We start from the raw sequence: 40,765 nt of genomic DNA, 5'->3' as shown, positions 1-40,765 counted from the left end.
AGTTTTGTTTGTCAACAACTATTTTAAAGTATTTTTAAAACCGTTCTTTTTAAACCATCCAGCTAACTGCACCAGATCTACCTGCCCCACGTTGACACTGCCTAATCAAAGCTTAGATTAACACACTGACTTCGTTTCGTTTTTCGCTGCTTGGCATTTAAGGGTAAACCCTAGTGCTGTTGCTGCGAAAGAATGAACTATAGCATGATGATTTCATTTTCCGCAAACTTTTGTGGTTTTTATCTTTACGAAAAAACCACAAAAAACCTATCTTATTGATTAGATTGAATATATATAAAAACAAAGTTTGTAGTGTTTTTACATCACAAGGATTTAAGGACATTTCCTTAATATATCCCCAGCTGCTTTATGGAAATCGAATCAATAAATTTCTTTGCAACCCAGGACTCAGTCAACAATTTAGGCAGGCAAACACCGCGTGCCAAATTACAACGTAATCACCTCTACCAAAACAATACACCCCACTGGACAACAACAGCAACAACAACAACAACAACAACAACAACAACAACAACCTAGAACAAAGCCAGCCAACAAAAAGGGCAAGCAGTCAATACAACTGTTGCCCTCTTCTTTTTCAACAAGCACTTGCTATATAAGGAAGTGCGATCCAACTAGCTTTTACGGTTGTTGTTCATCAGTGATAAAAACTCTTTTCTTAAGTCAGAATCTCTCAAGAATGAGCCTCGCATAACACTGTTGATCATTTTTGACCCCATATCTTTCACACCACGCCACTGCATGCAGAAGTGATCCGCCTCCATGACAACCGCCAGACCATCAGGCTGCATTTTCTTGACCAATAAATCGGCAATTTGCGTGATTGCCTCTTCCTGTATTTGTGGCCGCTCCATAACCCAGGCAATAAGACGGGCATATTTGGACAAACCAATTAAATTTGATTTTTCATTAGGCATGATACCTACCCATACCTTACCCATAATAGGGCATAAATGATGGGAGCAGGCACTACGGACCTGAATGGGGCCGACAATGATCAATTCATTCAATTTTTCCACATTGGGAAACTCAGTCGTTGCAGGCATGGGATGATAACGACCAGCAAACACTTCCTTGATAAACATTTTAGCGACGCGCTTCGCCGTTTCATTGGTGTTATGGTCTCTTTCCGTGTCAATAACCAAGCTTTTCAGTACTTCTTTTAACTTTTCCTGAACTTCCTGCTGTAAGAGGTCGAGTTCGCCAGGGTTGATAAACTCCGAAATATTGTCATTGGCATAATAGCGGGCACCAGCCAGTTCGATGCGTTTGCGAATATGATTGGAAATATAACTTGAATCTTGTGAGTCATTCACCGCAAAATCCTTTCTTTATGGGTTACACCGTATTCTGAATGTTAGTTTTTAACATACTTCAACTTGGGCATGTTCTCATGATAAGCTCATATAGAATATATCACCTCTAATGAGAACTCCAATAATACGCCAGACCATGAGAAAACAAGCATGAGCGAACAAATATTAATCAACGTCACGCCTTTTGAAACACGCGTCGCCTTAATAGAACTGGGTGCAGCCCAGGAAATACATATAGAGCGCACCAGCCAAAGAGGCAAAGTTGGTAATATTTATTTAGGTAAGGTGGTACGGGTTTTGCCCGGGATGCAAAGTGCCTTTATTGATATCGGTCTGGATAAAGCCGCTTTCATCCATATTGCCGATCTTCGTGAGAACCGCTCTTTACGCAATACCGGGATTGCCTACACCCAAATAGAAAAGCTGCTCTTTGAAGGACAAACCTTAATGGTGCAGGTCATTAAAGATCCATTGGGCACCAAAGGCGCACGCCTGTCTAACCAGATCAGCATTGCAGGCCGCATGCTGGTATACCTACCCCATGAACAACATATTGGCATTTCACAAAAAATCGAATCGGAAGAAGAACGAAACAGCCTGAAAGAACGGGTTATTGCCCTGATGAATCCTAATGAAAAAGGTGGCTTTATTGTCAGGACCCAAGCTGAAGGCGCCACTGATGAGGAAATCAAAAAAGATCAGGAATACCTGAACTTGCGTTGGTCAATGATCAAGGAGGCGGCACAGAAAAAATCGGCCCCAGCCCTTCTTTATGAAGACCTGACGCTAGCCCAGCGGGTACTGCGTGATATGGTGACGCCCGAGACAAGATCCATTGAGATTGATTCCCGCAGCACCACACAGGCCATGCTGGAATGGGCATCCATTTACACACCTTCCATCATTAGCAAAATAAAGCATTATGCCGGTGAACGCCCCCTGTTTGAAACCGCACACGTTGATGAGGAAATCAACGGCGCGCTTTCACGCCGCGTTAACCTGAAATCAGGCGGCTACCTGATCATAGACCAGACCGAGGCCCTGACAAGCATTGATGTGAACACGGGTGGTTTCATTGGCGGGCGAAACTTCAATGACACTATTTTCAAGACTAACCTTGAAGCGGCAGTGGCCATTGCACGCCAGTTGCGCCTGCGCAACCTGGGTGGCATCATTATTATCGACTTTATTGATATGGATAATAAAGAGCACCAGGACGCCATTTTAGCCGAGCTGCAGAAAGCACTAGACAAAGACCGCACTAAAACAACATTGAATGGTTTTTCCCAACTGGGGTTGGTTGAAATGACACGCAAACGCACCCGCGACTCTTTGGCACATCAGTTATGTGAGCCCTGCCCCACCTGCGAAGCCAAGGGTTCGGTACAAACGCCCCGCACGGTTTGCTACAACATTCTCAGGGAAATCCTGCGCGAAGCAAAACAATTCAACCCCAAAGAGTTCCGCCTGATTGCCTCACAAAGCATTATTGACCTGTTTCTGGAAGAAGAAAGCCATTACCTGGCCACTCTGGGGGACTTTATAGGCAAACCCATTACCCTTGAGGTGGACAATACATACACGCAGGAAATGTATGATATTGTCCTGATGTAAACCGCTTAACTGTGCCCGGGCTTGACCCGGGATTGCATTTTGATGATCCTGTCTTCAAGGTGTGGCGAAGTTTGCAATGCAATCAAGGGAGTTGTTGAGCTCTCATTGGTTTCCAGGCGCAAAACAATGCTTTGTCCATCAAATGTATCCGGATCTGCTTCAATATCAATATATTTTTGCAAAAGTTCATCTATGGATTTTTGAGCTTCCGCCAGATAATAATCAAGCGTGTCTTCTGTTGCATTTTTGAAAGCATTTTCAATGGTTTTGGACAAGTCCCAGGTAAAAAACATAAGGGCATTAGGACCCTTTACCGAGGGGTGTTCATAACCCCATGAAGAAATTTCATGTTGTGCTTTTTCTGTCATTTATCTACCGTAAAAAAATATAAATTTGTGCTGGTATCGCGCAAAAGTGTAAAACAATTATTTTGAATTAATCTTCACGAAACTGCATTTGATATAAAGTTGCGTACAGTCCACCGTTTTTCAAGAGCTTGTCATGATTTCCTGACTCTATGATCCGCCCTTGATCAAGCACGATAATGCAATCTGCATTTTGTACTGTTGACAAACGATGGGCAATCACAAAAGTTGTCCGGCCTTCCATCAACAAATCAAGCGAAGCCTGCACCTGGCGCTCAGACTCGTTATCCAATGCAGAAGTGGCCTCATCAAGAATAAGAATGGGGGCATTTTTAATTAACGCCCTGGCAATTGCCAGACGTTGCCTTTGGCCACCGGAAAGCCATGCACCATTTTCACCAATGTACGTTTGCAACCCGGCAGGCAGCGAATCGACAAATTCAAGCAAATTGGCCGCCCTGAGTGCCTCTTTGATTTCTGACTCAGTCGCATCGCGGTGAGAGCCATAGGCTACGTTTTGCGCAATGGAACCATCAAAGAGCACCACATTCTGGCCAACCAACGATAAATTGGCCCGCAAACTTGTCAGGGTAATGTCATTAAGATCATGGCCATTGATGGTGATTTGTCCAGAGCTGGGTACGATAAAACGGGGAAGCATGTTTGCCAGGGTGGTTTTACCACTTCCGGAACGTCCCACAATGGCAATGGTTTCACCCGATTTGACATTGAGTGAAATATTGGACAAGGTATCCCGGGGAGCATCAGGAAAACGAAAACAGACATCCTTGAACTCAATCACGGCATCCTTATTGATTCTCAGCTCATGCTGGCCTTGATCTTCTTCTTTCGCACCATCAATCAGCGAGAAAACACTTTCAGCGGCAATCAGCATTTTTTGTGCTTTTGAAGCCACATTGGTCAGGCGTTTGATGGGATCAAAAATTTGTGCCAAGGCAGTAACAAAAGCAACAAAGGCACCCACGGTCAAGGTTCCAGCATTGCCCTGATACAAAGCGGTTGCAATCACGGCAGCCACAGCAAATGAAATGCATAACTGAGTGAGTGGTGTCATGGCAGCGTCGGCTGACGCTTTTCTCATGGCAAACTTCCTTAAAGCTGCATTCACGACTGAAAACCGGGACTGCTCGTATTCATAGCCATTAAATAACTTGACGACCCGCTGCCCCTCTATACCCTCTTTGACCACATGCGTGAGTTGTGCATTTATATTAATGGTTTGACGGTTAATACGGCGCAAGCGTTTGGTGAAATACCCCGCAACCATAATCGAAAGGGGCAGAATCAGGAAAATAATCAGGCTAAGTTGCCAGGACAAATACAACAACATCCCCAACAAGGCCAGAACAACGAAAGCCTCACGCACAATAATGGTGAATACCTCGGTTGCGTAATCGGTCACATCGCCCGCATCAATCGTAAAACGGTTCATCAACCGGCCGGAATCACCTTTCTGAAATTCGGTATCGGGTAAAGTAAGCAGGCGGTCATACATATCACGACGCATGCCAAGCAATACATTGTTGGCAATCCAGGCCAGCAGGTAACTGCTAAGAAAGTTACAAATTCCGCGTACCAAGAAAAGACTGACGATCGCAAGCGGCATAAACCAGATAAAATACGATTTCGCACCTGTAAAGCCCTCGTCCAGCAAAGGCTTCATTATGTACGCCATGGCAGGCTGGGTTGCCGCGCCAAAGGCCACAAACACCATGGCAACGGCAAGTGCTTTCCAATACACACCCACCCGTTTGTATATTTTTCTCCATAGTTCTGGATTTACTGCATGGGTACCTTCCCGATGCATTTGCTCGAATAACCTCAAGGAATACTCTCTTGTTAACCTGTCAAGCTTGGGATTTTAACGGTTTCAACATAAACATGCAGAAAAGTTTATGTTTTATGACAATCAGGATAAAATCCGTCAAATGAAAAATATATCTAGAATTTACGTACGACTGCCAAACTGGATAGGCGATGTCTGCATGAGTTTGCCCAGCCTGTACGCCATCGTGAACACCGGCTGTGAAGTCATTGTATGCGCAAAACCCTGGGCTGAAAACCTGCTCAAAGGCATTATTGGCATTCAGTTCCTGAGCCTGAGCGGCCAATGGAACAAAGACAGGGTTATTATAAGGGCACATAAAAAAAACAATCCGGCAAAAGGCAAATCGGTGGGACTTTTATTACCCGACTCACTGACCAGTGCATTGACCTTCAGGCTGGCAGGCCTGCCTTCAGCCGGTTATAAAGACGATGGACGCTCGCTGCTATTGAAATGGCCCTTTGACAAGCCGTCCAAAAACCTGCACGCTGTTGAGTCATGGTACCATCTGACCCATAGCGCCTTGCAAAAATGGCATTTCAAATCAGCCCCCCATCCCGAAACCACGCTGACTTTGCCACTGAATCCCACTGACACACAAAAAGCCTGGCTCCTGCTCAAAGAGCATCGACTCTATCCAGGCAAATTCATCCTAATTGCCCCAACGGCCACAGGCAAACACAAAGGTAAAGATAAGGTCTGGCCAAAATTTGCTGAATACACCCGAAAAATACAGGCTCTGGGATATACAGTTGTCATGTGCCCCCCTCCCAATGAACGGGAAGCCGCATTCAGGAACGCCCCTGATGCCCTATGCCTGCCGGCTGTTGGCCTTGGTATGTTTGTTGCCTTAATCGGCCAAGCCGCCCTGGTTGTGTGCAATGACTCGGGGGTTTCCCATCTTGCGTCATTAACCAGAACACCCCAGATTACCCTAATTGGTGTTACCGATCCAAAACGTACCGGCCCTTGGTCCCCTACTGCCCATATCTGTGGCAGCATGGACAATTGGCCTGAACTTGACCCGGTCATCACGCTAAGCACTTCAATACTCAACCCGTCTTGAACAAGCATGAAAAGCTACCTTATTTCATTAATAATCCCACTGAATTTATGTGTTTTTTTAGTTGTTTCAGGTGCAGTGCTAGTTGTCTTGAAACGAAGAAGAACAGGGATATTCCTGTGTTTTAGCGGGCTATCTTGGGTCTTTATCTGGTCATTGCCGGTTACCTCAATAGTTTTGGGCGGCTTGCTTGAAAATCGTTACCCCCACCGAAGCCTGGACTCGATTCCTACTGCCCAGGCAATTGTTGTTCTGGGCGGAAACACGGCCAACAACAGAGAAAGCTGGTTTGAGGAACTCAGCGAGAATCCTTCAACCCATTCCCGGGTTGATACGGCCAGCGAACTGTATCATGCCCAAAAAGCCCCTAAAATCATTGTTTCAGGCGGAGCGCTTGCCGGAGAAGTTAGCGAAGCCAAAGGCATGGCAGAAAAACTGATGGCAAAAGGTGTGCCAAAATCTGCCATCATGCTTGAAAACAATAGCAAAACCACTTATGAAAATGCTGAGTTTACGGCCAATGAATTAATCCGCAACGAGATAAAATCGATCATCCTGGTCACTTCTGCCCTTCATACCCCCAGATCCATGGCTGTCTTTGACCGGCTCGACCTGGAAGTAACACCAGCACCCAATCCACCTCAAATAATCATTCCCGACAACCCCGATTTCATTCTATTCCTTCCCAATGCCCGGGCCCTGCATGGCAGCCGATCAATCATCAAGGAATACCTGGGACTCATTATTTACTGGCTGCGTGGCTGGGTATAACGGCCGATATCCCCTTGGCGTTCGGCCAGCCAAATGCGGTAAGCCATCTCAGTATCAAGGGCCAGTTTTTCAGTTGAAAAACCGCCCTCGTCATAAAGCCACTGGTGCGCTGCCTTGCTCATTCTTTCCCTTAACCCCGGATCAGCAATCAAGCGTTCCAAGGCATTGCCAAGAGCCTGGCTGTCTTTACTGGGCACCAGGATCCCGGTTTCTCCATCCTTGAACATTTCAGAAACACCTCCAACATCGGTCCCAATAACCGGCAAACCGCTCATTTGGGCTTCAACGTAAACGGTTCCCGAGGCCTCTTGCTCTGTGGCCAAGGCAAAAATATCACTGCCAGCCAAAAGATTGGGCACATCTTTACGATATCCCATCATATGCACCCGGTCTTCAACCTTTTTTTCCTTGATAAAAGCCGCTACCTGCTCATACGTGGGTGAGCCTGCCCCTACCAATACCAGATGCAAATCAGGATACTTTTCAAATAACGGCAACATGGTATTGATTAGAAACAAATGGCCTTTTTTCTGGCGCATGACAGCAACACAAATCACGACAACCGCTGTTGAGGGCAAGTTCAACTCCTGGCGCAAGGTAGATTGCACGACAGGCGCCGGGGTGGCAACCGGAGAATAAATGGTTCTTACTTTATATTCAGGAACCCCTTTGGCCAAAACCATGCTTTTGACATGATTGCTAACCGTCGAGATGCGATGCGGCAACCAGCTATAAGACAATAACGAGCCGATAGGTGCAGCCAGATGCCGGGTTCTGACAATAAGAGGCGTGCCAGCCAGCCTGCCTCCCAACGCCGCTATCAGGGTATCTTTGCGGCTATGGGTATTCAACACGTCAAATTTTCCCTGCTTCAGGATTTTCCTGAATTTCATGACACCCCTGACAAAATTGCCCAACCCGCCCATGGGCACCGTATGTACGGTAAAACCCAACGCCCGCATACGCTCTACCAATTGGGCCTCAGGACGACAAGCCAATTCAATATGATGCCCCCGCTCACGCATGGCCAGCATTTCCTTGAGAATGCGATGTTCTTGTCCACCAAATGAAACGGCTGCCTCTGAATGCAGAATTCTTAACGGCTGATCCGTGACCGATTTTTTATCACTCATTCGTAAATCACCTCAAACTCACCATAATGCCTAGTGGCTTCAATTTTTTCAAACAGGGTATCCGCCATGCGTACACGCCAATCTTCACCCAAGACCACTTCACAACGAAACCCTTTGGGCGATTGCAGGTTCAGCTGAACCCTTACGCCCGGCACGCCGTTTTCAGGCTCTGCCCGATAAGGGTTCAGCAAAGCCTTCAGCGACTTCACACTAACTTCCTTATTCAGGCTGATTTGCAGGCTTCTGGCTTTTTCCTCACGGGCCAACTGCAAGTCATACAGGTTTTCTACCGAAATACGCAATACACCGGTGAATTTATTGGTCTTGATTTTGACTTGGGCAATCAACAACTGGTCGGTCTTGAGGCGATGCCGATGAATCTCGTAAACCGAAGCTGGACAAAGGACCTCAATCTGGGCCGTACCGTCATCAATCAAAAGGAAATAAAGCCGATTTTCTCCGGACTTGGTTTCCTGCTTAAGGGTAAAGCTGCGGATGCCAATCAGGACGCCTGCAATCCATTGCAGGTCACGCGATTCTTGCAATTTGGCCAGGGTACCCGGAATAAAGCGACGTACTTCATCACGCCAGACTTCAAACAAATGATGGCTGAAGAAAAAGCCCAAGGCGTTTTTCTCTTCAATTAACTGGGCATGCAAAGACCAGGGCTTGACCTTGCCCATTTCAAGCTGGACGATCGTGCTGGAATCATCACCAAACAATGACACCTGATTCGCACTTTTTTCGGCCTGGTCTGCCGCATCAATCGCGTGTGACAGCGCCCCCAGCAAGGCCGAGCGATTGGAGTCAATCATATCAAATGCACCTGCGCGAATCAGTGCTTCCATGGTGCGCCGGTTGACAGTATGCCGGTCTACCCGTTTGCAAAAATCATATAAATCCACAAAAGCTCCACCCTCATCCCGGGCACGCAGAATTTCCTCTACTGCGCCTTGGCCTGTGCCCTTGACAGCGCCCAAACCATAACGAATGGTTCTGGGTGGCTCTCCTTTTGCGACATATTCATCAATAACGGGCTCAAAGCGGAAAACCGATTGGTTGATATCTGGCGGCAAAACAGTCAGGCCATTATCAACGGCATCACGCCAGAAAATCTGCACCTTATCGGTATCATCCATATCCGCTGATATGGTAGCTGAAATGAATTCAGCCGGATGATAGGCCTTCAGCCAGGCAGTCTGGTAAGCAATCAAGGCATAGGCGGCAGAGTGACTCTTGTTGAAACCATAGCCGGCAAACTTTTCCATCAAGTCAAACAGCGTTACCGCCAATTCACCGTCATATCCCTTTTCAACAGCCCCTTTTTCAAACAATTCCCGATGCTTGGCCATTTCCTCAGGCTTTTTCTTGCCCATCGCCCGGCGCAGCAAGTCGGCGCCCCCCAGACTGTAACCACCAATAATCTGCGAGATCAGCATCACCTGTTCCTGATACACAATCACGCCATAGGTACTGCTTAAGGTTGATTCAAGATCGGGATGGAAATAATCTACCGTTGCCCGGCCGTGTTTACGGTTGACGAAGTCATCCACCATGCCTGACTCGAGTGGTCCGGGACGATACAAGGCAAGCATCGCAATAATGTCTTCAAAAGTATTGGGCAGCAGTTTCTTCAGCAGCTCTTTCATACCCCGCGATTCCAGCTGAAATACCGCGGTGGTATTGCCTTCGCAAAGAATCCGGTATGCTTCCGGATCATCCAGCGGCAGCGCCATCACATCGAAATCTCGTTTGCTTTCGTTGAAACGGCGCACATAACGTACAGCCCAATCCAGAATGGTCAGGTTGCGCAGGCCCAAAAAGTCAAACTTGACCAGACCGACATCCTCGACATCCCCCTTGTCATACTGCGAAACCACACTGCTATCATGTCCAGGCTGGCAGTAAAGCGGGCAAAAATCCGTCAATTTTCCGGGTGCAATCAGCACCCCACCCGCATGCATGCCGATGTTTCGCGTCAAGCCTTCAAGGGGCCTAGCCAGATCAACCAAGGCTTTGACTTCTTCATCGGTTTCGTAACGGCGCTTGAATTCGGGCTCTTCAGCCAGGGTTTTTTCAAGAGACCACGGATTGGCCGGGTTAAACGGAATCAGTTTGGACAGGCCATCACACAAGGAATAAGGCAGCTCAAGTACCCGCCCCACATCGCGGACTACGGCTTTGGCGCCCAGCGTACCGAAAGTGGCGATCTGGCTAACCGCATCGCGGCCATACTTGTCCTTGACATATTCGATGACTTTTTCACGATTGTCCTGGCAAAAGTCAATATCGAAGTCGGGCATGGAAACCCGCTCTGGGTTAAGGAATCGTTCGAACAGCAAATCGTAACGAATCGGATCAAGGTCGGTAATTCCCAATGAATAGGCCACCAGCGAGCCCGCACCCGAACCGCGGCCTGGCCCCACCGGAACGCCATTGTTTTTCCCCCAATTAATGAAGTCCTGAACAATCAGGAAATAACCCGGGAATCCCATCTGGATAATCGTTTTACATTCCCACTGAAGACGCTCAAGATAAGCAGGGTATTTCTTTTCCCTTTCCGCCTCATCGGGATACAACATGACCATCCGCTTGGCCAGTCCCTCTTCAGCCAGCTGACTCAAATAATCATCAAGGGATACGCCTTCAGGGGTTGGGAAGATAGGCAATTGTGGCTTGCCCAGTACCAAAGTCAAGTTACAACGCTTGGCAATTTCAACCGCATTTTCAATCGCGGTTGGAATATCCTGGAACTTTCGTGCCATTTCTTCAGAGCTCGGCATATACTGCTCTTCGGTAAAGCGCCTGACCCGTTTCGGATTACCCAGCAACTCTCCATCAGCAATACATACCCTGGCTTCATGCACCCGATAGTCTTCTTTTTTTAGAAACTGAATGGGATGGGTTGCCACTACTGGCAAATTGCAGGCCGAAGCCAGCTTGACTGCATCCTGCACATAAGCCTCATCGGCCTCGAAACCAGCCCGCTGCAGCTCAATATAAAAAGCTTCCGGAAACAGCCCGGCCCATTCCATAGCCAAAGATTGGGCCAGTTCCTGGTTACCGACCTCAAGCGCCTGACCAATATCACCCTGGCGCCCGCCCGAAAGCAGGATCAGCCCATCGCCCATTTCCTTGAGCCATTCTTTTTTTATTTCTGCCCTGCCCTTGTATTGGTTTTTAATCCAGGCCTGGGACAGCAATTCACACAAATTATTGTAACCCTGGTGGTTTTTAACCAGCAGCAGGCAGCGGAACGGTTTTTCTCGATCCTGCTCATTGGTGAGCCACACATCGCTGCCGGCAATCGGTTTGATCCCCTTGCCACGCGCACCTTTATAGAGTTTGACGAAACCAAAAATATTGCATAAATCGGTAACCGCCAGGGCCGGCTGACCGAACTTGACGGCCTGACCAATCAGGTCATCAAGACGGGCAATGCCATCCACCACCGAAAATTCGGAGTGGGCACGCAAATGAACAAATAACGGGAGAGTATTTTCTGAAGTCATGGACAGAATTGTATCAACGAATAATGGTTTCCCATGCTTTTTGCAAGCGCTTGACCGAGACAGGCATGGGGGTTCTGAGTTCCTGGGCAAAAAGAGCTACGCGCAGCTCTTGCAATAACCACTGAAAGTCATCAAGGCGTTCATCGGGAGCCCCCTTAAGAGCGCTTCGCATCCGCTGGTAATTCAACAGCAAGGGAGCCATATCCGCCATCATGCGGGCATCCCGGGCAGGATCACTGCGCAATTTGTCCATTCTTGCCGAACAGGCCTTAAGGTAGCGGGGAAAATGCACTAAATGCGCATAAGGGTTTTTCTTCAGGAAATCCTTGCTCATCAAAAGGCTTAAGTTACCGGTAATATCTTCATAAGCCTGCTTGTGGGATTTGATTTGCGGAAGCTTTTTTTGCACCGTCGCCCACTCGGCAAGAATCGTGCCGGCAAGACGGGCAATTTCCTGGATCAACAAGCCCAAGCGCCCCTTGGCATCCTGCCTCCTTTGCTCAAAAGCATTGGCATCTTCTGGCAAAGGACTGGTCAGGCAAGCCTGCATCAAGGCGCAATCCACGATCTGGTCACGCAAATCTTCCTGTGAGCCCAGGGGCATGTAAATCATGCTCATGCGTGTCAAATCAGTGATATTCTTGCTGAGAAATTTGAGCTGGTCTTTCAGGGCAATACGAAAAAGCCGCAACAGCCCTGCTTGATGTTTCTGGCGAGCCGCTTCAGGATCATCGAACACGTCCAGGTCGCAAGACACGCCGTTATCCACCAAAGCCGGATAACCAATGAATGACTGGTTTTTCTTCTTGATCTCCAGCAACTCGGGCAATTGCCCAAAACTCCATTCGATGATGTTTTCAGAAGCCAGTACCTGGGCAACCTCGCGGTCTTTGCTGGCCAGGCGCTGGAAGGTTTCCTGTGCCTGCATGCCATGCTCGGCCTTTAACTGGTTCAGGTTACGCCCGGCCGACAGCATTCTTCCATGTTCATCAATAACCTTAAAGTTCATGAACAAATGCACCGGCAATGTTTCGATCTTGAAATCTTCTTCTTTTACCCGAACCTTGCACTCTGCCCAAATATCTTCCGCAATGGCTGTCGTCAGGGCCATGCCCGGATTGGCAAGACGGTCAAACCAGCGTTGGTGGAAACCACTGGCGTAATCGGGCAATGGCACACAATGACGGCGCAGCTTTTGTGGCAGTGACTTGAGCAACAAATGTACCTTTTCCTTGAGCATGCCCGGCACCAGCCACTGGCAACGAGTCGCATCAATCTGGTTGAGGGCATAAACGGGAATCGTCATGGTCACCCCGTCACGAGGTGAGCCCGGCTCAAAATGATAGTCCAGGGCCAGCTCGATACCATCCCAGACGAATTTTTTAGGGAACACATCGGTGGTAACCCCGGTTGCCTCATGGCGCATCAGGTCATCACGGTTCAGGACCAGTGCTTCCTGGCTGGCGGCGGGCAACTCTTTGTACCAGCTTTCAAGCGTAGCGACCTGATAAATATGTTCAGGAATCAGCTTGTCATAAAAGGCAAAAATCAGCCCATCATCCACCAGGATATCTGGCCTGCGTGCTTTATGCTCAAGCTTTTCAATTTCCCTGATCAAACGGTTGTTACGCACGATGAATGGCAATTTTGAATCGATATCACCAGCTACCAAAGCGTCACGAATAAAGATCTCACGTGACTCAGCCGGGGCTATCCGGCCGTAATGCACCTTGCGTCCATGATAAATTTGCAAGCCGTACAAACTCGCCCGTTCATTAGCCTGCACCTGCCCCAGCTTTGCATTCCAGGCAGGGTCCGACCATTGTTTTTTCAGCAAATGGCTGCCAATTGATTCTATCCAGCGCGGATCAATTTTGGCAATACATCGCGCAAATAGCCGTGAGGTCTCAACCAGCTCTGCGGCGACAATCCACTTGCCCGCTTTTTTCACCAGCGAAGAACCCGGATGAATAAAAAATCGTATTTCACGCGCCCCCATAAAATGCGGGGCTTCATCGCTTTTGAAACCCAGATTGCCCAGCAAGCCGGTAAGCAGCGCCTTGTGAATTTGCTCATAGGTGGCTTCTGTTTGATTTAACCGCCAACCCTGCTCACGCACCAGGCTATGCAACTGGGTATGGACATCGTGCCACTCACGCAAACGCAAGGGTGACAGAAAAGAAGTCCTGAGCTTTTCAACCAGTTTTCTTTGTGAAACCTTATGAGCGACTGCATCGTTATACCAGCTCCAGAGTTTCAGGTAAGATATGAATTCGGATTTTTCATCCTTGAATTTGGCATGCGCCTGATCGCTGGCCTCTTTAGCATTAAACGGGCGCTCTCTGGGGTCCTGAATGGATAGCGCCGAGGCAATAACCAGCATTTCGTCCAAGCATTGGTGTTCCTTGGCGGCCAATATCATGCGGGCAAGCCGCGGGTCAACCGGCAAACTGGCCAGGCTACGGCCAACGGGCGTCAGTTTATTGGTTTCATCAATCGCCCCCAGCTCCTGCAAAAGATGATATCCATCGGCAATGGCTTTACCACTTGGCATATCCACAAAAGGGAATTGCTCAATTTCGTCAAGACGCAATGCTTTCATGCGCAAAATGACCGAAGCCAAGGATGAACGCAGGATTTCCGGATCAGTAAAAGGCGTCCTCAGCTTGAAATCATCTTCATCATACAGGCGAATGCACACCCCTGGCCCGATACGGCCACAGCGCCCGGCACGCTGGTTAGCCGAGGCCTGGCTGATGGGTTCAATCTGCAACTGTTCGACCTTATTACGCCAGGAATAGCGCTTGACCCTGGCCAGGCCGCTATCAATCACAAAACGGATACCCGGCACCGTCAGCGAAGTTTCGGCCACGTTGGTCGCCAGAATGACGCGGCGCTGGTTGGTCGAAGGATGAAAAATGCGTTCCTGGTCAGCCTGTGACATGCGGGCAAACAAGGGCAACACCATGGTGCCGGAAGGATGATGCTTGCGCAGGGATTCGGCAGCCTCGCGGATTTCCCTTTCTCCGGGCAAGAAAACCAATATATCACCCGGGCCATGCTGTGCACACTCATCAACCGCATCAACAATGCCATCAATCAGGTCTTTTTCTTCATCCCGCTCCAGGCGACTGGATTCAGTTTGGGTACCAAGATTTTCTTCATCATCAAAAAAACGGATAGGACGGTAACGTACTTCTACCGGATACAAACGGCCAGAGACTTCAATAACTGGTGCTTTTTTGCCGTTATGACCGGCAAAGTGCGTGGCAAAACGATCCGCATCAATCGTCGCTGAGGTAATGATCAGCTTCAGGTCCTTGCGCCGGGGCAGCAACTGCTTTAAAAAACCAAGCAGAAAATCAATATTCAGGCTGCGCTCATGCGCCTCATCGATAATGATCGTGTCGTAACGACGCAGCAAAGGATCGCGCTGCGACTCCGCCAATAAAATACCATCGGTCATTAGCTTGATGGCGGCACCGGGACCGGTTTTGTCGCTAAAACGAATCTGGTACCCTACCCATTCACCTAAGGGCGTATTCAGTTCCTGGGCAATGCGTTTGGCCACAGAAGTGGCTGCCAGCCTGCGCGGCTGGGTATGACCAATCATGCCTTTCAGGCCACGCCCCAGTTCAAGACAGATTTTCGGCAACTGGGTTGTTTTACCCGAACCGGTTTCACCGCATACGATAACGACCTGATTAGCTTGCAGCGCCTTGGCTATTTCCGCCCTTTTCGCACTGACAGGAAGATCCTCGGGGTAGCTGATGGAAGGCGGCAAACGCACGGGCACCTGCCCGTTTGGGATTTGTTTTTCGCCACTGTGATTCGAAACAACATTTTTATGCATAAATAATCTATCTTTAAGTCTATCCGACATTATAATTTTGCCTTGACTTTTTATTATCAAAGCTGGGCCATTTTTCATTTTTAGCCACACAGGATTGTAACTTAACACCATGAGCACAAACGAACCCGAAACCTATTCCGCCCTAGACGCCCCTGAATATGCCCCGGCACAATTCGTCCGATGGTTTCGGGAAGTGGCTCCTTATGTACATACCTTGCGTGGAAAAACATTTGTCGTGGGTTTTGGTGGAGATCTGGTTCAGGCTGGCGCCCTGAATTCCTTGATTCAGGATTTATCACTGCTGACCGCCCTGGGCGTTCACCTCGTATTAGTGCATGGATCGCGCCCCCAGGTCAATGAACAATTGCGCCTGAAAGGCTTCAGTTACCAGTTTGGCAGAGGCATTGAACCCACCAGCCCCGAAGCCCTGGAATGCGCCAAAGAGGCAGCCGGTGAAATTCGTCTGGATATTGAAGCCGCCTTCAGCCAGGGTTTGCCCAATACCCCCATGTCCAATGCCCACATCCACATTATTTCCGGCAACTTTGTCACCGCTCAACCCGTTGGTGTCATTGATGGGGTCGACTACAAACATTCAGGCAAGGTGCGTAAATTTGACCTTGATGCCATGAAAAAAATCATCTCTCATGGCGCAGTCCTGCTGATGTCTCCGATTGGATTTTCCCCAACCGGAGAAGCCTTCAATCTGGCGATGGAAGACCTGGCCACCAGCACCGCCGTTGCCCTGAGTGCCGACAAACTGATTTTCATGACCAAGAACAGCGTCCTGAAAGACCTTCAGGATAACGTCATCACGGAAATTGCACGCGAGGATGCTGATAACCTGATCCGGCAAGGCCATCTGGATGAAGACACGGCCTCTTTCCTGAAACATGCCTCGACTGCCGTGAAGCGTGGGGTCAAGCGGGCTCACCTGATTCCCTTCGAGCTTGATGGCAGCATATTGCTTGAATACTTCACCCATGATGGCGTGGGCACCATGGTAGTGGAAGACACACTGGATGACCTGCGCCCTGCCACGGTAGACGATATTGGCGCAATTGTCAGCCTGATTGAACCCCTGGAAGCCGATGGCACCCTGGTTCCGCGCGGCCGCAACGTAATAGAACGCGATGTGGAAAAATTTACTGTCCTTGAGCACGATGGCATTATTTATGGATGCGTTTCTTTAATTCCTTATCCTGAATCAAAAATGGCCGAAATGGCCTGCCTGATCGTGAACCCTGACTGGCAAGGAAGCGGTGAAGGTGAAATCCTGCTGAGACACGCAGAAAACAAGGCTCGGGCACTGGGCGTAAAACGCCTTTTCGTGCTGACCACAAGAACCTCGCACTGGTTTGTCAAACGCGGTTTTGTCCAGGGAACCATCAACGATTTGCCCACTGAAAAGCAAATGAATTACAATCGCTCCAGAAACAGTCTAATTTTTATCAAGAAACTTTAATGAGGTAGCGAAATGGCACGTCTTATTCAATGTGTAAAACTTAAAAAAGAAGCAGAAGGCCTGGACTATCCTCCGTATCCTGGTGAACTGGGGGTTAAAATCTGGCAATCCATTTCCAAGGAAGCATGGGTAGCATGGACTGATATCCAGACCCGTATAGTCAATGAAAACCGCCTGAACCTGGCTGATGCCCGCGCCCGCAAATATTTACAGCAACAAATGGAAAGCTATCTGTTTGAAGATGCCAACGTTGAAGCGCAAGGCTACGTTCCACCATCAAACTGATGCCCTACTTGTGCTAATCAAAAAAAACAGCCTCTCAAGAGGCTGTTTTCATATGCAAGACGAGAATTACTTACTCATCACTGGCATTCTAGTCATCAGATTTCTCTGAAGCTTTATCTTGCTGGTCTGCCTGTAACACTTCTGTACCGCCACGTGCCTGCAACTCTGCGTTCTTGACGCCCTTATGTCGGACGTCCTCACCCTGGACCAGATAAATCACCCGTTCCGCCATGTTTTTGGCGTGATCGCCAATACGCTCTAATGAACGGGCAATAAACAGCAAATCAATACTGCCTGAAATAGTACGTGGATCCTCAATCATGTAGCTGATCAGTTCACGTAAATTACCTTTCCACTCTTTGTCGACCAACTTGTCGCTGCGCACCACTTCTGCGGCCAGAATGGCATCTCTGCGGGCAAAGGCATCAAGCGCACGGTTCAACATGGAAATTACGCTTGCTGCCATATGACGCAACTCAATCACGGGCTCATAACGCTGGTTGTTTTCATGAAGACGACGCGCCATTTTGGCGATTTTCTCAGCCTCATCACCAGACCGTTCCATATCTGTCAACATTTTGGAGACGGACATAAGCAAACGCAAGTCGACAGCGGTTGGCTGGTTAAGTGCCATGACTTGGGTAATGGACTGGTCAATCTCCACTTCAAGCTGGTTGACTTCCCTTTCACGCTCGAAAATGCGTTCCATTACCACGGTATTGCCGGTAGCCAGAACATCGATGCCATCGGCGATCATGGACTCTACCAATCCGCCCATTCGTAAAAAGCGTGAACGAATATCTTCGAGATCTGCCTCAAAACGTTTATTTGTATGTTCAACCATACCTGCACCTGTTTAAAAAGAATGAAATTATTTTAAGAAGGTTTTATGACAAAAACATGACATTAAGCCTTCATTGTCCTGATTCCCTGCTGAGTGGCAATCAATGCAACGCTTGCAGGAGAAATGGCAAATAAACCACATGTTACAACACCAGGCACATTATTCATAATCGCCTCCATGTCAGCCGCATCATCAAGACTGAATCCGGCTACATCCAGAATCGGATTGCCGTTGTCGGTAATGAACCCCTCACGCAAGACAGGGATACCTCCCAATGCCTGCATTTTACGGGCAACGGCATTTACTGCCATGGGAATGACTTCAAGAGGAATGGCAAATTTACCCAGCCGGTCTACCACTTTGGATTCATCGGCTATACACACGAAACGTTCGGCTACCGAAGCCACGATTTTCTCACGGGTCAGGGCACCGCCTCCACCCTTGATCATTTGCAGGCGCGCGTTAATTTCATCAGCACCATCGACATAAACAGGCATGCCTTGCACTTCATTCAGATCCAGCACAGGAATACCAAAGCCGGCCAGGCGTTGCGCACTGCGTTCAGAGCTTGCCGCAGCAGCCTTGAACTGATCCTTGAAACCAGCCAAGTGATCAATAAACAAATCTGCCGTTGATCCGGTGCCCACACCCACTACCACGCCCGACCCCAGGAACGGGCGGATATACTCAACTGCAGCCTTGGCCACCTGCTGTTTCAACTCATTCTGACTTAACATATTCTTCAACCTTTATTTACTTAAACTGCAGCGCATAATTTTTTTCAGAAAAGCCAAGGAAGACTTGGCCATCCTGTCTAACCGCAATAGGCCTTTTAATGGCAGAGGGAAATTCTGCGGCAATGGCTAGCCATTGTTCGTCAGAAGCCGGGCTTTTTCTTTCATCTGGCAAATTACGCCATGTCATGGAGGCACGGTTGATCAGCTTTTCCCAGCCACCCACCAAGGACGCCCATTGCAGCAAACGATCTGCATCAATCGGATTGGCACGGTAATCGATAAATTCAACCTCATAATCATGAGCCTGCAACCATTTGATGGCCTTTGTGCAGGTACTGCAATTCTTAAGGCCGTAAATCGATATTGTTTTCATTTTTTGTGGTTCCTGTTTGAAGGCGGTTGGCAACAATCACAAACACGCCTACCAGTACTATAAATAATGTTGCCAGGGCATTAACCTCTGGCTTGATACCCAACCTGACACGCGAAAACACCTCGATGGGTAAGGTTGTAAATCCTGGTCCATTCAAAAACGAGGCAATAACCACGTCATCAAGCGACAGTGTAAACGCCAGCAACCAGGCGGCAACCAAGGCCGGGGCGATCAATGGGAGAGTGATAGAAAAAAACACTTTTAAAGGCGTAGCCCCCAAATCAAGTGCCGCCTCTTCAAGCGAGCGGTCAAGTTCACGAACCCGTGAAGCGATGACCACCGACACATAGGCGACACAAAGCGTCACATGCCCCAGCCAAATGGTAAAAATCCCATTGCTGGCCGGAAATCCGGTGATATTCCTGATCTCGACAATCATGAGCAAAAGAGAAATACCCAGAATCACATCAGGAATAACCAAGGGTGCATTGAGCATGCCAATATAAAGCCCTATTCCCTTGAAATGCCCCTTTCGAACCAGCACATAACCGGCCCAGGTGCCAATGAATACAGCAGCCGTGGCAGTCAGCACGGCAATTTTCAGGGATAACCAAGCAGCGTTAAGCAATGCCTGGTCTTCAAACAGGCTTTTATACCAGCGCAAGGAAAAGCCCGACCAGGACGACGACAACGCAGAATCATTGAAAGAAAAAACGATCAGGCTAAGAATCGGAACATACAGAAAAAGGAAACCGATTCCAAGAAAAAACCATTTGAAGAAAATACTTTGTTTACCCATTACTTCCTCATTTGGCGTCAGTTTCTTTGGACTGGTTGTACTGGAACAGTGCCAAGGGCACCAACAACAGCAAGATCATCGCTATCGCCACCGCTGCCGCCACCGGCCAGTTGGCATCGGTAAAATACTGATCCCACATGACACGCCCAATCATATATGTATTTGTTCCACCCAACAATTCCGGGATGACGTATTCCCCTACCGATGGGATAAAAACCAGCATCGCACCTGCGATGATGCCAGGCTTGGAGAGTGGCAAGGTAATTTTCAGGAATGCCTGCCACGGCTTGGCGCCCAAATCATAGGCTGCATCCAGCAAGCGTTGGTCGAGTTTGATCAGGTTGGTATACAAAGGCAGGATAAAAAATGGCAGATAAGAATAAACCAGGCCAATATATACCGCAATATCGGTACGGTAGATTTCAAGCGGCGTATCAATAATCCCCGTCCATAACAGGAAGTTGTTGAGCAATCCCTCATTACGCAAAATACCTACCCAGGCATAGACCCGCAAAAGCAGGGATGTCCAAAAAGGCAAAATGACCGCCAGCATCAGCAAATTGCGTGTTTTAGGAGATGAACGCGCAATATGGTAGGCCATCGGATAGCCAATCAAAATACAGCAAATGGTGGTTACGGCAGCCATTTTCAGGGAATTCAGATAGGCCCCCACAAAAATGCTGTCGGTCAGCAGCAGGATATAGCCTTCCAGATGAAAGGCCAGCCTGATGACGCCTTCTTTGATTTCAATTAAAGATGAATACGGAGGAATGCCAAAAGTGGATTCGGCAAAACTGATCTTCAAGACAATGAAAAAAGGCACCAACAGGCAAATTACCAGCCATAAATATGGCGGCAAGATGGCCATGACATGTTGTGATGGCAATGACTTCTTAAACGGTGCTATCTTCATGATGGCAATACCGTACCGCTGTCTGGTCCCCAGGTAACATAAACCTCGTCATCAATCCCGGGCGCATCTTCCTGTGTGAGCTTGATACTGGGCACGCTGGCTTCAATGACCTTGCCCGAATCAAGGCGGATCTGGTACAGGGCGTAACTGCCCATCCAGGCCAGGTGGGTGACCATGCCATGCCCCACATTGGTTTCATCTTCGGGCTGATCACGTAATACCCTGATCTGTTCTGGACGAATGGAAACATAAACCTCCATGCCCAGAGGCTCGCTAACACCATGGTTAACGTACATGGGCCGCATCAGTTCATCGCTTTCAATCAAGACGTGATCAGGTTCATCCACCACGATCTCACCGGTAAAGATATTGGTGGAGCCAATAAAACTTGCCACAAACTGCGAATTAGGGAAGGTATAAACATCATGTGGCGTGCCACATTGTACGATTTGCCCATCAGTCATGACAGCCAGACGGTTGGCCATGGTCATGGCCTCTTCCTGGTCATGCGTAACCATTATGCAGGTTACACCTACCTGATCAAGGATTTTCACCAGTTCAATCTGGGTCTTCTGGCGAATTTGCTTATCCAGGGCTGACATGGGTTCATCAAGCAACAGCAATTTGGGGCGCTTGACCAAACTACGGGCCAAAGCCACCCTTTGCTGCTGGCCACCAGAAAGCTGGCCAGGTTTACGTCTTGAATAAGCCCCCATTTGCACCAGGTCGAGCGCGGCAAAAACCCGGTCATGGATTTCATTGCGCGCAATACCTTCCTGCTTCAGGCCAAACGCCACATTATCTTCAACCGTCATGTGCGGGAACAGCGCATACGATTGAAACATCATATTGACGGGACGTTTATAGGGCGCAATACCGGCAATATCCACCCCATCCAGCAGGATTTGGCCTGACGTGGGTTGTTCAAACCCGGCCAGCATCCTTAACAGGGTGGATTTGCCGCAGCCGGAACTGCCCAGGAGCGCAAAAATTTCATTACGCCGCACGGACAGATTGACCGACTTGACGGCGACGGTATCGCCAAAAATCTTGACAACATCAACCAACTTAACGAACTCGTCGATATTGTCTACTGATGCAGGAAGACGCACTTCTGACATGATTATTTACCCGACTTGAGTTCAGCCCACAAGCGTGTTTGCAAACGGGCAATATTCATCGGCTGGGACTTGATGACAAACAATGTTTTAGCCACCTCTTCACCAGGATAAATCATCGGATTGCTGGCAATATCCTTGTTGACGAAATTACGTGCCTCTTTATTGGCATTGGGATAAAACATTTTATTGGTAATCGCGGCATGCACTTCAGGCGTTTCGATGTAATTGATGAAGGCCATCGCATTTTCAGGATGTGGCGCATCTTTGGGAATGGCCATGGTGTCAAACCATGCCGGTGCCCCACCCTGCGGGATGAAATAATCAATATTGAAGGCCTTGCCGGCTTCCTTGGCACGGCTGGACGCAATCATGACATCACCCGAAAAGCCATACACCATGCACAAATCACCCGAAGCCAGTTCATCGATAAAACCGGATGAACTGAACTGACGGATATAAGGACGGATTTTTTTCAGGACCTCAAGAGCGGCACGATAATCTTCGGGCTTGTCACTATTGGGATCTTTGCCCATGTAATGCAATACGGCAGGAAATACCTGGGCAGCTTCGTCAAGAATGGAAATGCCGCAAGACTGGAATTTCTGCGCAATTTCGGGATTGAACAGATTTTCCCAGTTGGCCAAATCGGCATTTTCACCCAGGATTTCTTTGGCCTTGGTTACGTTGTAGCCCAAGCCATTGGTGCCGTAGCCCCATGGAACCAGATACTCATTACCCGGGTCAACCTGTGCCACCAAGTCCATAATGGCCGGATCAAGGTTTTTCCAATTGGGTATTTTTGATTTATCCAGTTTCTGGAACAGGCCACCTTGAATCTGGCGTGCCGCATAGTGGGTTGAAGGCACCACCACATCATAGCCGGAATTGCCGGTTAACAGTTTTGCCTGCAGGATATCATTGGTGTCAAAAGTATCATAACGAACCTTGATGCCCGTTTGTTTTTCAAAACCGGGAATTGTGTCAGGAGCCGTGTACTCGGCCCAGTTGTAAACGTTCAGCACTTTTTCCTCTGCTGCCAGGGCAACGCCTGAAACAGACAAAGTCAATGCAGCAACGGCCAATTTACGAACGAATTGCATTTTCATGTCGCACTCGACTCCAAACAGTTAAAAAAAAGAGAATCATAAATCATTTAATAAAAAAATGATTTTTTTTATTGGTTTTTTGCATAAAACCGGCTCAAGTGTTCCCAAAATACCAAACCTTGCTGTTGCAATACTTTTTCAAGGGAACGTTTCAGACGATTCAAGTTATCGTTACATAATGAAGCTGTCATGACAAGTTGCCGCCCCTTGTCAAAATCAATCAGCCATACCTTGTTGCTGGCATCGACAAGAAGATTGAACGCATTTAAATCGGCATGCCAGACATTTGCCCTGTGCATAAGATAAATGCTACGCGCACAGGCCTCTGCCAAGGCAGTGATATGAACCGTGTCCGACAGGTCTTTCAATACACTGGCCAAAGGCTTGGTATCGGGCAATGTTTCAGTAATTAAGGCCGCCCTGTAAAAACACAAAGACCGGTTATAGCCGGCTGCAACCACCCTGGGCACAGGCAAACCCCGGGCATGCATATATTGCAAAAGCCTGAACTCAGCAAAGGAACGGGTATTTTCAGCCCCGTTCCACACATAATGCGATTTATTGAAGCGGGCCACCAGCCCGCCACGGCGATACTGGCGCAAAACTCCACAACCCCATTGGTCTTGCACAAACCAGGCCGCATTGCGCCCACCAGCACTGACCGGCCGGGCCCGTTCGGCATAAAATGCAGGCTCAAATACCCGTAGGGCTGGCGTAATGGAAAAAGCGGGATCATAAAGCATGCCGTTGCTGCCCGCATTAACCCGCACCGCCTGGGCTGTCCTGTCAGTCATCCCGGTTTCTCATCCAGTCTGCCACGCCATAAAATGACTGCAGCATGCGATCCATGATGGGTTCGGGAATATTTTGATCCATCATTGCCCGGCCCATGCAAATCACCCACTGGTCACGTTCAACCGATCCGATTGAAAAAGGCATATGCCTTGCTTTAAGACGCGGATGACCAAACTGTGAAATATAACGGTCAGGTCCACCCAAATAACCGCTCAGAAACAAAAACAGTTTTTCCCGGGCATTGTCCAGCGACTCGCCATGCGTGTCACGCAGTTCCTTGAAATCGGACTCCAGATCCATCAGGTCATAAAACCGGTCAACCAGTTCTTTAAGCCCCTGCTCACCGCCAATCTGATCATAAAAACTGACGGTACGGTCCAGTGGCTCTACCATAGGTTGCACTCGTATCATTTAATCCATACTCCGTAAAACTTGCAAAGGGGGTGTTGTTTTAACACCTTTCAGCGCCATTTTACCCCCTAATGAGGAAGCGGCAACCCCAACTGCTGCCCCTACCAACCACGGCCAGAAGCTTAGGCTAATGGTAAAGTCAAAAATATAATACGCCAGCAAGCCGGCAACCAGCACGGCCGCCGTGGCCGCCAACAAACCGGCAAACAAACCAATTATCAACAATTCCAGCCGCTGCGCCTGGTCAAGCTGTGCTGAAGTTGCCCCCAGCGAACGCAAAACCGCCGCTTCATAAATACGTTCGTCATAAGTGGACAAAAAGGCGGCAATCAGTACAACCACACCAGCCAGAAAAGTAAAGGCAAACAAGAGCTGCACCGCCAGGCTTACTTGCGAAAGTACCGACTCTAGCTGGGCCAATATACCGGAGACATCAAAGACCGTTATATTGGGAAACCGGCTAACCAGCTCCTGGGTAAACAGGGGTAGGTTTTCGGGCAGATGAAAAGCCGTAATCCAGGTCGAAGGCTGGTTCTCTAGCAATGAAGCAGACATAATGGCAAAGAAATTAACCTGCATTGAATCCCACTTCACCGTTCTAAGGCTGGTGATTTTGGCTTCGACCAATTGTCCTGCCACATCAAAAGCCAGGCGGTCATTCAGTTTAAGCCCCAGTGTCTCGGCCAGTTCCTGCTCAAAGGACACCTCGGGCATTGCCTGATCCAGCCATTTTCCCTGGCTAATCGTATTGCTTTGCGGCAGCTTATCAAGGTAAGACAGGTTAAATTCCCGCTGCACCAGACGGCGGGTTCTTTCCTCGGTGTAGTCGGCAGGCGATATTTCCTTGCCATTGATTTGTACCAGACGGCCACGCACCATGGGCTCAAGCTCAGGCCTTGGCAAACCTTCACGTTCAAAAAATGCCTGTACCGGCTCACGCTGATCGGCCTGGATATTAATCAGGAAACGATTGGGTGCACTCTCGGGCAAGGTGTTGCGCCAACCATCCAGCAAATCAGTACGAATTAGTCCCAGCAAAAGAATAATCATCAACCCCAAAGCCAGCGAACATATCTGGACGATTGTCATTTGCTTGCGGCTAACCATGCCAGCCAGCGCAAAGCGCAATACCGGTTTATGCATCAGGCGCTTGCGCAACACGCCAACCAGACCAACCAGGCACCAGGCCAACAAGGCAAAAGCCCCCAAGGCCCCCAAAAAACCCGCCCCGACAATCAGGGCCAGCATGAAACTTTTGGCAAACCACCAGAGCAGGGCCATAAACACCAGCCCACCCAACAAATACGCCGTTGTTTTACCGGTAGACAGCAACTGCAAATCCTGGCGTATGACCTTGAGCGGTGGCACCTTGCTGAGTTGTAACAACGGCGGAAGCGAAAAACCGATTAACAAAACAATCCCGACAATCGCCGCCTGGAAAGCCGGTAGCGCAGATGCTGCTGGCAACTCGGTTTGCAACAATGGCATCAGGAAATAAAGCAGGAAATAATGGAACAAATAACCCATGATACTTCCAACCAGGGAAGCACATACGGCCACCAATAAAAACTCCATCAACAGCATTTGCCGCACCTGACTACCCGATGCGCCAATGGTTCGCATGACGGCAACCCCATCCTGGTGCCGTTTGGTAAAACGGCGCGAACCCAGGGCAATAGCCACGCAGGCAATCAAGACGGTTAGCAGGGCGACCAAAGCAAAAAACTGCTGCGCCCGGTCAAGCGACTGCCGTACCTCTGGACGCACCGATTCCGTACCACGTATCTGCTGCCCCTTGTCAATCGCCGTTTCCAGCCACTGACGGTAATTGGCCACTGCATTGCCATCACCCGCCAGCAGCAGTGCATATTTAACCCGGCTGCCCGGTGCAATCAGGCCAGTAGCCTCCAGATCAGCCGCATTCAACATGAGGCGCGGAGCAATATTCACAAACTGCAAGCCCTTGTCGGGTTCGCTTTCAATAATTTTTTCAACCCTGAAGGTTTTATTGCCCAGCTGGACAGTCTGGCCTGGCAACACTTCAAGTTGAAGCAATAATTGCGCATCTGCCCAAACCGTCCCGGCTTCAGGCGCTGCCTGCACACTTTCAACGGTTGCATCATGCCCTGCCTTGAGCTTGAGAGCACCCCGTAAAGGATAAGCCTCGCTCACGGCCTTGACCGAAGCCAGCCGGGTTTTGTCAGCCGCCGCCACCATAGAAGGAAATTGCCAGGTTTGCGCCACTGACAAACCATCTTTTTTGGCCCGATCAGCCAATGCCTGCTGAACCGGCTCATCAGACTCAAGCAACAGATCTGCAGCCAGCATTTGTCCGGTATCACGTTCAAGGGCCCGGGAGACCCTGTCCGACAGAAAACCTACGCTACTGACAGCAACAATGGCGATAATCAGCGCAAGAAACAGCAGCTTGAGCTCACCGGACTTCCAGTCGCGCTTGAAGGATACCCAGGCCAGCCGCCCATTTAACATACTTATCATTGCCATTATTCTCGATCAATCATTTTGTCATTAACAATGCCACGGTTAAAAATAGAACCAGTGAAAAAATTCTTTTCAGGTGAACCTCGGGCAGACGGTAAGCCAACATGACCCCATACCTCACCACAAACATGCCACCGATGGCCATACTTAACCCTATTAGCCAATTTGTGTTGCCACTCCAGGCATAAGTGCCCAACGCGACACAACTGCCCGGCACAATCATGGCCAAAGCCATGCCCTGGGCAGCCGTTTGCCTGAATCCATAATACATGGTCATGACAGGCACGATAATCAAGGAACCACCCACACCAAAAATACCACCAATCAGGCCCGAGCCCAGCCCCAGCCAGATTGAGGTAGACAGTTTCAGTTTTGAAGCTGGACTGGCGTGGACCGTTTTTTGTTTTTTAACTCTTCCGGGAAGTGTCTGCCACAAATACAACAAGGCGATCAGGGCCAGAAAAACCGAAAACAAACGACGCAACAGAACAGAATCAATGTCCTGGGCCATGATGGCCGCCAAATTCGTCACAAGCATATTCACGACGACGGCAATCCCCACACTCTTGAAATCAATCCTGGCACTCTGGTTGTAACTTCTGACCGACAACAACACATTGCTGACAATCATGACCAAACCGGTTCCCTGGGCCAGTTGCTGGGGCATATCAAACAAAAGCACCAGAATCGGAATGGCAATCAGCCCGCCTCCGATGCCCACCATTGCACCTACAAATCCAATACTTGCCCCCAGCAGCAAATACAAGGGGATACTCGCCAACCCATCCACCCGCGACTCCTTTGTCCGATTTTATTTTATATATTGCAATACTTCTTCCAGACGGGAAACCGGCCAGATTTCAAGCCCTTCTATGGCCTGCTTGGGTGCATTGTGTTTAGGTATCAGCGCAGTACTGAAGCCCAGCTTGGCCGCTTCCTTAAGCCGCTCCTGCCCACGGGTGGCGGGACGCACCTCGCCTGCCAGACCTACCTCACCAAAAACCAGCAACCCTTGCGGCAATGGCTTGTTTCTTAAAGAGGAAATAATCGCCAGCAACACAGCTAGGTCGGAGGCGGTTTCCGTAATCCGCACTCCACCCACCGCATTGACAAAAACATCCTGGTCGAATGTTGCCACCTGGGCATGCCGGTTCAGCACAGCCAGCAGCATGGCCAGCCTGCCACCATCCAGCCCCAGTGACAAACGGCGCGGATTTGGAACATGCGCAGTATCCACCAAGGCCTGAATTTCAACCAGCAAGGGACGGCTGCCTTCCTGGGTTGCCATCACACATGTCCCAGGCACATTGGCTGCATGCTGGGAAAGAAACAGGGCTGAAGGATTGCTGACTCCCTTTAGTCCTTTATCGGTCATGGCGAAGACGCCCAATTCATTGACCGCACCAAAGCGGTTTTTGAAAGCCCGTATCAGGCGATACGAGGAATGATGTTCGCCTTCAAAATACAAAACCGTATCCACAATATGCTCAAGTACCCGGGGACCGGCCAGCGTACCGTCCTTGGTTACATGTCCGATCATGACAATCGAAACCCCGGTTTGCTTGGCTATACGGGTAAGCTGTGCGGCACATTCACGCACCTGAGAAACTGAACCGGGCGCGGCGCTTAGGGCGCCTGAAAACAGTGTCTGGATGGAGTCGATCACGGCCACTTGCGGTTTTTCTTCCTGCAAGGCCCGCTGGATGGTTTCCAGCTGGATTTCCGCCAGCAACTTGACATTGGCGGTATCAAGATCAAGACGTTGCGCCCTTAACGCCACCTGTTCGGCAGACTCTTCACCGGTTACATACAGCACTGGCACTGCCTGTGACAACATGGCCAATGCCTGCAACAACAACGTGGATTTTCCTATTCCCGGGTCTCCGCCAATCAAGACGACCGCCCCCGGCACCAGGCCACCACCCAATACCCGGTCAAACTCTGCCAGCCCGGTCGGTTGCCGGGGCGTTTCGCGCACTTCAATATCGGCCAAGACCCGTATTGGTGCCGAAGACGCCAGGTGAGAAAACCGGTTGGTACCTGCCAAAGGTGCGGGCTGCTCCACCGTTTCCTGCAAGGTATTCCAGGCACCACAGTGCGTACACTTGCCCTGCCATTTATTGCTAATTCCACCGCACTCCTGGCAGACATACACTGTTTTTGCTTTTGCCATTACCTTGTTTTTTCCCTTTCTACTTTCTGGTTTAGCTAACTACTTGCTTGCAACAGGCAAAACGCCTTTATCTTTGAAGACTTTTACCACCATCAATTTGCAGGACCTGCCCGGTAATAAAGCCAGCCTCATGGGACAGCAGGAATTGCACTGCCGCTGCAATTTCTTCAGGGCGCGCCAATCGCTTCAGGGGAATACCGGCAAGCAACTGCTTTTCCTTTTCGCTACCGACAGGATAGTTTTCACGCAACAACTGCGTTTCTACCGGACCTGGTGAAATGGCGTTGACGGTAATGCCATAGTCGGCCAATTCCAACGCCCAGGTCTTGGTACAGGCCACCAGGGCCGCTTTGGCTGCCGCATAGCTGGTTTTACCTGCCGCACCATGACTGGCGATGCTGGCAATATTGATAATACTCCCTTCCTGGCGTTGCTTCATGGCTTCGGAAAAAGCCTGCACCACCTGAACGGCAGCACGGACATTAAGGTCATAAACCTGATAAAACGAAGCCAGTGAAATCTCTCCTAAGGCTTCAGGCAAGACCACGCCTACATTATTGACAATCGCATCAACCGGGTATTTTTCACGAATCATGCGCAAGACCTCTTCAGTCTGGCCGGCATCATTCAAATCACATTGATATAAAAAACCCGGGAAATCTATTTCATCCACATGACGGGCCAAACCAATCACATGGGCACCCGCATCACTCAGGCGCCTTGAAATTGCCCAACCGATACCTTTGGTTGCCCCTGTTACCAGGACACATTTGTTCTTCATCCGGTTTTCCTTATATTTACATTCCGGTTTATTTTACATAGATTCAGTAAAATTCTATTCTTCTATATCGACAGGTACCCGTTTTGCCAGTGCACACATGAGCTCATAGGAAATGGTGCCGGCATGACTGGCCACCTCGTCTATGTGCGGGCCATTTTGCCCCCACAAACCCACCCAGTCACCTTCGCGTGCCTCGGGGACGGGATCAAGGTCTACCGTTAGCATATCCATGGACACCCGGCCAATCACACGCGTGCGCACACCATTGATCATGACCGGCGTACCTGTTGGCGCATGCCTTGGGTAGCCATCGGCATACCCGCAGGCCACTACGCCAACACGGGAATTTTTTGTTGCCCTATAGGTGGCGCCATACCCGACCGACTCACCCTTTGCAATGCGCTGCACGGCAAGCAATTTTGCCCTTAAAGACATGGCTGGCAGCAAACCGAACGCAGTCGCCGTTTCGGTGGGGGTATCAAAAGGCGAAGCACCATACAGGCAAATACCCGGCCTCACCCAGTTTTCCCGCTCATTGAAAGCCAGGGACGGATACCGCAGAGTAGCGGCAGAATTACATATGCTAAGCGCACCCGGTAATCCTTCGATAGCCTGACGCATAAGACGCAACGGTTCATCGATGGCACCGGGCTGGCCATCAGCACTTGAAAAGTGCGACATGAAGCCAATATTGCCAACCCTTCCCTGCTTTTGCAAGGCCAGCAAATCCCGAAAGCGTGCAGCACAATCCGCGGGACGGAAGCCCAAACGGTTCATGCCCGTATTGAGCTTGAGAAAAACATCCAGCGGCTTGCCCGCCGGCATTTTCTCAAGCATTCTGATTTGCTCGATATGATGAACACTGGTAGTAATATTATTTGCCCGCAAAAAAGGCAAATCAGCCTGTTCAAAAAAACCTTCAAGCATCAATATTTTTTTTCGCCAGCCCTGCTCGCGGCAACGAACCGCGTCATTCAGATCAATCAGCGCCAGACCGTCTGCCCCGGCAAATCCCCTGATTCCATTTTCAAGCCCGTGTCCATATGCATTTGCCTTGATAACCGCCCAGATAAAGGGTGGCTTGAACGACTTTCCCGTTTTATCCTGACTGCCCGGGCGGGCTAGCTCAAGATGGTTGCGCACCACTTGTAAATTATGCGAAAGTGCCGACAAAGATATTGTTGCACGGATTGGACGAGGCATTTGCGTTACTCCAGTTTAAAAATACAGCAACCAGCCTTAAATTATAATCACTCCTGCCGCTTATAATCACCCCTGTGCAATTAATTTTACGAGTCCCTGCATGTCTGTCGACCATTACGAAAACTTTCCGGTTGCTTCGATACTTATCCCGGCAACGTTAAGACCGGCCATTCATGCGGTTTATGCATTTGCAAGAAGCGCGGATGACATTGCCGATGAAGGAAACTTGCCAACGTCGGTACGCCTGGAAAAACTTCAAGCCTACAGGAATGCATTAGGCAAAATACAACAGGCCTCTACAAACCATGGTGATTTTGGCTCGCCGGCCTTGAACCACGTGTTTACACCCCTGGCAAAAACCATCCAGCAATTCAATTTGCCCATATCCGCCTTTCAGGATTTGCTAACAGCCTTTGAATCTGATGTCCGCTTCACGCCATTTGCAAATCGTGACGCACTGATTGCATACTGCCGGTTTTCAGCCAATCCCGTAGGTCTGTTAATGCTGCATATTTACCAGGCTGTCAGTGAGGAAAACATTGTTTTTTCCAACCACATCTGCACGGCCTTGCAACTGGTCAATTTCTGGCAGGATATTGCCATTGACCTGAACAAAAACCGGATTTACTTACCCCAAGACAGTCTGCAAAAGCGCAACATCGATGTTCAAAGCCAGGCCCGGCAAAAGATAACCCTTGAGTGGATCGGATTAATGCAGGAACAAATCGAATTTACCCGTACAATGATGCTTGCCGGCGCACCGCTGACCAAGAACCTGCGTGGACGCCTGGCTTGGGAAATGCGCATGATCATTCAGGGTGGCTTGCGCACCCTGGAAAAAATCGAAAATGTCCACTATGACGTTTTCAACCAGCGACCCGTATTGAACAAACCTGATTGGGCCATTATTGCATGGCGCGCCTTAACTCACTCATAACACCATGACACCAGACGAATACTGCCAGGATAAAACCAACAAAAGCGGATCCAGTTTTTATTATTCATTCCTGTATCTGCAACCTGAACCCAGACGTGCCATTACCGCCGTTTATGCCTTCTGCCGGGAAGTGGATGATGTTGTCGATGAGTGTTCTGACCCATCATTGGCCCGCGTCAAGCTGGGCTGGTGGCGCAACGAAATTGCCAATCTTTACAAAGGCAAACCGGAACATCCCGTTAGCAAGGCCCTCGCACCGCATATTACTCCCTTCAAGCTGGAGCAAGAATATTTCCAGGCCATTATTGATGGCATGGAAATGGATCTTGACCAAAGCCGCTACCTGGACTGGGCAGGACTGAAAAAATATTGCTGGCATGTAGCCAGTGCGGTTGGCCTGCTGTCGGCCCGGGTCTTTGGTTTTAGCCAGCCCGAAACCCTGCAATATGCTGAAAAGCTGGGCCTAGCCTTGCAAATGACCAATATTATCCGTGATATAGGCGATGATGCCCGTCGAGGACGTATCTATCTGCCGATTGAAGACCTGCAGGCCTTTGACGTCAAGGCGGCCGATATCATGAACAGCAATTACAATGAAAACTTCAAAAAATTGATGGCCTTTGAAACCGATCGTGCCCGTCAGCTTTATAAAGAAGCCTTTGAGCTGTTGCCCGAAGAAGACCGCCGCTCACAACGGCCCGGCATCATGATGGCCGCCATTTACCACGCCCTACTCAAAGAAATAGAGCATGAAGAATGGAACATCCTGGACCAGCGCATCAGCCTGACCCCGATCAGGAAATTTTTTATTGCCTGGAAAGTATGGGTAAGCGGTGGCAAGAAATTTAGCCGTGACATGCGTAATGCCACCTAATGCCCTGAAAAAAAAACGCGTAGCCGTTATTGGTGGTGGATGGGCAGGCTTGGCTGCCGCCCATGCCTTGCATCAAAAAAACATCGAGGTTCATGTATTTGAACAATCGCACACCCTGGGCGGTCGTGCCCGTAAGGTGCATTCCCGTAAACTGGACAGGATCATTGATAACGGGCAGCACCTGCTAATTGGCGCCTATACCCAGACCCTTCAGCTCATGAAGACATTGGGCCTGGATGAAAAAGAGCATTTTCTAAGGCAAGCCCTTGATATTTCAACCTTGAAACAGGATTTCAGGATCCGCATCAAGCCCGCTTTGCCAGCCCCCTTTGATTTTCTTCATGCCTTGCTATGCGCCAAAGGCCTGCGATTGCCAGACAAATTCCGCCTGATCCGTGCACTGGCCACCCTTAAAAAGCAAAAATGGCAAGTCTCCCGGTCACAAACCGTTGCCAACTGGCTCAAACAGCAAAAGCAAACCCCTTTTCTTTGCCAGGTGTTCTGGGAACCACTTTGCCTGGCCACCCTTAATACGGCAACCGGCAAAGCCAGCATGCAACTGTTTGCCAGCGTCTTGCAACACAGTACCGATGCAGGCAAACAGGCATCCGATTTCCTGATACCCCGGGTTGACCTAAGCACCTTATGGGCAGAAAAACTAAGCCATGACATTAAAATTCACTATGGAAAAAGCATACAATCACTGCAAATAACGGCTCGCGGCTACCAAATAGATAATGTTGACGTTGAGGGCGTGATCCTGGCTACGCCAGCCGATCAATGCGCCAAAATCATAAGCTGCCTGCCAGATAGTGAAAAACAGGCTGATTTCATAGATGCCCTGCGGCAATTCGACTTTAATCCAATCATGACGATTACCCTTGAGCTGGAAAAAAACTGGGATTTGACCCTTCCGCTTTATCTGCTGAAAACAGAAGCCCCACGGCAAGACCCTGGACAATGGCTGTTTATGCGTTCGCGATTCATGGCCAACCCAAACAGCGGCCGCCCCGAAATAACAATTGTTATCAGCCAGGCCAGTGACTGGCTGGCAACAGACAAACACGAAATTATCCAGCTCGTCATTGAGCAGCTTGCAAGGCAGGCCCCTGACAACACGCCATTGCCTGCCATTACCGGATGGGAACTGATTACCGAGAAACGGGCAACCTTCAGCGCCGAACCGGGTCTGCACAGATTGCCTAACGAAACTGTCTGGCCAGGCATTTATCTGGCAGGCGACTGGACAGATACCGGCTTCCCCGGCGTGCTTGAGGGCGCCGTCAAAAGCGGGCAAGAAGCTGCCCGGCTTTTGGTAAAACATCTTACTTCATGAAATTGACGATTTTTTCCAGTGAATCGTCAGATGACGGCATTCCGGACTTCAGGATATCAGCCAGGGTATATTTGGCAAAACAGCTAATAAATGCATCCAGTGCTTCATGCATAATGCCAGTCAAGCCGCAGTAAGCGCCAATGCTACAAGTGTTGTCGCTGCTAAAGCATTCCACCAAATGAAAATCGGGTTCGACGGTTTTAACCACTTCTGCCAGGCAAATTTCTTCCGGTTTTTTAGCCAGCTTCATGCCACCACCCTTTCCCCTTATCGTTTCAATCCATTCCAGCTGACCTAACTGATGGGTAATTTTCATCAGGTGCGGCTCTGAAATATGATAGGCATCGGCAATTTCCTTGATGGTACAAAGCCTGTCAGAATGCACGGCCAAATACAAAAGCATCCTGAAAGCGTAGTCTGTTCTGACCGTCAGTCTCATTTCTTCTCCATGGGCTTGATCAGGCCACCTTTATCAAAAGCCTGGTCTGCACGAGGACGGGTCAGCAGGGGAACAAACTGCCAAAGGTAGAAAGCAAATGCCAGGATCCAGGCAAGGCCAGCCAAATGTAACAGGGGCTGGGTATACACTGAAGGATACAGGGCAGCCAGGCGGCTAATTGTGGCGACCAGTACCAATACATAACTGGCAACCATTAAACGGCTTGCTTTCAAGGGATTACCGGTATGGCCTAAAGCCGTGCGGGTAAGCATCCCGATAATCATGATAGAAAAACCACCCATGCCGATTACGTGGATATAAGTGGCTGGTCGAACCATAATGGAAGGACGGACGCCCGCAAAATACAGCGCACCCAAAACCAGGCCCAGGCCCAGAAAGAAATAAGCCAGATACAATACCCAAAGCAGTGGCTCACCCAAGACCTTGGCAGGCTTCCACTGGATAACCTGAACAATCGCAATCACTCCGGCAATACCAATAAACAGCGCCATTATTTTGGGCAGGGATAGCAAACCAAAGAAGATGGCAATCCCACAGGCAATCAGTTGATACAAACCAGAACGGGTATGCATGGGAATCTGCAGTCCCTGGATTTTACGGGTGGCAAAAAATGGCACAACCCGGCGGGCAATTAACAGTGCAATCAGCACCATGAACAGAATGCCGACCTCAAAAAAGGACATTAATGTATCAAACTTGTCCTGATGATAAGTAATCAGGAACACCAGATCCATAATTCCCAAACCCAGCACGGCCCAAGGCAAGACATAATTTCGTTTGCTTTTGGCCTTCAGGATAACCCTGGACAGGCAAATTGCCGACACCAGATAAAACGAAAACTCATACAACATGCCCGTAAAGAACATACTGTCGCCTGGCACAAGAAAAGCAATGCGGGCAATTAGCCAGGTAAGGCTTAAGATGGCCAACGGTATGCCTTTAATCGGATTGGAACCGGTCCAGGTTGCACTGGCCGTTAGCAAAAAGGCAACGGCAATGGTACCCACAAAGGCCCAAAGCATTTCATGGGCATGCCACCAAACCCCATTCAAACTGCCCTGCAAGAATTGCGGTGTAAAAACCCACAGTAAAATGGAGATTAGCGCCCAGGCTGCACCGGCAATATATAACGGCCTGAACCCCAACGACAGAAAGGCAGTCATCCTGGTTTCAGGTTTTTTCTTGCTGCTAGGCGGGGAAATGGAAATAAGCGTACTCATATATTGACCTTTTATTGGCTTTATCATCACTCTATAAGATACACATTATATATATCTTATAAGATAAAATCTATGCCCATCATAGGAAAAACCAATAAATGCTTATTTGAATTGCTGAATCAGCCACATCCCGGCCACCGTCAGTAGCAAAGTGCTTGTCAGGCTGATACCTATATAGGCACCCGCCCACAACCATTGCCCTTTGAGAAAAAACTGCAGGGTTTCTGCCGAAAAAGTGGAAAAGGTAGTTAATCCGCCCAAGAACCCGGTAACCAGAAACAACCTTAGCCATACAGGCGTGTGCTCGTTAATGGAAAAAAAACCAATCAGCATGCCAATTAACAACCCGCCCAGACAATTAGCCAACAAGGTTCCCCAAGGCCAGGACGCCTGATTAAAGGCAATCCCAAGCACCCAGCGCAAAATGGCCCCAAGGGCCGCACCGGTGGCTACCGCAAGAAAATTACCTGGGGTAAAAAGAATCATGGAGGGAGTGTGTCATTAATTAAAAAACGTATACACGCATGCGCAACCCAATATGAACAGGGGCACCGAAGTGCCCCTGAAACATGCCTTACAACTGTACGTGCGCCTGAATATAGGAACGCACTTGTTCAACATTGCAGTCCATGACCGTCACTTTCTGTGGCAAATCTGCCAAACCTTTCAAATGCGCGGGCACCGGTGCCGGCTGGCCAATGGCCTCTTCAATGGTTTCACTAAACTTGGCAGGCAGTGCGGTTTCAAGCACTAGCATCGGAATACCCTCTTCCTGATACTGGCGGGCAACTTTTACCGCATCAGCGGTATGGGGGTCGATAAGTACATTTTCCTGCTCATAAACCGCTTTGATGGTTTGCAAGCGATCGGCGTGCGTACTTTGCCCTCCGACAAAACCGAACTTTTCTTCAAACAATGGCTTAAGCTCGCTAAGGTCGAATGAACCATTGCGCTCAAGGGACTCCCACAAACCCTTGACTTTGCTGGCATCCTGTCCAACCAGATCATAAACAAAGCGCTCAAAATTGGAGGCTTTGGAAATGTCCATGGACGGGCTGGAAGTAGCAAAAGTTTGTTCGGCAGAACGGGGTTTATACACACCGGTACGGAAGAACTCTTCCAATACGTTGTTTTCATTTGTAGCCAAAACCAGACGGCGAATTGGCAAACCCATGCTGCGGGCAATATGTCCAGACAGAATATTGCCGAAGTTACCGGAAGGAACGGCAAAAGAAACTTGCTGGTCTTCAGTGCCGGTAGCGCGCAGCCAAGCCCAAAAATAATAAACCACCTGGGCTGAAATACGTGCCCAGTTAATGGAGTTTACGGCGCCAATATGATATTTTTCCTTGAACTCGAGGTCTGAGGCCAATACCTTGACAATGTCCTGGCAATCATCAAACACGCCATGTACAGACAGGTTGTGAATGTTTTCATCTTGCAAGGAGTACATTTGCGCACGCTGAAAATCGCTCATGCGGCCATAAGGGGACAGCATGAAGACCGATACGCCTTTCTTGCCACGCAAGGCATATTCAGCAGCCGAACCTGTATCGCCCGAAGTGGCCCCCAGGATATTGATGGTGGTATTTTTGCGAGCCAGGACATATTCAAACACCTGCCCCAGAAACTGCATGGCCATATCCTTGAATGCCAGCGTTGGCCCTTCGGAAAGACCAACCAAAGTCAGGCCACTGCCAAGCGGCTTAAGCGGTACAATAGCTTCGCTGTTAAATACCTGCCCGTTATAAGCCGCATGGGTAAGCTTGGACAAGTCCGCTTCGGGAATATCTGTAATAAACAGCTTCAATACCTGGGTAGCCAGGTCTGCATATGAAAGGCTGCGCCAGGAGGCCAGCATTTCACGGCTAACCTGGGGAAGGCTTTCGGGTATGGCAAGACCGCCATCACGGGCCAGGCCCTCTAGCAGGATTTCAGAAAAAGGAAGGGCTGCCATCCCACCACGGGTAGAAACATATCTCATGATAGATTTTCCAAACGGATACGAGTTACAGATGAATGGACAAAGCCAAGGTTTTCAATCTGGCGAATGGCATTAACCACATCCCCTTCGCGCGCTTCATGCGTCAGGATAATGATAGATGCACTATCCGCTCCTTTTTGCTCCTGCACCATGGAGTTGATGGAGATGGACTTGTCTGCCAGGATTCGGGTTAAATCAGCTAGTACACCAGGACGGTCTTCAACCGTAAAGCGCAAATAGTAAGATGTCCTGATTTCGCTAATCGGAAGAATATCAAAATCAGCCAACGCATCAGGCTGGAAAGCTAGATGCGGCACCCGGTTTTCGGGATCGGACGTATGCATGCGGGTTACATCAACCAGATCGGCCACCACCGCAGATGCGGTGGGTTCAGCACCGGCGCCAGCACCGTAGTACAGGGTTTCGCCAATCGCATCACCCTTGACCAGCACCGCGTTCATGGCGCCTTCCACATTAGCAATCAATTTACTGGCAGGCACCAGGGTTGGATGTACCCGCAACTCGATGCCATTGGGACGACGTTTGGCAATACCCAGCAACTTGATACGGTAACCAAGGCGCTCGGCATGCGTAATGTCTTCTTGCTTAAGCGCGGTAATACCTTCGATGTAGGCCTTCTCAAACTGGATGCGAATCCCAAACGCCAAAGAAGCCAGCAAAGTAAGCTTATGCGCTGCATCAACCCCTTCAACATCAAAGGTTGGATCGGCTTCGGCGTAACCCAGGCGCTGTGCTTCTGACAGAACGGTCTCGAAAGGCAGGCCACGCTGGCGCATTTCACTGAGGATAAAGTTGGTGGTGCCATTGATAATGCCAGCCACCCACTGGATACGGTTGGCGGTAAGGCCTTCACGAATGGCCTTGACGATGGGGACCCCACCTGCAACAGCTGCCTCGAAGGCAACCATGACACCCTTCTTGCTGGCTGCGGCAAAAATTTCGTTGCCGTGCTTGGCCAGCAAAGCCTTGTTGGCCGTTACCACATGTTTGCCATTGGCAATGGCCTGCATGACTAGCTCTCGCGCAAGGGTATCACCACCGATCAATTCAACCACAATATCAATGCTGGGATCGGAAACCAGGCCTATGAGATCATCATCAACAGGCAAGGCTTCACCAAACACGGCTTTCGCTTTGGAAGGCGTACGGGTTGCCACGCGCACAACCTCGATGTCGCGACCGGCCCGGCGGGCAATTTCTTCCGCGTTACGGGTTAACACCGAATAAGTGCCACCACCAACAACACCGAACCCAAGCAGCCCTACCCTAATTGGATTTAAATTCATTTGAGATACCCGTCCTTCCTGAACATTTCCTTGATACCACGGATTGCCTGGCGAATGCGCTGCTCATTTTCGATAAGGGCAAAACGAACATAATTATCACCATACTCGCCAAAACCGACGCCAGGAGAAACCGCCACCTTGGCTTCGGCCAGCACTTTTTTGGAAAACTCCAGGGAGCCCATATGTTTGTAGGGTTCCGGGATCGCGGCCCAAATATACATGGATGCTTTGGGGACCTCAACCATCCAGCCCGCCTCATGCAAACCTTTGCATAAAACATCACGACGTTTCTGGTACTGGGCAACCACTTCCTTGACACAGTCCTGCGGACCTTCAAGGGCAGCGATGGCACCAACCTGGATCGGCGTGAAAGTACCATAATCATGGTAGCTTTTCATGCGCGCCAGTGCGTTGACAATTTCTTCATTGCCCACCATGAACCCAATACGCCAGCCAGCCATGTTATAGCTTTTGCTCATGGTAAAGAACTCGACAGCCACATCTTTGGCACCGGGCACTTGCATGATGGACGGCGCTACATAGCCATCGAATGTGATGTCAGCGTAAGCCAGGTCATGCACAACAATAATGTCGTGCTCTTTGGCCAGTTTGACCACACGCTCGAAAAATGGCAGTTCTACACATTGCGCAGTTGGATTGCTGGGAAAGCCCAGGATCATCATTTTTGGCTTTGGAATGGACTCGCGTACCGCCTTTTCGATTTCCTCGAAAAAATCGGTGCCGGGTGTCATGGGCACGGAACGGATATTGGCACCGGCAATGACCGCACCATAAATATGGATGGGGTAGCTGGGATTAGGTACCAGGACAGTATCACCACGATCAAGGGTGGCCAGCATTAAATGCGCCAGACCTTCTTTTGAGCCAATAGTTACGATGGCTTCCTTGTCGGGGTCAAAAGAAATTTGATAACGATGCAGGTACCAGTCGGTGATGGCCTTGCGCAAACGCGGAATACCCTTGGAAACAGAATAACCATGCGTATTAGGCCGCTCGGCCGCTTCTACCATTTTCTTGACAATATGTTCCGGAGTGGGGCCGTCCGGGTTGCCCATGGACATATCAATAATATCTTCGCCACGCCGGCGCGCCGCCATCTTCAGCTCTCCGGTAATATTGAAAATATACGGAGGAAGTCGCTCTATACGTGGAAAATGCCTCATGGCCAACACCTTTTAAACAGAAATAAATAAAACGCAATAAAACCTATTAATCTAGCGCATATAAACAGCATGATCAAATAGTTTTACCAGGTTTGGTAAAAATTTGTATAAAAACATCTTTTTTCTATTTTAATGCAGGATTGGGATCGATAATTACATAATCGGCATTCAATTGACAGGATGACCCGCAAAGTCATCACAAACATGAAATATAGATAGAATATGATTAATACGCATAAGGAGAAAAAGTGCTATTACAGAAAGAAGAACGCTCTGCGTTAAATACCGTTACCCGATATGGTGACAATCATATTGATGTTAACGATGTACGCTACGAAAATGCCATCTGCTTCAAGCCGGAAGGCCCGATTACTGCCTGGCCGGTCAAAAAAGTGACGGATATAACTACCCAATTGCTGGAACTGGCCGCCGGCGTTACTGCCAAGCCGGCCAATGCCCTT

The 40,765-nt window shown here is 49.3% G+C and carries 35 protein-coding genes (1 of these 35 running past the window's edge); 9 read left to right on the top strand and 26 right to left on the bottom strand.

Going from position 1 to position 40,765, the window contains the following annotated elements:
* Positions 1–635: 635 nt before the first annotated feature.
* Positions 636–1,337 (bottom strand): GTP cyclohydrolase I, encoded by a 702-nt coding sequence (gene folE, locus ACM5Q9_RS12715; protein WP_418145115.1) that lies wholly within the window; start codon positions 1,335–1,337, stop codon positions 636–638.
* Between the two features lie 150 nt (positions 1,338–1,487).
* On the opposite strand from folE, the gene rng reads away from it, so the two are divergent.
* Positions 1,488–2,951, top strand: a complete 1,464-nt coding sequence (gene rng / locus ACM5Q9_RS12710; protein ID WP_418145114.1) for a ribonuclease G — start codon at positions 1,488–1,490, stop codon at positions 2,949–2,951.
* A gap of 5 nt (positions 2,952–2,956) precedes the next feature.
* On the opposite strand, the gene ACM5Q9_RS12705 is transcribed toward rng, so the two are convergent.
* Entirely contained in the window at positions 2,957–3,319 is a 363-nt protein-coding gene (locus tag ACM5Q9_RS12705) for a hypothetical protein (RefSeq protein WP_418145113.1), read from the bottom strand.
* Positions 3,320–3,386: 67 nt separating this feature from the next.
* Positions 3,387–5,144, bottom strand: a complete 1,758-nt coding sequence (gene msbA, locus ACM5Q9_RS12700) for a lipid A export permease/ATP-binding protein MsbA (protein ID WP_418145117.1) — start codon at positions 5,142–5,144, stop codon at positions 3,387–3,389.
* A gap of 121 nt (positions 5,145–5,265) precedes the next feature.
* Between msbA and ACM5Q9_RS12695 the strand changes: the two genes are divergently transcribed.
* Both ACM5Q9_RS12695 and ACM5Q9_RS12690 read left to right on the top strand, forming a co-directional pair.
* Positions 5,266–6,228, top strand: a complete 963-nt coding sequence (locus ACM5Q9_RS12695; RefSeq protein ID WP_418145112.1) for a glycosyltransferase family 9 protein — start codon at positions 5,266–5,268, stop codon at positions 6,226–6,228.
* A 6-nt stretch (positions 6,229–6,234) separates the two neighbouring features.
* The gene (locus tag ACM5Q9_RS12690) at positions 6,235–6,996 is read left to right on the top strand and encodes a YdcF family protein (RefSeq protein WP_418145111.1); all 762 of its coding nucleotides are present in this window, start codon (positions 6,235–6,237) and stop codon (positions 6,994–6,996) included.
* Here the strand turns inward: ACM5Q9_RS12690 and ACM5Q9_RS12685 are convergent.
* The 3 genes from ACM5Q9_RS12685 to hrpA are packed head-to-tail and all read right to left on the bottom strand — an operon-like array spanning position 6,972 to position 15,494.
* Positions 6,972–8,129, bottom strand: coding sequence for a glycosyltransferase family 4 protein (locus ACM5Q9_RS12685; protein WP_418145110.1), 1,158 nt, complete (start codon positions 8,127–8,129; stop codon positions 6,972–6,974). The two genes, ACM5Q9_RS12690 and ACM5Q9_RS12685, sit on opposite strands and share 25 nt — an antisense overlap.
* On the bottom strand, positions 8,126–11,641 hold the full coding sequence (gene dnaE, locus ACM5Q9_RS12680) for a DNA polymerase III subunit alpha (RefSeq protein ID WP_418145109.1): 3,516 nt from the start codon (positions 11,639–11,641) through the stop codon (positions 8,126–8,128). Before dnaE ends, ACM5Q9_RS12685 begins: the two co-directional genes overlap by 4 nt.
* Before the next feature lie 13 nt (positions 11,642–11,654).
* Entirely contained in the window at positions 11,655–15,494 is a 3,840-nt protein-coding gene (hrpA, locus tag ACM5Q9_RS12675) for an ATP-dependent RNA helicase HrpA (protein WP_418145108.1), read from the bottom strand.
* A gap of 109 nt (positions 15,495–15,603) precedes the next feature.
* On the opposite strand from hrpA, the gene argA reads away from it, so the two are divergent.
* Positions 15,604–16,959, top strand: coding sequence for an amino-acid N-acetyltransferase (gene argA, locus ACM5Q9_RS12670; RefSeq protein ID WP_418145107.1), 1,356 nt, complete (start codon positions 15,604–15,606; stop codon positions 16,957–16,959).
* A 12-nt stretch (positions 16,960–16,971) separates the two neighbouring features.
* Positions 16,972–17,244 carry an oxidative damage protection protein gene (locus ACM5Q9_RS12665; RefSeq protein ID WP_418145106.1) on the top strand — a complete coding sequence of 91 codons (273 nt, stop codon included), beginning with the start codon at positions 16,972–16,974 and terminating at the stop codon, positions 17,242–17,244.
* Positions 17,245–17,332: 88 nt separating this feature from the next.
* Here the strand turns inward: ACM5Q9_RS12665 and phoU are convergent, their stop codons facing one another.
* The 14 genes from phoU to alr form a co-directional block, all read right to left on the bottom strand.
* The gene (gene phoU, locus ACM5Q9_RS12660; RefSeq protein ID WP_418145105.1) at positions 17,333–18,088 is read right to left on the bottom strand and encodes a phosphate signaling complex protein PhoU; all 756 of its coding nucleotides are present in this window, start codon (positions 18,086–18,088) and stop codon (positions 17,333–17,335) included.
* A gap of 62 nt (positions 18,089–18,150) precedes the next feature.
* The gene (gene rpiA / locus ACM5Q9_RS12655) at positions 18,151–18,825 is read right to left on the bottom strand and encodes a ribose-5-phosphate isomerase RpiA (RefSeq protein WP_418145104.1); all 675 of its coding nucleotides are present in this window, start codon (positions 18,823–18,825) and stop codon (positions 18,151–18,153) included.
* A gap of 16 nt (positions 18,826–18,841) precedes the next feature.
* Entirely contained in the window at positions 18,842–19,198 is a 357-nt protein-coding gene (locus tag ACM5Q9_RS12650; RefSeq protein ID WP_418145103.1) for a Spx/MgsR family RNA polymerase-binding regulatory protein, read from the bottom strand.
* Positions 19,170–19,997 (bottom strand): ABC transporter permease subunit, encoded by an 828-nt coding sequence (locus tag ACM5Q9_RS12645; RefSeq protein WP_418145102.1) that lies wholly within the window; start codon positions 19,995–19,997, stop codon positions 19,170–19,172. Before ACM5Q9_RS12645 ends, ACM5Q9_RS12650 begins: the two co-directional genes overlap by 29 nt.
* A gap of 7 nt (positions 19,998–20,004) precedes the next feature.
* Entirely contained in the window at positions 20,005–20,910 is a 906-nt protein-coding gene (locus tag ACM5Q9_RS12640; protein ID WP_418145101.1) for an ABC transporter permease subunit, read from the bottom strand.
* Positions 20,907–22,031: an ABC transporter ATP-binding protein gene (locus ACM5Q9_RS12635; protein WP_418145100.1), complete on the bottom strand. Its 1,125-nt coding sequence runs from the start codon at positions 22,029–22,031 to the stop codon at positions 20,907–20,909. Before ACM5Q9_RS12635 ends, ACM5Q9_RS12640 begins: the two co-directional genes overlap by 4 nt.
* 2 nt (positions 22,032–22,033) lie before the next feature.
* A complete protein-coding gene (locus ACM5Q9_RS12630; RefSeq protein WP_418145099.1) occupies positions 22,034–23,137 on the bottom strand; it encodes a polyamine ABC transporter substrate-binding protein in 1,104 nt (367 codons plus the stop codon).
* Between the two features lie 68 nt (positions 23,138–23,205).
* On the bottom strand, positions 23,206–23,931 hold the full coding sequence (locus ACM5Q9_RS12625) for a 3-deoxy-D-manno-octulosonic acid kinase (RefSeq protein ID WP_418145098.1): 726 nt from the start codon (positions 23,929–23,931) through the stop codon (positions 23,206–23,208).
* Entirely contained in the window at positions 23,924–24,343 is a 420-nt protein-coding gene (locus ACM5Q9_RS12620) for a group II truncated hemoglobin (protein ID WP_418145097.1), read from the bottom strand. Before ACM5Q9_RS12620 ends, ACM5Q9_RS12625 begins: the two co-directional genes overlap by 8 nt.
* The gene (locus ACM5Q9_RS12615) at positions 24,344–26,842 is read right to left on the bottom strand and encodes an ABC transporter permease (RefSeq protein WP_418145096.1); all 2,499 of its coding nucleotides are present in this window, start codon (positions 26,840–26,842) and stop codon (positions 24,344–24,346) included.
* A 19-nt stretch (positions 26,843–26,861) separates the two neighbouring features.
* A complete protein-coding gene (locus ACM5Q9_RS12610; RefSeq protein ID WP_418145095.1) occupies positions 26,862–27,635 on the bottom strand; it encodes a sulfite exporter TauE/SafE family protein in 774 nt (257 codons plus the stop codon).
* A gap of 21 nt (positions 27,636–27,656) precedes the next feature.
* A complete protein-coding gene (gene radA / locus ACM5Q9_RS12605; RefSeq protein ID WP_418145094.1) occupies positions 27,657–29,018 on the bottom strand; it encodes a DNA repair protein RadA in 1,362 nt (453 codons plus the stop codon).
* A 67-nt stretch (positions 29,019–29,085) separates the two neighbouring features.
* Positions 29,086–29,799, bottom strand: coding sequence for an SDR family oxidoreductase (locus tag ACM5Q9_RS12600; RefSeq protein WP_418145093.1), 714 nt, complete (start codon positions 29,797–29,799; stop codon positions 29,086–29,088).
* Positions 29,800–29,853: 54 nt separating this feature from the next.
* Positions 29,854–31,002 carry an alanine racemase gene (alr, locus tag ACM5Q9_RS12595; RefSeq protein WP_418145092.1) on the bottom strand — a complete coding sequence of 383 codons (1,149 nt, stop codon included), beginning with the start codon at positions 31,000–31,002 and terminating at the stop codon, positions 29,854–29,856.
* Positions 31,003–31,102: 100 nt separating this feature from the next.
* On the opposite strand from alr, the gene hpnC reads away from it, so the two are divergent.
* The 3 genes from hpnC to hpnE are packed head-to-tail and all read left to right on the top strand — an operon-like array spanning position 31,103 to position 34,149.
* The gene (hpnC, locus tag ACM5Q9_RS12590; protein ID WP_418145091.1) at positions 31,103–31,939 is read left to right on the top strand and encodes a squalene synthase HpnC; all 837 of its coding nucleotides are present in this window, start codon (positions 31,103–31,105) and stop codon (positions 31,937–31,939) included.
* Between the two features lie 4 nt (positions 31,940–31,943).
* Positions 31,944–32,813, top strand: coding sequence for a presqualene diphosphate synthase HpnD (gene hpnD, locus ACM5Q9_RS12585; RefSeq protein ID WP_418145090.1), 870 nt, complete (start codon positions 31,944–31,946; stop codon positions 32,811–32,813).
* Positions 32,803–34,149 (top strand): hydroxysqualene dehydroxylase HpnE, encoded by a 1,347-nt coding sequence (hpnE, locus tag ACM5Q9_RS12580; RefSeq protein ID WP_418145089.1) that lies wholly within the window; start codon positions 32,803–32,805, stop codon positions 34,147–34,149. Before hpnD ends, hpnE begins: the two co-directional genes overlap by 11 nt.
* On the opposite strand, the gene ACM5Q9_RS12575 is transcribed toward hpnE, so the two are convergent.
* From ACM5Q9_RS12575 to alaC, 6 genes are all read right to left on the bottom strand, one after another.
* Positions 34,139–34,588 (bottom strand): RrF2 family transcriptional regulator, encoded by a 450-nt coding sequence (locus tag ACM5Q9_RS12575; protein WP_418145088.1) that lies wholly within the window; start codon positions 34,586–34,588, stop codon positions 34,139–34,141. The genes hpnE and ACM5Q9_RS12575 overlap by 11 nt on opposite strands.
* Positions 34,585–35,829, bottom strand: coding sequence for an NnrS family protein (locus tag ACM5Q9_RS12570; protein WP_418145087.1), 1,245 nt, complete (start codon positions 35,827–35,829; stop codon positions 34,585–34,587). Before ACM5Q9_RS12570 ends, ACM5Q9_RS12575 begins: the two co-directional genes overlap by 4 nt.
* 102 nt (positions 35,830–35,931) lie before the next feature.
* The gene (gene crcB, locus ACM5Q9_RS12565; RefSeq protein ID WP_418145086.1) at positions 35,932–36,315 is read right to left on the bottom strand and encodes a fluoride efflux transporter CrcB; all 384 of its coding nucleotides are present in this window, start codon (positions 36,313–36,315) and stop codon (positions 35,932–35,934) included.
* 88 nt (positions 36,316–36,403) lie between these two features.
* Positions 36,404–37,813 (bottom strand): threonine synthase, encoded by a 1,410-nt coding sequence (thrC, locus tag ACM5Q9_RS12560; RefSeq protein WP_418145085.1) that lies wholly within the window; start codon positions 37,811–37,813, stop codon positions 36,404–36,406.
* Entirely contained in the window at positions 37,810–39,120 is a 1,311-nt protein-coding gene (locus ACM5Q9_RS12555) for a homoserine dehydrogenase (protein WP_418145084.1), read from the bottom strand. Before ACM5Q9_RS12555 ends, thrC begins: the two co-directional genes overlap by 4 nt.
* Complete coding sequence (gene alaC / locus ACM5Q9_RS12550) at positions 39,117–40,304, bottom strand: alanine transaminase (RefSeq protein ID WP_418145083.1); 1,188 nt, start codon at positions 40,302–40,304, stop codon at positions 39,117–39,119. The genes ACM5Q9_RS12555 and alaC overlap by 4 nt, the downstream gene beginning before the upstream one ends.
* A gap of 248 nt (positions 40,305–40,552) precedes the next feature.
* On the opposite strand from alaC, the gene ACM5Q9_RS12545 reads away from it, so the two are divergent.
* Positions 40,553–40,765, top strand: partial view of an Mth938-like domain-containing protein gene (locus tag ACM5Q9_RS12545; protein WP_418145082.1) — the 5' end (the start) only. Its footprint extends 228 nt past the window's final position; the window shows 213 of its 441 coding nt (coding positions 1–213); it begins with the start codon at positions 40,553–40,555; its stop codon lies off the right edge, out of view.

This window comes from Advenella sp. RU8, from assembly GCF_048381675.1.
GTDB lineage: Bacteria > Pseudomonadota > Gammaproteobacteria > Burkholderiales > Burkholderiaceae_B > Advenella.
This window is presented reverse-complemented; position numbering and strand designations above follow the sequence as displayed.

Bases quoted from the DNA above. Each gene is read 5' to 3' on its own strand.
- rng (WP_418145114.1), top strand. From the start codon at position 1,488: ATGAGCGAACAAATATTAATCAACGTCACGCCTTTTGAAACACGCGTC.
- ACM5Q9_RS12705 (WP_418145113.1), bottom strand. From the start codon at position 3,319: ATGACAGAAAAAGCACAACATGAAATTTCTTCATGGGGTTATGAACAC.
- msbA (WP_418145117.1), bottom strand. From the start codon at position 5,144: ATGCATCGGGAAGGTACCCATGCAGTAAATCCAGAACTATGGAGAAAA.
- ACM5Q9_RS12695 (WP_418145112.1), top strand. From the start codon at position 5,266: ATGAAAAATATATCTAGAATTTACGTACGACTGCCAAACTGGATAGGC.
- ACM5Q9_RS12690 (WP_418145111.1), top strand. From the start codon at position 6,235: ATGAAAAGCTACCTTATTTCATTAATAATCCCACTGAATTTATGTGTT.
- ACM5Q9_RS12685 (WP_418145110.1), bottom strand. From the start codon at position 8,129: ATGAGTGATAAAAAATCGGTCACGGATCAGCCGTTAAGAATTCTGCAT.
- dnaE (WP_418145109.1), bottom strand. From the start codon at position 11,641: ATGACTTCAGAAAATACTCTCCCGTTATTTGTTCATTTGCGTGCCCAC.
- hrpA (WP_418145108.1), bottom strand. From the start codon at position 15,494: ATGCATAAAAATGTTGTTTCGAATCACAGTGGCGAAAAACAAATCCCA.
- argA (WP_418145107.1), top strand. From the start codon at position 15,604: ATGAGCACAAACGAACCCGAAACCTATTCCGCCCTAGACGCCCCTGAA.
- ACM5Q9_RS12665 (WP_418145106.1), top strand. From the start codon at position 16,972: ATGGCACGTCTTATTCAATGTGTAAAACTTAAAAAAGAAGCAGAAGGC.
- phoU (WP_418145105.1), bottom strand. From the start codon at position 18,088: ATGGTTGAACATACAAATAAACGTTTTGAGGCAGATCTCGAAGATATT.
- rpiA (WP_418145104.1), bottom strand. From the start codon at position 18,825: ATGTTAAGTCAGAATGAGTTGAAACAGCAGGTGGCCAAGGCTGCAGTT.
- ACM5Q9_RS12650 (WP_418145103.1), bottom strand. From the start codon at position 19,198: ATGAAAACAATATCGATTTACGGCCTTAAGAATTGCAGTACCTGCACA.
- ACM5Q9_RS12645 (WP_418145102.1), bottom strand. From the start codon at position 19,997: ATGGGTAAACAAAGTATTTTCTTCAAATGGTTTTTTCTTGGAATCGGT.
- ACM5Q9_RS12640 (WP_418145101.1), bottom strand. From the start codon at position 20,910: ATGAAGATAGCACCGTTTAAGAAGTCATTGCCATCACAACATGTCATG.
- ACM5Q9_RS12635 (WP_418145100.1), bottom strand. From the start codon at position 22,031: ATGTCAGAAGTGCGTCTTCCTGCATCAGTAGACAATATCGACGAGTTC.
- ACM5Q9_RS12630 (WP_418145099.1), bottom strand. From the start codon at position 23,137: ATGAAAATGCAATTCGTTCGTAAATTGGCCGTTGCTGCATTGACTTTG.
- ACM5Q9_RS12625 (WP_418145098.1), bottom strand. From the start codon at position 23,931: ATGACTGACAGGACAGCCCAGGCGGTGCGGGTTAATGCGGGCAGCAAC.
- ACM5Q9_RS12620 (WP_418145097.1), bottom strand. From the start codon at position 24,343: ATGATACGAGTGCAACCTATGGTAGAGCCACTGGACCGTACCGTCAGT.
- ACM5Q9_RS12615 (WP_418145096.1), bottom strand. From the start codon at position 26,842: ATGATAAGTATGTTAAATGGGCGGCTGGCCTGGGTATCCTTCAAGCGC.
- radA (WP_418145094.1), bottom strand. From the start codon at position 29,018: ATGGCAAAAGCAAAAACAGTGTATGTCTGCCAGGAGTGCGGTGGAATT.
- ACM5Q9_RS12600 (WP_418145093.1), bottom strand. From the start codon at position 29,799: ATGAAGAACAAATGTGTCCTGGTAACAGGGGCAACCAAAGGTATCGGT.
- alr (WP_418145092.1), bottom strand. From the start codon at position 31,002: ATGCCTCGTCCAATCCGTGCAACAATATCTTTGTCGGCACTTTCGCAT.
- hpnC (WP_418145091.1), top strand. From the start codon at position 31,103: ATGTCTGTCGACCATTACGAAAACTTTCCGGTTGCTTCGATACTTATC.
- hpnD (WP_418145090.1), top strand. From the start codon at position 31,944: ATGACACCAGACGAATACTGCCAGGATAAAACCAACAAAAGCGGATCC.
- hpnE (WP_418145089.1), top strand. From the start codon at position 32,803: ATGCCACCTAATGCCCTGAAAAAAAAACGCGTAGCCGTTATTGGTGGT.
- ACM5Q9_RS12575 (WP_418145088.1), bottom strand. From the start codon at position 34,588: ATGAGACTGACGGTCAGAACAGACTACGCTTTCAGGATGCTTTTGTAT.
- ACM5Q9_RS12570 (WP_418145087.1), bottom strand. From the start codon at position 35,829: ATGAGTACGCTTATTTCCATTTCCCCGCCTAGCAGCAAGAAAAAACCT.
- crcB (WP_418145086.1), bottom strand. From the start codon at position 36,315: ATGATTCTTTTTACCCCAGGTAATTTTCTTGCGGTAGCCACCGGTGCG.
- thrC (WP_418145085.1), bottom strand. From the start codon at position 37,813: ATGAGATATGTTTCTACCCGTGGTGGGATGGCAGCCCTTCCTTTTTCT.
- ACM5Q9_RS12555 (WP_418145084.1), bottom strand. From the start codon at position 39,120: ATGAATTTAAATCCAATTAGGGTAGGGCTGCTTGGGTTCGGTGTTGTT.
- alaC (WP_418145083.1), bottom strand. From the start codon at position 40,304: ATGAGGCATTTTCCACGTATAGAGCGACTTCCTCCGTATATTTTCAAT.